A 57,671-nucleotide genomic window follows, 5' to 3' on the forward strand; every position below is an offset into this window, starting at 1 on the left:
GTACTTTTTTACTTAGTTTACAACGGGTTATCTTCATAAAAGTAGTCTAGCATAGTGCTTATCTACTACAGCCCCTTAAATAATTGATGTAGGGTATCGTTCAACCATGAAAAAACCAATGCAGACGCTACCGAAGATTACCCTTAAGCAATTGGCCGTATTTGTCAGTATTTATCAGACGGGTAGTACTAGCCTTGCCAGCGAAGCGCTGCATCTATCACAGTCGGCAGTCAGTAGTGCATTGACCGAACTAGAGGCGCGCCTACAAATGCCTTTATTTGAGCGAGTAGGGCGCAGGCTTAATCAGCATCCAAATGCTCATCCTGTTTATGTACAAGCACAAGCAATCTTAGGGCAGTCATTAACGCTTGAGCATTATCATAAGTATCAAGCAGGGCAGATTCACGTTGGTGCAAGTACGACTATTGGCAATTATGTATTGCCACCGCTGCTAGCTCGGCTGTATAAAGCGCTGCCAGAGGCCAATGTCGATATGTATATTGCTAACACCCAAGAGGTCGTCAGTGAGGTTGAGCAGTTAAATATTGATATTGCTTTAGTCGAAGGTATGCCGCGTCCAACAGATATAAAGGTCATTGAGCAGCGAGAATGGCGTACAGATACTCTAGTCATATTTGCGAAAAGTAACAGTAAATGGCTAACCGATTGGGCTGAGTATAGTGAAGATGAGCATTGTTATAAGTTGACTATAGAACAGCTAGCGAAATTACCATTATTGGTACGTGAAGCAGGTTCGGGTACGCGGCAGATTATCGATGAACAATTACTTAAGTATCTGCCAGATGCCGAAGTCGTTATGGCGATTCAGCAGTCAGAGGCGATTAAAAATATGGTCAATGCTGATATTGGGCTTGGTTGCCTATCGCAGCATGTGATTGAGGCCGAGTTGGTAGCGCAAAAGCTGGTACAAGTAAAGGTGGCAGGCATTGATCTGTCACGGACATGGTGGTTGGTCTGGCACAAGGCCCGTCATCAAAGCCCAATCTGGCAGACTTTTATAGATATCATCCAAGAACAAGGTAATTAGAGATACAGTGTAATCATTAAAAAAGCGCAGCGTAGACAAGTAGCCACAGTGCGCTTTTTTATTTATTAATGAGCTAACAAGCAGTATCTGCGTTAGCTTCATTAGCTACGTTTTGATACTGGCTTATCAAGCCTGACGACCAAACTGTCACAGGGTACGTTTGGCAAAATATTATCTGCAGTTGCGCCGCTGAGCCATGCTGCAATACCATGGCGCTCATGACGACCGATAACCAGCAGATCAACATCATTTTTATGGCAATAATTGACGATACCTTCGCTATTAGAGATGGCCGTCGTTACTTGAGAATTTACCGCATTTAATTTGTTGCGCTCTAAAAACTGGGCTAGTTTTGCCCGCGCTTCTTGGCAGCGCTCATCATCAATCTCATCATATAGGCTTGAGGCAGGTACCAATTCATAACCGAAGCCGACCATGGTATCTTTGACGATGTGCAATACCGATAGCTTGGAGCCAGGACGATTATCAACGATGCGTTTGGCTTTTTGAGCCACTATATCGGCATCGGCTAATAAGTCAGTGACTAGTAAAATATGTTGGTAACTCATGAGGGTCTCCTCGTAGCAAGTAGTCTTAACTATAGCACTACTAGTGACTGCTGTTAAGTAGTAGATTTTGCTCTTTAAAGGCATCACTCAAACTAATAATGCATACAATTTAACAGCATTTAATCAGCTGCAACCGCTTAACAAATGGCCGCATGACTATGCTAGTCTCACTCAAGCACTGGTTGATCAAGCTTGACCACCAAGCTATCGCACGGAGCGTTAGGCAAGATGTTATCTGCCGTTGCTCCAACCAACCATGCAGCGATTCCATGACGCTCATGACGTCCGATAATCAGCAAATCAACGTTTTTTTCATGACAGTAATTGACGATACCTTTATCGTTGGAGATGGCAGCAGTCACCTCAGAGTTGACCGCTTGTAAGTTATTACGTTCAAGAAAGAGCGCAAGCTTGGTTCGTGCTTTTTGCCAGTGCTCACCATCGACATCACCTGACAGGCTAGACGCTGGCACCAACTCATAACCGAAACGTACCATATCGTCCTCAACAATATGGAGTACTGACAATTTAGCTTCAGGAGAGCCTGCAAGGATACGTTTGGCTCTTTGGGCGACTATATCGGCATCAGATAGCAAGTCGGTAACCAATAAAATATGTTGGTAGCTCATAGTGTGCTCCTATTAATGGATATCTTAATATTAGCAGTGCTGACTATCTTTGTTAAGGGTCAAAGCCATATTTTGATTGTGGTATTGTTACGTCAATGAGGGTTTAGCGTTTATGGACTTGACTTATCAATGCTAAAGCCCCATCTATAAGCGCTAAGTCAATTTTTAAATAATTCGCTGATAACCCATATTTGATCACTAAATTTTAAAGATATTTGGCACAGTTTTGAGGTTAGACTCTCTTATTTACCCAGCTCAATGGGGCGCTATCTACATTATACTATAAGCTATAAGGACAACTATGACTGACACACCGTTTACCGCTGACTTAACGTTGCATCCAGCGTTTGAGCTGATTGAGCATCGCCATGTTGAAGCACTATCAATGGATGTGCTGATCAGTCAGCACATCAAAACTGGCGCGATGCATTATCATTTAGCGCATCCAAGTGACGAAAATGCGTTTTTGGTGGGTTTTCGCACCCAGCCTATGGATTCAAAAGGTGAAGCGCATATCTTAGAGCATGTGGCCTTATGTGGCTCTGAGAAGTTCCCGGTACGTGATCCGTTCTTTTCGATGATTAAGCGCTCATTAAATACGTTTATGAATGCGATGACCGCTGCTGATTGGACAGCGTATCCGTACGCCACCCAAAATAAAAACGATTACTTTAACTTGCTTGCAGTCTATCTTGATGCGTCGTTTTTCCCCAATATTCATCCGCTTGATTTTGCCCAAGAAGGTATCCGTGTTGAGCTTGACGAAAATGATAAGCCGCAGTTTAAGGGCATCGTCTTTAATGAGATGAAGGGCGCGATGAGTGGCGAGATTGACCAGTTATATCATACGGTCGCGCATCATTTGTTCCCAACGACGACGTATCATTATAATTCAGGCGGCGATCCTGCTGATATCCCAGACTTGACGCATCCTGAACTGGTTGAGTTTCACCGCAGTCATTATCACCCATCAAACAGCGTGATTATGAGCTTTGGTAATATTCCAGTAGCTGAGACCCAAGCGAAAATCCATGACGATGCTTTGAGCCAATTTGAAGCAGGTAAAAAGCATGTGTCACGCCCAGAGCAGCGCCTGTCTGCACCGATTAGCGCGGTTGATACTTATACCGCTGACGAGGCCGGTCCTGATCAGACCCATCACGTGGTGGCATGGTTACTGCCATCGATTACCGATCCCAAGCAGCGTTTGGCTCTGCGCTTATTAGAAGGCGTGTTGGTTGAGCACTCAGGTTCGCCATTACGTGCGTATCTCGACAGTCATCCACTGGGCAAGGCACCAAGTCCATTATTAGGGCTCGATGACAGTCATTACGAGATGGTTTTTTATACCGGTCTACGTGGTTCAAACCCTGAGCATGCCGAAGCGGTAGAGCAGGGTATTATTGATTTGCTGACTGAAGTTGCGAGTAAACCAATCGATGATGAAACCATTGAAACTATCTTGCACCAAATCGAGATCGATCAGCGCCATATCGGCGGTGATAGCATTCCTTACGGTCTAAATTTGATGTTAGAAGGCTTTAGCACCGCCATTCATGATGGCAATCCTATTGATGTCTGGGAGGTCGATGAGCATCTACAGTGGTTACGTGAACAGGTAAAAGATAAGCAGTGGCTGCCTAATTTAATTAAACAGCATTTACTCGATAACCAGCATCGTGTCCGCGTGACACTAACGCCAGATAGTGAAAAATCAGCCCGTCTGGCAGCAGCTGAGCAGACCCGTCTTGATACCATCGCCATGGATTTGACCGCTGATGATAAAGATATCTTGCACAAGCAAGCGCTTGATCTAGCAGCGCGTCAAACTGCACCTGATGATGTCAGCCTCTTGCCAAAAGTTGGCCTAGAAGACGTACCAGCGGATATCAGCTTTAAGCAAGGCACACAAAAGCCTGTGCGTTTAAGCGGGCAAGACAGCACCTTGTTTGAGTATGAAGCAGGTACCAATGGCTTATATTATTATCAAGTCATTGTGCCGTTGACTGATGCGATCGGTGAGCATAACCGTGATGAGCTACCCGTCAATGAAGTGATTAATCATCCACTGCTGCCCATTTATTTAAGTTTACTGTCTGAGCTGGGTACGGACTCCTTGAGTGCTCATGAGCTGCAAGCTAAGCAAGCTGCGCATTCATCAGGCGTGACAGCGCGTATTAGCCAACGTACCAGTATTGATGATGGCCAATCTATCAGTAGCTATTTTGTCGTAGCAACGCGTGCGCTAAACCGTAAGCCTGAAGCGATTGAGCTGCTCAAAGAAGTCATGGAGCATAGCGTCTTTACCGAGCATGACCGTATCAAAGAAATCTTGCAGCAGCGTCAAGCCAGCTGGCAATCGAACCTTGCAGGATCGGGCCACGCTTATGCCATGCAAACTGCCAGTCGTGGTATGAGTCGCCAAGCGCAGCTAGAATATGTGCGTAGTGGCCTGCCAGCACTCAATGCGCTGAAAGCGTTTTTGACGCAGGCAAGTACGGATGAGGCGCAGTGGGACAAGTTGGCAAGCAGCTTGATGGACTTGCATCAGCGTTTGATTAGCTTACCCAAACATGCCGTTATCGTTTGTGAAGCGGAGCAAACCGAACGCTTAAGCAACTTGATTGTCGATAGCTGGAAAGACAGCCGTGCTCCAGAGCTGGCTGAAAAGTTGAAAAGTTCTGATGCTGGTATTGAAGATAATATCCCAAGCGAGTTTGCAGACTTGCAACTTGATCCAGCATTAAATGGCGAACAAGACCCTACGGGAGCGATAGAAAGCGGTACTACTGCTGATGTTGAAGATTTAGCATGGCTAGTACCGACCAATGTCTACCATAATGCTAGCGCGTATAGCGTACCAGCGGCAGATCATCCAGATACTGCAGCGCTTATGGTATTAGCACCTTACTTGCGTAATGGGTACTTGCATAGTGCTATTCGCGAGCGCGGCGGTGCTTATGGTGGCGGTGCTGGCTACGATGCCAATGCTTGCGCATTTAAGTTCTTTAGCTATCGCGATCCGCATTGTGCCGAAACTTTTGCGCACTTTGACGCCAGTATTGAGTGGTTGCTAAACGAGCCACAAACGGCTGAACAGCTAGAAGAAGCTATCCTAGGAATTATCTCAGGTATGGACAAGCCAGGCTCTCCAGCGGGTGAAGCGATTAAAGCTTGTTTTGCTGATCTCCATCAGCGTAGTGCAGACTGGCAACGTAAGATGCGTGCCGCGATTTTGGCAGTGACGGTCGAGGATTTACAGCGCGTAGCCAAGCAATACCTGCAAGGACAACAGCATGTACGTGCGGTACTAGCGCCCTACGATAAAGAAGACAGTGTCAAAGATTTGGGCTTTAAAGTTTGTAAAATTAAAAGCTAGAGCAGTAGAGGCTAAAAGATAGTAAGTAGTATACAAAAAGCCAAGCGTAATGCTTGGCTTTTGTTATCTCGCCTCTGATTTAATAGCGCTTGATACTTTGATCTTTACCAATAAGGTCTTGATGAATAGGAAAGTCAGACAAATCATCGAACTGCTTACGATCTGCAAAATAGCTGGTCAATGTACGGCGTACTGCCTCAAAAGCAATATTGTCCCATGGAATGTCTTCTTCACTAAACAAAGCACAGTCCAAGCTTTCAGAACCAATACCGTAAGCACCATCCTTTAGATTAGTCAAATAAATACTGTAGATTTGGCCAATATCTGGAATGTCATAAATACAGTACAAATGAGGATTAAGGACAACGGCGTCGGCTTCTTCAAAGCTTTCTCTTGCGGCACCTTCAGCCATGGTTTCACCATTTTCCATAAAGCCTGCTGGTATGGTCCACAAGCCATATTGAGGCTCGATAGCACGGCGACATAGCAGTACTCTGTCTTTGTGTACTACCAAAGAGCCACAAATTACCTTTGGGTTTTCGTAGTGAATGTAGCCACAGTTTGGGCATACCAGACGCGGTACATTATCAGTAGCTGGTATCTTGCGTTCTGCTTCATGACCACATGCTAGACAATAGCGCATATCAACTGCCTTATTTTGATGAAATAAAAAAGTGGTAAAAGTTGCTGATTTTTAGGATATTTTTATCGACATAGTGCTTGTAGCTTTTATAAGTATAGCCAAAGGGTATGACTTTAGGTCTAAACACTATTTTAAGCTTAAACGTTGCCTTAAGTACGTTGTTTTAAGATAGCATAAAATAAGGCTATGCTGAATAATGGTAACATGAACACGTCATTTATCCGCAATAGAGCAAACATGACTCAGATATTACGTTAGTTATTTACCCATATAAGATATGACTGACTTTATAAAGAATAGCCAGTCACGTAAAAGTGGGGTAGTGATGAGCAGACTGCGCTAATCTAAGCTACAAAGAACGATATGGCTTAGCATGACCTAGCAACACTACCAATATCTTGGATAATGCCTGTCTCTACCGATATTGTTATAAATGAGGGCAACGACGACCAAGGCGAGCGCGCCTACCAGTGTTGGGGTGACCAAAAAATGCCATTTGACACCGCCAAGCATGACAATTAGTGGATTTGAGCCTGCAGGCGGATGCGGTACCCGAAACAATAGCATAAGTGCAATGGCAGTACCGACAGCGAGTGCCAAGCTCCACCACTCAATACCAAATATCGTCATAAATGATAGTCCCGTAAAAGTGGTAATAAAATGACCACCAACAATGTTTCTTGGCTGAGCGAATGGGCTTTCTGGATAAGCAAAAATAAGCAAACAGCTGGCACCAAATGAGCCCAAAATCATAGCAACATTTTGCCAATTGCCAATCAATGCCAAGGCGGCGGTTGCTAATGTACCGCCCAGCCAAGCCAGTCCAATGATAACTAAGGGCAGTCTTTGCGGGCAATCATCGATTCTGCCTTGCATTTTATTCAACGAAAAAATCTTATTCACTAGCGCTTCCTAAATACTATACTGATAAATTTAGTGACTTGATTTACGATAAGTCTTCTTCTTTTTGAGATTTTTTATAGAAAACCTGACTGATTGATACTTAACCATGATAAAGATATAGGCCGATTATAATGTTAATACCTTCGCAGTCTGCACAATTCGATAAACTGTCAGTCGCTGTCCCCACGTTTATTCGTCATCCTACGCTCAGAACATTGGCTGAGCGAGTACAGCATGAGACTTTAAATGCTGTCACCAGCCCAGCGGTATATCATTCTTACAATACCTCCCGCAGTGCTCGTATTTTGGACAGTCTATACCAAACGCCAATCGCCGATGCGTCGATATTGGTGGCCATTACTCATGAGCGCCATCCTAAGCTATTACTGACACGTCGCGCCGCCCATATGAATAGTCATGCAGGGGAGGTCTCCTGTGCTGGTGGTAAGTATGAAGTAGGTGACGGCAACAATGTTGTCACAGCCTTACGTGAAGCTTGCGAGGAGACGGCGTTACCACCAAATAAAGTGCAGCTACTGGGTCAATTACCTATTCAAACCTCTAAAAGCGGCATGAGTGTGCGTCCAATCGTGGCGCTCATTACTCCAGGTTTAGTATTGGTGCCTGAGATGGGAGAGATATCACGCATCTTTTGGGCAGATTTTGAAACCTTGCTTACTCAGCCAACTGTAGAATATGCAGTAGAGTATGCGATGCAAGATCAAGTTGCGACGATGCTTACGCCCAGCTGGCAAGTAGATGGTGAGACAGTATGGGGGCTAACAGGACGCGTCATCGCAAGTCTACTAGAAACTGGGTTTGATCGGCAGCTTGAATGGTATTACCGCATACAAGACAGCAGACTATAAAAGTTGTCAGCTTATAAGCGCTTACGTATATTTATCTAATAAAAAAGCATTACTTAGGTTTTTTGTGGATTTATTATAGTTACTGTTCGTCTTGTTGATAATGCTTTTAGATATTCTATTTACTACTAATAATATTCGCGACCTATAATCGATATTAAATAAAGTGGTTACAAGGCTCCATGATGCGTGATTGGTACAAATTTTACTTATTTGTTGTTTGTCAGCTGGCACTTTTTATTGATAATAATCATCGTTTTTCTTTAGCCACCAGTTCATATTATCCTGACGCTTAGCGCGAAACTGCTCAAGCTTGTCAGCAATGCTACTATTGTGCTGGCGGGCTGTATCAAGCGCAAACAAAATAGGTACTGAGGACAACACCCCGAAACGTATCTTTGATTTGGGCAGATCTAGTCCATCGCCGATATCATCACCGACTAAGGTGCGTGTCACACTGGCATTCACCATTTCGACGAAGCGTCCACGTCGATTGTCCTCGCCCATTAACTGACGTGGCAAGTCGTGCAAAGCTTTGGCAAGTGGCCGACCCATCTTAAAGTCAAGCTGTTGAATAGATAAATAGGTATACAGCCACTCCCAGCACGCAGATTCATCCTTCGGTAAGCGCTGTAAGTCAACGCCCATCCAATAACTGGCAAGATTCCACAGATGCAAGATGCCTTCGGCTTCTTCTTTGCTAATACGTGCTCCCAATAACTGCAGTCCGCGCATAATCAATAACGAAAATTGCAAATGGGTAGCGATCATGTCTGTCTGATTGATGGGAATGCCCCAATAGGCCGTATTCCAAGTACCATCCGGATTATGATGCTGATCGGCATTTGGTATAACACCTTTGGCCGCGTTGCCTTTGCCTTTGAGTAAGTTTTGCCGTACCAAGGTATGAATTTGGCGGACGTTGATAGACTGTCGCCAGCCCTCAGATCCAATCGCCAAGACCTGATCAATAGGCTTGCGGTTATTGCGCGCGCTAGAATCTAGTTGCGGATGTTCAGATACAGCCAGTATATAAGCATAGGTACGCATTAAGCGTGGCAATGCATCGTGCATCAAAGCGCCAGTCTGGATGAGCGGTAAGGAGAGAGCAGGGATACTATAGCCTGCCATAAGCGCAACATTACGCAGTAGCCAGATGAGCATTAGCGGATAACGGCGATAGGCGACTGCCCCAATCTGTGCAAGCTTGGGATCAAACCAATCAGGATGGCTACTAAATTGCTCGGTTAACAAGCTAAATGAAGGGTTGGTTGCAAGATTGACGTTTGGCTGGTCATCGATGATGAGTTTTTGTAAAGGTTTTGCAAAACGCACACCGTCAGTTGCTAAGGCATCTGCTAGTGGGTCCCCAATGTCGTAGCCTGCTACCATCTCGTCTAATAGATTTTGTGAGACAGTAAAGTCTTTAGGTAGCAGGTAACGTCTGATACGGCGCAGAACTTGTAAATCACTATGATCTGTAATCGTAGTAGTACGCCCATGACGTTGATAGCTCTGTACAGATGCTTTGTCTGATACTAGCGGATCACTAGGCGTAGTAGAGTCACTTATAGAGGAGTTTTTGGGTTTCATAATTATAATGTACCATCATGACGGCTGCTAATGGTAATCAGTGGCCATAACAGCCGTCATAAACCGTTGGCGCCTAATGAGTCTTTCTTTATAACAGAAGACTCATAGTCGTGCTGATGGTATCTAAACCGTTGGCTTAAATATCAATGGCGTGTTAAATCTACTGATGTACCGCTAACGCTGTCTTTTAAGCTTAATTTGAGCATGATATAACCGGCAACACCAGATACGATCGAGCCCATAATAATACCTAAACGCTCATCAAATAATGAGGTATCGCCTGCAAATGCCAGACCACCGATAAACAAACTCATCGTAAAGCCAACGCCGCATAATAAGGCTGCACCATAAATCTGCTTATAATCCATGCCTCTTGGCATCGTCGATATACCAAGTTTAAAGATGAGCCAGCACATGACCATGACACCTACTTGCTTACCGATAAACAGTCCTGCGGCGATACCAAGGGGTACTGAATGGAATAGCTCATCAAACCCTGCGCCTTTAAGCGAGATGCCCGAGTTGGCAAACGCAAATAATGGCAAAATACCATAGGATACGGTGTTTTGTAGATCGTGTTCAAGCTCCTCAAGCGGCGAATGTTCAGGGTCCGTACGGTCAAACAATGGAATGAATAACGCTAAAACAACGCCTGCTAGCGTTGCATGAATACCAGATTTGAGTACGGCTATCCACATAATAACGCCAATAAGTAAATAGGGCGTGAGACTAGTAATATTTCGGCGATTAAGTAAATATAAAAAGGGCAGACACAAGCCTGCGACGGCTAGTGAGCTTAACGATAACTCGCTTGTATAAAATAAAGCAATGATTAAAATAGCGCCGATATCATCAAAAATAGCAATAGATACTAAAAATACTTTTAAGGAGTTAGGTACGCGGTTACCAAGCAGACTTAAGATACCAAGAGCAAAGGCAATATCGGTTGCAGCTGGAATAGCCCAGCCTTTCCAAAACTCAGGTTCATTGTAATTAAAAAGTAGATACACAATAGCTGGCACAATCATGCCGCCTATTGCGGCTCCAGCTGGTAGGATAATCTGTTTAACATTGGACAACTCGCCAATAAGCACTTCGCGTTTGAGCTCAAGCCCAACTAAAAAAAAGAAAACTGCCATCAAACCATCATTTATCCAATGATGAGCGTCTTTGGCAATTCCAAAATCGCCTATTTGAATAGCAACAGGTGCGTGAATAAAGGATTCGTACCAAACATTGAGAGGACTATTGGCGACAATCATAGCTGCGATAGCCGCCAAAGCTAATACAATACCACCTGAAGCATCGAGGTTAAAAAATGCCCTAACTTTTTGTATTGCCATATCATCCTCATTTGTTAAATACATACTATAAACGTAAACGTCTATCTGACAGCTTTACAATACCGCTGATAGCTCGCTTTAGTTTCTCATAATTTCATCAATATAAACAATAAAATGCGTTAAACAATATATATCAGTTTATCGCATCATATTATGATAGGCGATATAAAAACGATAATAAGATTGATAACGCTATTACGACCTAATAAATACCTTAAGTCTATCTTCTTTTTTGATGTTTTTTCATTACTAAAAAGTATTCTATGTTTTGTGATAGATACTGACAACCGTTATACATAAGATGTAGTTGTCTTAGACAGATTTGCGAGCGTTATCATAAATTATAAAGTTATAACATGATAGTGTTTACAGACAGATAGTGCTTATAGACAAATAGTGCTTATAAAATAGTGCCTACCGTTAACCAAACATATAATCGTGACAAATCCAATAGGCTTTGCTGCGCCTTTGGTCTTTTTATCGTTTTAACTTTATAATAAGTCGCTTTTCAACCCACTCTTCAACCTATCCACTATTTTAATATTTATATTGATATTAAAGGCCGCTTGACTGGCGGTCTAGTGTTTTTGGCTGTTTTTATGAGAATTTTATAACAAGGCCATCTCTATGGACGTATCTTTAACCCTAGAAATTATTTTGATGCTCACTGCGGTAGCAGCGCTCGCTGGTTTTATCGATGCTATCGCAGGTGGTGGTGGACTGCTTACCATACCAGCAATGTTACTGGCCAATATACCCCCAGTACTCACCTTAGGCACCAATAAGTTACAGGCTGCCTCGGGCGCACTTGCAGCCTCCATTACCATGGTTAAAAAAGGAGTGGTCAAACCTCAACGTATAAAGATCGCCATTATTGCAGCTTTTATTGGTTCAGTCATTGGTACTATTGCTGTGCAATTGTCCCCGCCTGATCTTCTAGAAAAACTGATTCCATTTTTGATTGCGGCTATCGGTATTTATACCTTGTTTGCGCCTAGACTTGGTGAAGTAGAAGCTGCGCCGCGCATCTCAGAGGGTAAGTGGCAAAAAGTCATGGCGCCATTGATTGGGTTTTATGATGGTTACATAGGGCCAGGTACAGGTATGTTCTTTGCACTTGGTAATGTGGCTTTGCGTGGTCGACAGATTATTGAAGCGACTGGAGCTGCTAAAGTATTGAACTTATCTACCAATATTGGCTCGCTGATATTTTTTATTTTGGGTGGCAATGTGCTTTGGAAAGTGGGGCTGGCAATGATGGTTGGTCAAACAATAGGCGCCTATTTTGGCTCGCATATGGTAGTCAAAGGCGGTAGTAAGCTGATTCGCCCAGTGATTGTGTTGGTATGCTTGGCAATGTTGACTAAATATGTGTTTGGTTAGGCTGATAGTAAATAACCGCTAATGCTCTACAGATACTATAAAACAGCTACAAAAACCAAGATATAAAAAACCCCAAACTAATCAGTCTGGGGTTTTTAACGTTTTATAATATTAAGCTGTCCTACTGTTATGAAGAGTTACTTGTATGCGTAGCTACTTGCGACGATCGACATCATCGTACTCACTACCCATTAAGCCATCGCTAAAGACTTGCGAGAATTCACGCTCGTTGTCTTCATCAATATGACCATCAAATACATCTTTTGCACCAGCATAAGGGTCGTTGTAGATGGCAACATCCATTTTATTTTCTGACTTTGCCACAATCGTGGTCACCGCTGCATCACCGCCGACGTTCACTGCTGTACGCAACATGTCCAAGATACGATCCACACCTAAGATAAGACCAATACCTTCAATAGGTAAGCCTACCTGTGCAAATACCATCGATAACATGATTAGACCTACGCCTGGTACACCTGCTGTGCCGACAGAGGCCAATACTGACATCAAGATAACCGTCAGATATTCGGTAATGCCCAAATCAATCCCATAAATATTGGCAATAAAAATGGTCGCAGTACCTTGCATGATAGCGGTACCATCCATGTTGATGGTCGCCCCAAAAGGCACAGTAAACGATGCAACTGAGTTATTGACGCCCATACGCTTGGTTACTGTACGCAAGGTAATAGGAATGGTGGCGTTCGAGCTTGACGTACTAAATGCAAAAATCTGTACCTCGCGCATCTTGGCTAAAAAGGTCTTGATTGATAAACCTGAGAATAGCTTGAGTACGATCATCATCGTAATAAAGAAATGGAAAGCCAGTGAGCCGACCAGTACAGCGACATAACCGAGTAATGACCAAATAAGATCCAAACCAAGCTCAGCCATTGCCTTCGTCAAAAGCGCAAATACACCATAAGGAGCTAGGTTCATGATGATAGTCACCATCTTTAAGATGACTTCATTGATGAGCTCTAAACTTTGCACTAAGCCTTTGGCAGGCTTACCGACCATCAAAATACTAATACCAATCAAAATGGCAAAGAAAATAATAGACAACATATCCCCATTTGCCATCGCGCTGATAGGGTTGGATGGGATAATGTTGGAGAATACATCAAGTAGTGGCGGCGCAGATTTGGCTTCAAATGCTGCTTCGGTTTCGATATCCATCCCTTTACCGATGCCAAATAAAATACCAAGTCCAATCGCAGTCGCAATCGCTAAGGCTGTCGTCATCATATAAATGAGAAAAGTCTTGGTACCAATACGGCCAAGTAAGCGAATATCACCGATACCGCAAACACCGCAAATAAGTGAGATTAATACTAAAGGTACAACCAGCATTTTTAGTGAGTTAACGAACAGCTTACCGATAATGGCAAAAAATCCATTCGTTACATAGGTATTAACAAAGCTGCCTTCACCATTAAGTCCGGAATAATTCAAAAATAAACCCAGTATAATACCGAGTACCATGGCAACAATAATCTTGCCCGTCAGTCCCATATTTTTCCACATAACTTATATCCTTGGTATACGTAACTTTCGGCAATAGTATTGGTAATCAAATCAGTATGACTAATATCATAGTCAGCATTATCAATCACCTTAAGAGCCTTGTTACGCCTAAATTCTTTTTAGTCTCGCGTTTCGGGGGACAATATAAAAGAATTGTTAGGGGCACTGCAAGATTTTTTTCTCATTTAAGTCATATTTAACGATCGACATGACAGCTTACAAAAGCTATGTGCCCGAAGAATAGCCGTTATTTATTCTAAACATTTTGTTTTCTTTAGGGAAACCAATTTTTTAGCTACTTTGCGTTTTGAAAACCGCCATAGTACTTCACCGGCGACCAGCTTGGGATAATAGCTGGCAGTTTGGGATCAAACTTTTTGTATTCCTCAGCACCATATACTGGCTGACCACCCACAACTGTTAATACAGATTCGATTCCTTTGATTTTTTCTTCAGGGACGCTGAAGTAGTCATCAGATAACAAGACAAAGTCGGCATACATGCCAGGCTCTAGCGTTCCTTTTACTTTTTCTTCATTGGAAAACCATGCACTGCCTTTGGTATACACTTGTAAAGCATCGGCTCTAGATAGCACATTGTCTTTGCTATAGAGCTGGGTGCCACCGACTGTCTTACCTGTGCTTAGCCAATATAAAGCAATCCAAGGATTATAGCTTGAGACTCGCGTACCATCTGTCCCTGCACCGAGCGGAATACCCATATCAGAAATCTTTTTAAAGGGCGGGGCAGTACTAGCCGCTTCTTTGCCATAACGATCAACGAAATACTCACCAGCATAAGACATCCGGTTTTGAACAGAGATTCCACCATTTAAGCGTTTGATTTCTTTGAGCGTCTCATCGTTTATGGTCTCTGCATGATCGATCGCCCAGCGCATATCGTTACGGATTTTGCCGTTGTTTTCACGGTCAATTTCATCTACTAAGTCGACGATGAGCTTGGTGTTTTCACCATAGGTTGAATGCTGTCTAAATGGCCAGCCTTCATTCACATGCATTTGAATGATTTCTTTAGTCTGCGCGCGCCAGCCTTCGTTGTTTTTGATGAGCGGCTTTGGTGCGAGGAAGTTCTCGAAGTCGCCAGCTGCCCACGTCATATATTCACCGCCGCCTTTTAGCTCATAACCGTGCTCTAGAGCGGTGTCTTCATTGATAGAAGCTTCGTTGTTCGCCATCCATTTTTCAAAGGCAGCGCGCTCCTCTCCTGCTTTTTGCGGGAATAAATAGTAGGAAATGCGTAGTGATGAGTCACCACTGGTTGCTAGTGCCTTAGACGCTTCATAGTCTTCTGGGAACGTATGGCCACCGCCGCCTGCATCAATCGCGCTGGTGAGACCAAAACGGTTGAGCTCATGGTTGAAGTGCTTGGTCGAGTTGATCATCTCTTCTTTAGATAGGGCTGGCAAAGCACCAATCACTTTATATAAAATCATGGCATTAGGTTCGGCTAAGAGTACGCCTGTCAGCTTACCGTTTTCATCTTTCTCGTAACGGCTTTGATCATTGGGCGGCTTAGTGTTTTCATCTATATCTAAGGCTTTGAGACCTGCTTCATTCAGCCAGCCGCGGCTGTATAAGTACAATACAAAGGTAGGAGTATCACCCGTTGCCTCATTAATCTCTTCAATAGTTGGCATGCGCTTTTCTTCAAACTGATGCGGCGACCAACCGCCAATCACGCGCACCCACTGACCTTCAGGCGTTCTATCAGCTTGCTCTTTTAACATTCGTAAGGCTTCTTTTAGAGACTTGACACCATCCCAGCGCAGCTCAGTATTATAAAAACGGCCTCCGCGGGTCACATGCAGATGCGAGTCATTAAGTCCTGGTATCAACGTTTTACCATTGGCATCGATGGCTTGAGTGTCCTTGCTACGAAGACGTAGGATGTCTTCATCGCTGCCTGTCCGTAATACTTTACCGTCTTTTACCGCAATCGCTTCGGCAGTACTTCTCTTATCATCCATTACGGCTACTTTTGCATTGGTGACGATCATATCTGCCACTAACGTTTTAGGGGTGCTTACGCTTGATGGTGGGTTCTGTACTGCACAGGCGGTTAAGACGCTCGTTGCACCAATAAGCAAAATGATATTTTTTATCATCAGAAGTCCTTTACTGTCGATTAAAAATTTTAATTTATCACAACCTCTTAATTGAAAGATGCTCCTATTAAAATATACTAATAAATTTTACAATGTAAAAACAAAGCGTTTTGCTCTGCTTTGGTTGCTATCTATCTGATATGACTGTCTTATCATATAAATATTTTTTTATCATATAGGCATTTGCTAATGGTACAGACCAAAAAAAAGCAAGATTGCCATAATGTGACAATCTTGCTTTTGATATTATAAAAAACTAAAAAACAACCGATAAAGAACTTTTAAAACTCGTTCAACTGCTTAAAAGACATTAATCACGCCTTATCGTCTTCTTCACGACGTAGACCGTCTTGCCATTTAGCGCCTTGCGTAGAGATGTTTTCTCCCTCGCTGCTATCATGCCCATTGTGGTCATTTAGCTGGCCATCATCTGTGTCTGATTGAGTATCAACACTGCTACTATGGTTATAACTCATGCGTTCGCTAAGTGTTGATTCAGCGTCACGACTACGATGATCAAGTGCTTCAGCTTCAGGATGGGCCTCATCGAAGTCAGTTTGTGCGTTGAGATTTTCGGCTGTACTTTGTTCATCCGCCATTTTGACATCGCCATCCGACTCATAACCGTGAGCCGGATTGTCATCGCCAGTAGGCTCAGTATCTTTGGTTGAAGTATCTCTGACTGGTACACCATTATTAGATTGGGCAGCGCTTTTGAGCTCAGCATAATCCGTCAGCTGGTGCACGGCATTCTCTAAACTATGAGGGTTAAAGCGCTCTTGTACATGTAAAAGATGTTCATCAAGTACGTCGGTAAGCAGAGAATCAAAACGTAGTGCGTTGTATTTAATTAATTGCTCAGCCTCACTTTCAGTAATAACACCACTTTGGCTAGCATGGACTACGTGATCTTCAAAGGTTAAGCCCTCAAAGCTATCGTTATGTTCTGCTTTTTTGAACTTTTGCCATAGTGGCTCAACTTCGAGCAGCGTCTGATAAGCGTGTTCCATACGTCCAGTAACATCATCAGGATCAGTATTGTAGTACACCATTGTTTTGAGATAATCACGAAATGGGTTGGCTTCATGGTCATCCATAAAGATATCACCCAGTTTGGTTTTGAGCTCATCACTAGCGGGCGTAAAGATACGTCCACTTGGGAATGTCACAAAGCTAACCACATTGGCCGCCATCCGATTAGGGAAGTTGGCAAAAAATGCAACAAAGGCTTCTTGAATAGTATATAGGCTATTTTGTAGGGCGACCTCTGCGTGTAAGCGCTCTGCTTCTGACTTACTACCATGCTCATAAAACTGCAAGATAGCGGTGGCAATAAATAGATGACCATGAATATCAGCCAAGCGTCCCGACAACATCTCTTTACGCTTCAAGTCTCCAGCGAGTAGACCTAGCGCCATATCGGCAGTAAGGGCGAAACCAGCGCTCAAGCGGTTGATATGTTTGTAATAAGGACGAGTAAAACTGTCTGCAAAGCTTGGCGCGTCACTACTACCGCCGACGTAGCCTGCGACAAAGGCTTTTGCCCCGCGGTTAAAGGTGTAACCTAAATGCTTAAAGAACAGGTTATCAAACTGCTTTAGCGCATCTTTTTTATCTTCACTTTGCAATAATTGCAACTCATCGAACAGATAAGGATGACAACGCATAGCACCTTGACCAAAAATCATGAGCGAGCGTGTCAGAATGTTTGCACCCTCAACCGTAATAGAGACCGGAATAGATTGATAAAGGGGAGCTAAGAAGTTACGCGGACCCATTTGAATGGCACGACCACCAACGACATCCATGCCATCATTGACGACTTCACGCATGGTTTCGGTTGCATAGTATTTTGCCATTGCCGTCATCACCGATGGCGTACCACCTTGGTTAAGACCGCAAGTGACAAGGTGACGAAATGCCTCTAGCATATAGGTATTACTAGCCATACGACTGGTGGCATCTTGGACGCCTTCGAATTTACCAACCGATATTTTGAACTGTTCGCGTACCTTTGCAAAAGCACTCACCGACAAGTAACTCATCCCGCTTGCTGACGTTGAAAGCGCTGGTAAAGAGATACCGCGTCCAACCCCGAGGCACTCCATGAGCATACGCCAACCGCGACCAGCATTTTCGACGCCGCCGATAATATAATCTAGTGGAATGAAGACATCTGTACCATCAACCGTACCATTCATAAATGGCGAGCCACTTGGATAATGACGTGGACCCACGATAACGCCTTCATGATCTGCAGGTACTAAGGCACAAGTGATGCCATAATCAGTCTTGTTAGGATCACCGAGCAACCCTTCTGGATCGTGCATTTTAAATGCTAAACCCACGACGGTTGCGATAGGAGCAAGCGTAATCCAGCGTTTAGAAAAGTTCATACGCAGACCGAGCATGTGCTCACCTTTATGGGTGCCATAACACACCACACCTGTATCAGGGATAGCGCCAGCATCAGAACCAGCCTCAGGCCCCGTCAAGCCAAAGCAAGGCACTTCTTCGCCTATGGCCAGTCCAGGCAACCAGCGTTGTTTTTGCTCATCTGTACCATAGTGCATCAAAAGCTCGCCTGGACCGAGCGAGTTTGGCACCATGCAGCTAACCGCAGCTGTTGAAGAGCGCGAAGCGATTTTACTCATCACGCGACTTTGGGCGTACGAGCTGAACGCCAACCCGCCATACTCTTCAGGAATAATCAATCCTAAAAAGCCATTGGCTTTAATAAACTGCCAGGCTTGCGGCGTTAAGTCTTTACAATCTTGAGTAATCTCCCATTCATCAAGCATGGCACATAGCGTCTCAACTTCATTATCAATGAAGCTTTGTTCGCGTTCAGACAATTCAGGATAAGGGTAGTTGGCAAAGGTATCCCAGTTTGGTGCACCCATAAACAGCTCTTTTTCCCACCAGCTAGTACCAGCATCGAGCGCTTCACGTTCAGTATCACTCATACTTGGCATGGCACCACTTAGAGCCTTATAGACAGGCCTCGTAATAAGAGCTTGGCGTATGGGGGCAATCAACAACATCAAACACAAAAGCGCTATTGGAACACCCAATATGAGTGACCACGGACTGATAAACGCAGTAACTATGACAGTGATTATGGCAACGATACTACCAGTGACACGAGATAAAGACAGTAAAAATATGGCCAAGATAACGGCTAACTGAATGATTACTGCTAAAATAAATAAGCCAATCGCCATGACTGTCTCCTTGGCAAAACGTGGGTGAGAAATCGAGAAATACAAAATTAGATGGTATTAGTAATCAGAGCCGATAGTGAGTCAACCCTCATACATATCGTCTTTGAGCCTATTTTTTATCCTTGCTTTAAAGCCTCATTAAATCTTATTATTTATCAGATCAGGCTACAAAAACGATTTTATCCACCAATATGAAATAGTTCTCATGAACTATCAATAGACAAAATGCTACGCTATGTCGACAATATGTATCAACTCGTCCTTTTCAATTTTTTCAAGTAAAACAAACAATCTATAGAACCGTATAAGTCAAAAGGGCGATAAGCCGTTTTCAGCGTAGGATAAGGTATCGTTACGACCAACGATAATGTGGTCTATAAAAGTGATATCAAGTAAATCACAAGCTTTTTTTAGCTCATAAGTTAATAAGTTGTCTGCCGTTGAAGGCTGTGCATCAGTGTGAGGGTGATTGTGAGCGACGATTAATTGACTGGTTGCATGGCTCAGCGCATGTCGAAGCACGTGTTTGATACAGACAGAGCAAGAGGAAATACCACCTGTAAACAGTACCTCAAAATTCAATAAATTGAGTGCGTTGTCCAAGCACAGTACGGCAAAGACCTCACGATGCTCGCCGCGCAATTGCGTGCTGATATAATCTTTGACTGCCTGTGAGCGTCCAAGGGCTTGACCAGTTTTGAGCTGACTGTCCAGATAGCGTGTACCCATCTCAAGCGAGGCCAGTATCTGAGCATATTTGGCAGGTCCGATACCATGACAAGCAAGTACTGTCTCTTGCGGTGCAGCTAAAAGCTCAGCGAGGCTACCAAAATGATTAATGAGCTGACGAGCAAGCTCGATAGCTGACTGCGATTGAGTACCGGTGCGTAAAAATATCGCCAAAATTTCTGCATCAGTTAAATGTGCTGCGCCAAACTTCAGCAGCTTTTCACGTGGTCTGTCATCTGCGTGCCAGTCTTTTATAGCCACTATTTTTCCTTAAAGGTGGGTTGATTTTAATTAAATAAGAGAGTAAACAAGATTAGGGAAGAAAACTTTCCCCAATTTATCGCATAATTGTTACTATAAACGCAATTTTATCTTCTAACTTTTTACTGATGTTATGCCTATGTCTAATATTGTGCTCGCTATTACTGGTGGTATTGCCGCTTATAAGTCTGCAGTTTTTGCCCGTTTATTGATCAAAGCAGGGTTTGACGTGCGTGTCATTATGACGACAGGCGCGCAAGCCTTTATCACGCCATTAACCTTACAAGCGCTGACTGGTAACGAAGTGCATATCTCATTACTTGATGAGCGTGCTGAGGCTGGCATGGGGCATATTGAGCTTGCCAAGTGGGCCGACTTGATAGTCATTGCCCCAGCATCAGCCAACACTTTAGCTCGATTGGCAATGGGAATGGCTGATGACTTACTAACAACGGTATGCCTTGCAACTACCGCACCAGTATTGATTGCACCAGCGATGAACCAGCAAATGTGGGCTCATCCAGCGGTCAGCTTAAATGTGCAGACGCTAGCCGATATGAATTATCATATTATTAAGCCTGCAAGTGGTGAGCAAGCGTGCGGTGATGTAGGGGCAGGGCGCTTGCCTGAGCCTGAGCAGCTGTTAGCAGAAGTGCGTTTATTTAGCGCGCAGCAAACTATCCCGCAAAATTTACACGGTAAAAAGGTCGTAATTACCGCAGGACCTACTGTTGAAGCGATCGATCCGGTACGCTATTTATCCAATCATTCTTCAGGGAAAATGGGTTTTGCACTGGCACAAGCCTGCGTAGAAGCAGGCGCGCAAGTGACGTTAATCGCTGGCGGTAAAGTTGCGCTATCAACGCCGCTTGGGGTCACCCGTATCGATGTGTTGTCTGCTGCAGAGATGTTAACGACTGCCCAGCAATGTGTGGCGGGTACGCATCCTGCTTTATTATCTCTGTCTGAGAATGGACAGAGTGATAATCATGAGCTCTATCATATGCATAGCCACCACCACGAACACGGAGAATGTGATTGTCATGAACCAGACAGTCAGATAGAGCCGCAAAGTGTGGCGCTAGGCGGTATAACGTCAAACGGTAATTTGGATACACTGCCCTTAAATAATTCGCGCCATGCTGATGTTTTTATCGCCACGGCTGCGGTCGCTGATTATCGTACGCAAGAAGCTGCTCCGCAAAAAATCAAAAAAACTCAAGACGCTATGATGCTAAATCTAGTCAAAAACCCTGATATCTTAGCGTCCATTTCACACGCCTATCCTGACATGTTTGTCGTCGGTTTTGCAGCAGAAACGCAAGATGTAGAGCACTATGCACGCGGTAAGCTGGCTGCTAAGAATTTGGACTTGATTGCCTGTAACGACGTCTCACGCTCAGACATTGGTTTTGCAAGCGATGATAATGCCATGCAAGTGTTTTTCTCCGAGCGTTATGAGCACGATACGGTAATGCTAGAGAAAACAAGCAAAGATAAGATTGCCGCACAGCTCGCTACCATCATTGGAGAGACTCTGATGCAGCGTCTAAATGGTTAGTTATTTAGTCATAAATATCAAGTCGCAAATGATATATCTATCAGGGATATTGTGATGGACATGACTGATAGCGATAGCACCCAGACCGTATTACTGATGGCAGTCTTTGCGCTTGCATCACTACTGCATGGTATCAGCGGGTTGGGTGTCACCTTGGTCACCACCACTGCGCTTGCTAGCATGTACCCGCTGCCGTACGCCATCGTGCTGATCATTTTTCCGTCATTGTTGCTTAATGTCATGACATGGCTGGCAGGCGGTGGCCGTAGTGTTTGGCAAAACTTTATCTATTACGGCAGACGCTATTGGCTGCTCGCGTTAACCAGCTTGCTCGGTAGCATTTTGGGGGCGAAGTTATTACTGTGGGTCGATAGCGCCTATATTTTAGTACTGCTGGCGGCGGTCATTGGCTATTATGTGGTCAGTAGCTTACTCGGTAAGCAAATCCGCCTGCCTGATACCAAGCCAGTACTGATTATCGTTGGCTTTAGTGCAGGCGTTATTGGTGGTGCGACCAACGCGATGTCGACCATCCTGATGATGTATTTGCTCTCTGCCAGCAATGATAAAAACACCATCGCCAAAGTCGGCAACATGTGTTATTTCTTGGGTAAAATTGCTCAAATCATCGTATTGCGTGAGCCAATCATGGCGCTTGGCCGTGGTGAGTGGCAGCTGATAGCGGTACTTAGTGTATTGTCGGTTGCGACGTTGTTGGTTGGTATTCGCCTGCGTCGTTATTTGCCGCAAGCACGCTTTCGCCAGCTTATTTTATTGATTCTCACCGTACTGGGGCTGCGTGTGGGCTGGCAGGGCGTGATGGCGTTTTTGTAGTAAAGTCAGTATCAAATAGAATCAAACCATCAATTATTACGGGCTACTGGTATAAATTTTGCTTGGGTGCTGCTATCGTTCGATGCTGCGCAAAATTCATCCCAGTAGCATTAACTCGGTTTAAAGTGAATTGACTATAGGGAGTGCTTTTCAGGTTAACGATTGAATAAATTTAACACGATGGTCGCGATAATACTGATAACTATCATAGTGACCACTGGAAAATAAACCCGAGTATTGCCTGAGGTGTGCTTAATATCGCCTGGCAGATTACCTATCCAAGAAAACGCGCTAGGAAACAGCAGCCAAATAATCCCGATAATGACCAGTATAGCCCCTATAATAATCAATATCTTTGCCATATAAAGCCTCGCTAATCTTATTTTACTCTTTTGTATCGACCATACATGCGCTTAACCTTAACCAGCTATTTCACCAAAATATAGCTTCTGAGCGATGCGAAAGGTGTTACAGTGTGCCTCGACCACATCTTCAATATCTTCTGAATAGCCACCGCCCATGACGATAGCGACTGGAATGTGAGCGGCTTTTGCTTGCTCAAGCACATATTCATCACGAGCTTTGCAGCCTGCTTGCGTTAAGCCAAGTTTACCCAGTTTATCGGTCGCCAGCACATCGACCGCAGACTGATAAAAAATTATATCGGGTGCGACTTCGCTGATCAAACGCGGCAAGGTGTCTTTTAATATCTGTAAATACTCTGCATCCCCTGTATCGTTCGCCAGCTCAATATCAAGATCAGAGACTTCTTTACGAAATGGATAGTTTTTGGCGCCATGCATACTAAAGACAAAAACGCGCGGCTCATCCGCCATAATACTGGCATTACCATTGCCTTGATGCACATCCAAATCTACGATTAAAATCTTTTGCGCCTGCCTGCGATTAAGCAGTAGATTACTGGCGATACACACATCGTTAAAAACGCAAAACCCCTCGCCATGATCGGCAAACGCATGATGAGTGCCGCCTGCGACATTCATCGCCACCCCATACTGCTGGGCATATAACGCACATTCATAAGTGGCATGAGCGATATGACGACCTCGATTAACCAATGCTTCTGTCATCTCAAAGCCAATAGGTCGCGCTTCTTTGCGCGGCAAGGTTTGGGTTTTAAGCTTATACCAGTAATCCTCAGTATGTGTGGTTAAGATTTCTTCTTCTGTCAGACGTTTTGGCGCAAAAAAATTCTCGGTGGTGATAGTCCCTTCTTCAAGCAAGCGCTCAGGAATCATCGTGTATTTTTGCATGGGAAAGCGATGCTTGTCAGGTACGGTGTAACGGAAAATATCAGAGTAAGCAATTTTTAGCATAATTTTCAATTGTGTCAGTGTTTAAAAGAGTGATAATGAATTTTTGAAAGCATTTTTATTATCTTTAATAGTTTAGAGGCAATAAAAGATAGGACTATAGTCTCTACTAAATAAAAGTGTTCTACATTTCATTTGCATAAGAGGCTGATAAAAATTTTCTTGCTTGTTGTGCCTACGCAGACAGAGGCTACGAAAATTTCTATCAGCCCCGCCTCAATATTTTCAAAGTAGATTTGTTGTGTTATTTTTTAAATTAAGCATTTTTATTGGACAAACTGAGTCGGAAGGAAAAAGGTTCTGGAGTCTGCTTGCTGGCGTAGCTCTATAAGTAACGTTTGTATATCTTCAGCAGGGTCTTGAGTGTTGATTAAATCATCAAATATCTCGTAAGCGACCGTAGTCATGGCAATCACACTTTGTAGCAGATGCTCAAGGATATGATCATCGATGCCAACTGCCTCGACATCGATAGCATGTTTATAACGTATTTCGCCATCATTCACATCCATCTCTAAATTGCCAATCAGCATGTCGTAATTAATTTGGGTGATGAGGAGCATTGCTGCGTTTTGATGACTCTCAGGCACTAAAAACGGCAAGATACCATAGACCGCAAGCAAGTTGTTTTTCTCTTGTACCCGAAACAGATAGCCACATTCTAATTGTTTATTGCGCATTCTTAACGATAAATGATGCGATTGCTGGCTGTCATTGGTTTTTGGTCGATAATGAGTGTAGTGCCACTGTTTATCATTAAAATACTGTTTAAGATAATTGACGATAGGTATGTCAGTATTTTTATCTTGATTTATAGTCTGTTTTAGAGAGTCTGATTTAGCATTATCGCTGTCTTTTTTATTATCGCTATTAACATCAGTATCGTTATCAACGTCAATGTCAGCCTCAAGTGATAAGGAGGACTGCGACACTTTTGCGTCATCGATCACAGCCTGCGGTGCTGAAGCAGTCAGGAACCGTTTGAGTTTTTGCCACAGGCTGAGTTTGTTACGTTGACTCATAGGTGTTGTACTGACCAATAAATAATATTAAAAACAGATGAATAAGCTAAAACCGCAAATTATGCCTCTTTAAATACAAAATCATCTTTGATGCTAGGTTGCGCATAAAATGCTTGTAACATGTTATAGATATGAGTGGTCAGCCATGTACTTTCAAGAGCATCATGTACGATAGGAAGTATGGCAGTACTTAATTGTGCCATAGCTTGCTCATCAATATATAAGCTCGCTGCTACTGCTGCAATCGTATCCGACTGATGGTTGGCATACCAAGTATCGACGCTGGCTGAGACCAGGCTACGTAAGTAAGGCGACAAGCGTAGGCGATTGTAGCTTTGCTGAATGCTGGCTTCAATATGATCAATACTGCTATTATCGGCCTCATCGTTTAGATAAGTCTGCATCTCGCTAATCGGTTGGTCTTTGATACGTCCCCAACCTGTTATCAACAGCCGCGCGACTTCTTCATTTGACAAATGTGCTTGAGCGTTGGTTTCTGCGCGCTGCGTCAAGTCTTTAATATTACGATGCAAGTAGGTTTGCAGTTTTTCATCTAGGTTTCTGTTGGTGGCCTTTTCAAACGAGCTGCGGCCAAGCTTCATCAGCTTGCCCACGCCGCCTGCTTTATCGAGCGTGCTCTCCATAAAGTCATTGATGGCGTGATACAGCGTTTGCGTTAGCAAGTCGGCAAAGGTCTCGTTGCCGATCAGCGTATGAATGAGGGCGTTACGCTGCTCGTCATGACGGCCGACATAGTGGGCAAGAGTTTCAATCTGATGGTCGTCCACCAGCTCAGAGAGGGGGACGTTGTCGTTGATCGGATGGTAGATGATGGTATGCAAGATATCGCGGATATCGGTGCGCATGACATCGCTCATCGGTTGGCTCAGTAGCCAGTCGTTAATTAGATGCTGCAAATCATCGGCGCTGATGTACTTATGTAATGGCTGCGCGCCAAGCCACTGCCAAGCCTCTAGGGCCAGCGGCTCTGCTTGCTGCTGTAACCACTGCTGCGTAAAGGCTACTTGCGCCTCGATTAAGCGCTCTATCGTCAGACTCGTATCTGACACGTTGTCGTGTGGCTGAGTATCTGTCACTTGCATATGAGAAGTGGCGGTTTGGGTTTTTAAAATAGAGTTATCTTTTGAAGTCTGCATAGGTTTTGAGGTCATAGTAATGGACAATTTGTTATACTGTGTGGTTGGGGTAATATCAACCCCAAAAAATACGTTTGTCGGTGTCAGCCTTATTCATTTAGGGGACACAGGCAAGTTTTTGTGAATGGTAAGCGCATCAACTATTATGTCATGAAAGCAGTATTCGTTTGTGATGAATATTGATAACGCTTAATAAATAACGAGAGTTTTGATGACGGCACTGGATGCACCCTTACTTGCGCTCGATAAGTTGACTGTCCAGCGCGGTGAGACGCCTTTATGTGAAGAGGTCGTGCTCAACTTACCTGCTGGTAGCATCTGCCATTTGGTCGGTGCCAATGGTACGGGTAAGACGACGCTACTGATGCAGCTGGCAGGATTGCTACCTGTGTTGACGGGTACGGTGCGCTATCAAGGCGTCGAGAGCTTACCTGTACAGCCGTTATACGTCTCGCATCAGCTGGGCATTCATCCCAATCTGACGGTCGCGCAAAACCTGACGTTTTTGCTAAATTTGTATGGTATCGCGCCAAGCGCCGCTGACATTGATGCCGCTCTCACTTGGGTGGGGTTACAAGGCTTTGAGACTATAAGCTCAAGCCATCTATCCGCTGGGCAGACGCGGCGCATTACTCTTGCCAGATTGTATTTATTGACGCCTGAGGTGACACCATTATGGCTGCTTGATGAGCCGTTTACCGCGCTGGATGTCGATATGGTGGCACGAATGGAGGATAGGCTGTGCGACTTTGCCAAAACTGGCGGCGCGATATTGATGACCAGTCATCAGGCAGTCGCTGTGGCCAATCAAGTGCTCGATTTGTCGGATTATATGGTATAAGCGCGATGAGCCTAAGTGAAAGGATGAATAATGACAGATAGCCTAGGGCAAGACCTGCCAATGCAAGCAGCAAAGCCGCGCTCAAATATCTCCGATGGTACGCGCGGTATCAGCTTTGGGCAACTCTGGCGACGCGAATGGCAGGTCAAACAGCAAGGTGCGGTACAGTGGCTGTATCCGCTCGTCTTATTTTTAGTGATTATTACTTTGTTTCCGCTGGCTGTCGGTAGTGAGCCTGCGCTATTGCAGCGTTTAGGTGTGTCTGCTGTGTGGATTGCCGCGCTCTTGTCATTGGTGATGGGGGTTGATGGGTTGTTTAAGCCCGCGCTCGATAATGGCACGCTGGCGCAGTTGGTCGTTGCCAAAGCCTCGTTACCGTTATGGGTGCTAATTCGCCTAGTCATACACTGGATTTTTAGTAGCGGCATTGTGGCGGTGCTCAGCTTATTGGCGGTGCCGCTATTTCAGCTTAGCTGGTTTGAGGCGTGGATATTACTGGCCTCTATCGTGACAGGCAGCCCGATGCTGCTGATGCTCTCTGCCGTCGCCAGTAGTTTGACACTGTCATTAAAAAACGGTGCCGTGCTGGTGCCGCTGATAGCTTTGCCCATGCAGCTTCCGGTATTGATTTTTGCCACTGGCGCGGTGGATTTGTTTGCCACAGGTCTCAATGGTTTGCCGATACTAGCGCTGTTATTAGCTGGTAGCATCATCTCGGTACTCGTGATGCCATGGGTGATTGCCGTGACCTTAAAGATGGCGTGGCTCAATTAAAAAAACCTTTATATCAACAGCATGTTGAAAACGGGCAACTTTGCTATAATAGCCAATTAACGATACAAACAAGTCACTTGTAGATTCTATCCAGTGTTTAACGCCGGCAGGTTAGCGGATAGCAGCAATCATGATGTCGTAGCATCCATGATGCCATATCTGTCAAACCACTATGCTGTGTAAATAGGTTTATCCCCATGCCCAACCTGAATAATGTCTCATCTCCTAGCCTGTGGCAGCGCATTTGGCAAGGCTTTTTGACCACTGTTGGTACCAAGCAGTTTTTTCGCATTTTTGCGCCTTGGGTCAAGTGGCTTGCCATACTTGCCAGTATTTGCCTTGTAATCGGTAGTGTCTGGGGGCTGGCTTTTGCGCCGCCCGACTATTTACAAGGCAACAGCTACCGCATTATCTTTATCCATGTGCCCGCCGCCAGTATTGCTATCTCTATCTATTTTGCCCTTGCTGTATTGGGGGTTATCTTTCTCGTTTGGAAGATTAAGACGGCTAGTTTAGTGGCGCAAGCGCTTGCCCCGCTGGGGTTTTTGCTTTGCGTGATCAGCTTGATCACTGGCTCCATTTGGGCAAAGCCTACTTGGGGAACGTATTGGGTCTGGGACGCACGTTTAACATCTATGCTGATTCTGGCGTTTTTGTACGCAGGCGTCATGGCATTGTTTGCCGCCTTTGAGCATACAGCCAATCGCGGCAAAGCGGCGGCTATCTTGTCTATCGTCGGTGCGGTCAATTTGCCAATTATCAAATACTCGGTACAGTGGTGGAATACCCTGCACCAAGGATCGACTTTTACCTTAACCGCCGCACCAAAAATGTCGGCCGATATGTGGATGCCGCTGCTGCTCATGGTCATCGGCAGTTATTTACTGGTGGCGACCTTGGCGATTTATCGCACCAACACTCTGATTTTGTACCGTGACCAAGGTAAAGCGTGGGTGAAAGAATACATTCGCGGGCAAGCCAAATAACCGTCAATCATACAAACAATGGCTAGGAGCTGATTATGCAGCCTTACTTTTATAGCGTATCTGAATTTATCGCCATGGGTAAGCATGGTGTGTTTGTTTGGTCGTGTTGGGCGATTACGGTGGGCGTGATGCTGGCTTTTATCATTTATAGTCGCAGACAGCGACAAGCGCTGATCAAACAGCTCACCATTCAACAAGCGCGGCAAGCTCAGCGTACTGCTAAGACATCCAACCCTGCAACCAAGTAGGTGCTATAAAAATTATTTTAATATCATAGCTTTAGAGCGTAACATCGTATTTTTTTAAATCATAAAATATGAGCGTATTAACGTTTGCAGGCTTATTGATTTGCTCAAAAAATGCTACCATATAGCGATTAGAAGAGTACGATTAGAAAAATATTTTAAAAAGGTTTTTCTAATGGTAGTTTCTTCAATATTTTCTGTTTTATAGGTTTATATGTCATTGGATATGATTTATATAGTCAGTTCAAAGTAAATCGTTATAGATTTAAACGCGTTACTGGTATAAATTTTATTTGCGTGCTGTTATCGTTCGATGCTGCGCAAAATTCATCCCAGTAGTGCTATGTTATTTTTAGAATGAATCGACTATAAGACAGTGACTCATCAATGAGGTAGTGGTATGAACGCAGTTCGTCGCAAAAAACTGATGTGGGTGATGTTTACGCTGGCAGGAGCCGCGATTGCCGTGGCGTTGGTCATCTATGCTATTGGACAACAGACCGATTATTACTTTGATGCGACGGCTATCGCCCAAGGGGAGGCGCCACAAGACAAGCGCATTCGTGCAGGCGGAATGGTCGTCGCTGGCAGTGTGCAGCGCGCGCCAAATGATCCATTAAACGTTGAGTTTGCGATTACTGACTTTGAGTCGACGGTACCTGTGACTTATCAAGGTATCTTGCCAGACTTGTTCGCTGAAAACTCTGGCGTCGTTGCGACTGGTAAGATGCAAGGCGAGACCTTTGTCGCAGGTGAAGTGCTTGCTAAGCACGACGAGAATTACATGCCGCCTGAGGTTGCTAAGTCTATGAAAGAGAACAACCGCAATGGATTGACGCCGCCTTCTGAGCAGTACAATCCAGCAGAGCCAATCCATGAGACCCAAACGTTGCAGCAGTAGCTTTACACATCTACTAACAGCAAAAGCGCCGCTAATCAGCTGTTAGCGGCGCTTTTTTATATGGGTGTTGATATAAAAGTTAGTCATCCCATACAGGAGTATAGTCAGGATGCTCGATCTTACGGCCATCGCTACGAGCCAAGTTGCCAATTTTTTCTAATTCATCGGCGCTAAGCTGGACATTGATGGCATCCAAGTTACCTTGCAGGTGGTCGGGATTGGACGTCTTGGGAATAGCCACACGGTCTTTGTCCGATAATATCCAAGCCAATGATATTTGTGCAGGCGTCACGTTGTGCTTATCCGCAATCTCTTTAATAACGTCGTTATCAAACACATCGCCGCGCGCAAGTGGTGAGTAGGCTTCCAATAAAATATGGTGATTATTCAAAAAAGTCTGCAAGGTGTTTTGTTTGATAAACGGATGAAACTCTACTTGGTTGACGACAATGGGTACATCAGCGTGTTTTTTTGCTTCAATGATATGAGCGATATTAAAGTTAGAAACCCCAATATGACGCGTTAGCCCTTGTTTTTGCAGCTCGCACAGCGCAGGAATGGTCTCAGACAATGGCACACGATCATCAGGCCAGTGTAATAGCAGTAGATCGACGTAGTCAGTATCTAGGTTTTCTAGTGAGCGCTTGGCAGCTGTCATCAGTTTTTCTGGTTGAAACTTCATATCATCAGGGAAAATCTTGGTGGTCAAAAAGAACTTATCACGAGCCACGCCTGATTGCTTAATACCTTCCCCGACCTCTTTTTCATTGTCATAAGCTTGCGCAGTATCAATATGCTCATAGCCCATTTTTAACGCTTGACTGACGACATCGACACAGTCTTGGCCCGTTGATTGCCAAGTGCCTAATCCCAATACAGGAATATTGGCTTTGCCTGCGGTACGAATATTATAAGTTTTCTTGCTCATATTATTATCCTTATTATGTGTTGAGTGTGGTTTTATAGCTGTTTATATAAGAGTTCTCTAAACAAGTAATAACTAAATTCAGTGTCACTACCTATCAATGTCACCACCTGAGTGAGAAGCTTTTAAACCTGAATTAACAATCGTTATATCATAGTGTTAATTGTAAAACTTGCCCTAACAGAACAACTAGGCAACCCAGCTACTATAGAAAAAAATAGAATAAAGTGAAAGAGTGAGTGACGGTTTCCTACAAAGCACAAACAGGCTGTAACGTCACTATATGTTTTAAAAAATCATTGCAATAGCACAGCATGATATCGATTTTGAAGATATTTAGTTTTCTATTTCTTAATCATTTATTAGTCAATAACAGGAGTTTGTCATGATCAAATTTACCAATGCAAATATCTATCGCAATAGCGAGGCTACTGAGATTTTAGTTAAGGACGGAATAATTGAGCAGATCGGTAAAGGCCTGCCCGCCGCTACGGAAGAGATTGACTTAAAGGGCCGTTTGGTAGTACCGCCTTATGTAGACTCACATTTGCATCTTGATTATGTCTATACGGGCGGCGGCGATGCTGCCAAGAACGCCTCAGGGACGCTGTTTGAAGGTATTGCACGCTGGCACGATGTCAAAAAAACGCAGTCTTTTGAAGAAGCCAAAGCGCGTATGTTAAAAGGTATTCAAGAAGAAGTCACCAAAGGGGTGCAATATATTCGTACCCATATTGACATTTGTGATCCTGATTTAACTGGGCTTAAAGCGATGCTGGAGCTGCGCGAAGAATTAAAAGACAACGTTACTATTCAAATCGTTGCTTTCCCGCAAGAGGGCATGTACGCCTACAAAGGTGCTGTTGGGCTAATAGAAGAAGCGCTAAAGATGGGCGCGGACTGCGTTGGCGGTATTCCACATTTTGAATGGGCGTACGAGTTTGGTCAAGATTCTGTACGCAAGACGGTTGAGCTTGCACTCAAGTATGACAAACTCATCGACGTGCATTGTGATGAAACCGATGACCCGATGAGTCGCCACGTGCAATTGCTAAATGCTTTGGTCATGATTGAAGGTATCGGTGCGCGTACGGCGGCCAGTCATACTTGCTCATTTGGTTCTGCAGATGATGCTTATGCGTTTCGTATGATGGGACTTTTTGAGCAATCAGGTATGAACTTTATTGCACTGCCGACCGAAAACGCTTATCTGCAAGGTCGTCAAGATACCTATCCAAAACGTCGTGGCCTCACGCGAGTGAAAGAGTTTTGGGAAAATGGTATTAACATCTCTTTTGGTCAAGACTCCATCAATGACCCTTGGTATCCAGCGGGTAATGGCAACATGATGAATATCTTGGATAATGGTATTCACTTGGCACAAACCATGTCCTTACCGCAGCTTGACGTCTGCCTTGACTTTATTACTTTTAATGGCGCTAAGACCTTAAATATCGAAGATCAGTACGGTATAGAAGTCGGTCGTGCGGCAAACTTTTTGGTATTAGATGCGACGAGCCCATTTGAAGCGGTGCGTCAGCGCTCGGATATGTTGGCATCAATTCGTAATGGTAAGTATCTGTTTAAAAAACCTGAACCTAGTTATGATATTGAGCTGGACTTGTTTAAAAGCTAACTATAAAATCTAAACCATAAAAAAAGCCCACTACTTATAAGTAGTGGGTTTTTTTGTGTTTACGACTTGTGTTATTAGCTCTGTTAATTAATTCAATTTAGCAGTATTTAATGGTCTAAAATCTTTAGCCATCAAGCTCTCGATTACTGCGCTGCTTCTGCTTCTACAGGGGTAGTGCCTGCAGCCGCTTCGGTAGCTGGTGCAGTATTAGCATCCCAGATTTTTGGATACTTGTAGCCTGGGAAAGTATCATGAGCATACTTTTTAAATGCTTCTGAATTATAAGTGTTGGTGACGTCTTCCACCCATTTTTTACCCACATCAGCAGATTTAACCGCTGACCAGTTGACATAAGCAAAGCTTGGCTCTTGGAATAACGCTTCGGTTAGCTCAATACCAGCATCGGTTGCATAGTTACCATTGATCACAGCAAAGTCGACTTCGTCACGAGCGCGTGGCAATTGAGCAGCTTCTAATTCAACGATATTAATATCATACTTACTGTTATCAGCGATATCAGTCTTTGAAGCTGTCAGTGGATCGATGTTGTCTTTTAGCGTGATCCAACCAAGGTCATCCATCATCACCAAAGCGCGAGCAAAGTTGCTTGGATCATTCGGTGCTGAGACGCTCATGCCTTTATAAGCCTCATCAAGAGTGTTCTTTTTGCCTGAATAAATACCGAGCGGCGCAGTTGGTACTTGGAAAACTTCGACCAGATCAAGGTTGTTTTCTTTTTTGAAGGTATCAAGATAAGGCTTATGCTGGAAGATGTTGATGTCCAAATCGCCTTCAGCCAGTGCAAGGTTAGGGCGGACATAGTCAGTAAAAGGCACTAACTCAACTTCATAACCTTGCTCTTCTAGTGAGGCTTTGACTTGATTGCGCACCATATCAGCAAAGTCACCTTCGGTTGTACCGATGACAATTTTTGTGTGCTCAGGATCGATATCGCTGGCCGCGGTTTGGGCGGTTGTGCCTTCGCTCACAGCTTCTTTATTTGCTTCTGGCGCTGATGAGTTGTTACAACCGACCAACACTAGGCTGGATACACCAACAGCGGCAAATGCAGTTGCCAGCTGACGGCTAATATCTGTTAATTTCATAAGATTTCCTCAGGTCAATAAATAATTGGATAGTAAAACAACCATTAAAAAAGCAACATTATGAATAGTAATGCTGCTTTTACAAAAAATTGGATGACGGTCAAATTAAACCTAGTCAGCTGCAATGTCAAGTATTCTATAAAGTGGCTTAACGCTTGTCTAAGCGAGTCGCCAGCCAGTTACCAAAGGCTTGAATTGAGATGACCATAATCGATAGCATAAGAACGATAAAAATCATCACTTCAGTTTGATAGCGATAATAACCATAACGAATCGCTAAGTCGCCTAAACCACCGCCACCAATCATACCAGCAGCTGCTGAATAAGAGAGTAGACTAATACATAAAATGGTGACAGATAATACCAGTCCTGATCTTGCTTCATTGAGCAATACTTTGATAATCGTAAAAGGACGTGCACCCATTGACTCAGTCGCCTCGATAATACCACGTGGTACTTCACGCAGATTTTGCTCGACCAAACGGGCAAAGTAGAACGAGCCAGCAATTGCTAGGACTAAGGACGCTGCTATTGGTCCGATACCCGTACCGACAATGGCCTTGGTAAAAGGACTCATGGCAATCATCAAAATGACAAAAGGGAAAGCACGCATAAAGTTGGTGATACCGCCTAATATTGCATACAATCCTTTGTTTTGTAAAAACTGTCGATCACTAGATAAAAATAAGAATATCCCAAATAGCCCACCAATCGTAACAGCAGCAGCGGTCGAAATACCAAGCATGACAAAGGTGTCAAACGATGCTTGCCAAATCTCTTTACGAAGCGCATACAGCTTATCTACTGAGGCGGATAGTTCAGTACCAGTTAACATATCTATTTATTTTACCTCATTAATCTTCAACGACTAAGCCTTTGCCTATCGGAGTGGTTGCTTGAATCAGACCTTCTGTTACCTCTGCAACCTCAAGCAACTTCCCTTGGTGCAGTAATGCGGCCCGATCACAGAGTCTACGAATCACGCTCATTTCATGAGTGACAATCACGATGGTCACGCCAAGCTGGTCATTGATATCGCGCAGACAGGTCAACAAACTGCGAGTCGTTGCAGGGTCAAGCGCACTGGTCGGTTCATCAGCCAATAAAACCTTTGGACTTGGGGCAATCGCGCGCGCGATACCGACACGCTGCTTTTGTCCGCCTGAGAGCTGCGCAGGATAGTGACCAGCACGATCAGTTAGGTCCACAATCTCAAGACAGTCCATGACACGTTTACGTACATCGCGACTAGGATAGCCTGACACTGTCAAATTAAACGCCACATTATCAAAGACGGTGCGATTGGCCATTAGGTTAAATTGTTGAAAAATCATACCAATATTGTGACGCGCAATACGTAAATCACTGGCGGACAACGTCGTCAAGTCAGTACCATCAATGATGACTTGACCGCTATCAGGACGCTCAAGCATATTGATTAATCGTAGTAAGGTAGACTTACCAGCACCTGAATAGCCCATCAAACCAAAGATTTCACCTTGTCGAACAGACAGTGATGTTGTTTCAACCGCAGTAAACCAATGCGGCTTACCATCTTTATCTTTTATGGATCGGTCGCTTAAAAAGCTTTTGGTCACGTCATGTAGGACGATCATATCGCTCATGGAATGCTCGAAGTTTAGTAAATAAGGTAGCGGTGATAGTGTCGATATACTATTGCAAGATGACAGCGTCAAATCTATATTAATAGCTATATGATAAGGGGCAGTAATATAGCATATTTCTGGACGTTTTGGATATGAACATTCGAGAACCGCTTATAACGATATAGATATTAGCGTCAGTAGAGGTCTACCAATAAAGGACAGTAATAAAGTTTTGGTGCTTTAAGAGATATAAAGACAAACAAGTAACAAGCTATACAGCCATGCTGCGAAGCTTGAAACAATAGCTAGCTTGGTAGCGTCTAATCATGATTGTCATGGTTTTTGTGAAGATTATGCTTGACTGGAATGACCACCAAAAACCTAGTATGACCATTGATGGTATCGGTAATAATTTGGCCTTGATGAGCGGTGACGATTTGTGACACCAGTGATAAACCTAGACCTGAACCTTTATTCTTTTGCTGTAAGCGTACAAACGGACTAAAGATCTCTTCGCGTTTGTCTTTTGGGATACCAGTACCTTCATCAATAACGGCAAGTACTGCATATTTTGGTAACGGCCGCTCATCCTCTGGTTTGACTTTTTTAAGATGTTTCTTAAATAAGCTTTCTTTACGGGGTGGACTATTGTTGTCAGTATTGGCGTCACTGTTATTACCAGTACTGGCTTTAGCTGAATTTTCTTTCGTACTAGCCGCGCTTGCTTTTTCAGTTGTCTGCTTGTGAGGTGCAGCTTTGTTGGCTCCAGCGTTATTGAGCCCATCAGATACTAAATGTTGCTCTTGTGACTCTGGGACGATATTCCAAATGACTCTTTTGATTCTGTCAGTCAAATCAGAAGCAAGTTTACTATGACCATTGGGGAGCGTCTTGCTATTATTGCTGGGGGCTAAGACATCTGCTGTCTGCTTTTGACTATTGCCGTTATCAGATGTATCTGTTAATTGACGAGCTTCATTGTGATTGACGCTGTTCTTATCACTTTTTTCATCATGAATAGCGAGCGTTTCGCCATTTTTAAAGATAATAGGGGCTGGTATGACATCTGGTTGTTCTGATGCATTAGATGGTATCTCTTCATCAGATGGAGTGAGTATTAAGTTATCTTTTTGCTCATCTTTTGGTTGCTCTGTTACATCGGTGTGTTTGTCATAATGTGAGTGGCCATAGTTTGAATGACCATAGTCAGCAAAGCTACTGCATACTAGCGAATCTAATAAATATTCAGGTAAGGTGTCTGCCTCATTGAAGGTTTGCGCGCCATATAGCAAGATAGTCACTGGAGGAACGCCATGCAACATAGCATTGTTTAGTAGGTTGCGAATAAGATGAGTCAGCATTAATGGTTGACCATCAATCACAATATGTTCGCCAATCAATGTTGCTTCTGGATAATGCTGACGCTCTTGATTTACTAAGTCATATAGGTCTACACGCTCAACCTGCTGCATTGCATGTCCGGCATCGAGTCGGCTTACTAACAAGATACTTTCGACCAAATCATTAAGCCCTGACAAATCACGATTGATCGCTTGGGCACGTTTATCAAACTTTGCTTTTGTATCACTTGGCATCGAACCTGCCAGCATATCCATCATCTCTATCTGTAGACGAATACGGGTAATGGGCGTGCGCAGCTCATGCGAAGCATGGGCCAGTAATAAATTATTGGCATCAATCAGATGTTCGATCTTTTGCGCTGCTTGGTTGAACCCGTGGGCAAGCGAGGCAATTTCATCATTGCCGCGACTATTGACACGTACAGTGAAGTCACCGTCGCCAAGTTGACTCATTTGCTGACTCATATGATTGATGCGCCATGTCATTGAACGCGCGATCCACCATAGTACGCCTGCCATAATAATAAGCAGGAGTAGGGTTCCGGTAAACAGATTTAATGCTGCAGACAATGCTGGTTTTTTGGGTGCTAGACGTGATTCATACAGCAACGTATAGCCAGTACTACTATAGACTTGAGCTTGTTGAGTGGGAGGCGTTTCTGAAAAAGAGGGGAATATAACTGTCAATAGTGAAGGCGTTGCAGGCAAATCTAGAGGCAGATCGCTGTTGTCTGTTTGCATAAGCAGGCGACCTTGACTGTCATACAGTCCCATTTTTGCTTGCAATGATTCATCAAAAATATCAAAGCTTTTTTTGACCACTGCCAACATAAACCGCGCTTGCAAACGATTATTCTTACTAACAGCTGTATTTAATTCATGCAAAAAAGGATCGATCTGTCCAAGTATTTGGGTTGCCACCACTTCAGAGCGAATACCAGCATTCTTATCATGGACAAGCTGTGTCAATAACACCATAGCGACTGCAAACAAAACGAGTGCCAGCATGACACTAGCAAATAGTTTGGCAAACACGGAGCGAAAACCCAACTGCTGCATTACATGCTCTCTATTATCAAACGCTTATATCAATGACTAACAATAGCCATCGCGGTTGACGTGATGGCTATTTTTATTTGGTCATTACTTTAGTGGTTTACACAAACCGATTTTACGCATCAGATAAGTCATTAAACTTGATCAGTTGCAAATTGATAACCAACGCCGCGTACAGTAATAATGCGTTTTGGCTGGCGCGGATTGTCCTCAATTAAGGCGCGTAAACGTGAGATGTGTACATCAATTGCACGATCAATGTTATCAGAGCTATCATCGTTTGGCATTGCCTGCCATAACTGCTCACGATTCAGCACTTTACCAGAATGAGTCGCAAAGTAGTGTAATAGTTGGAACTGATGAGTGGTCAAACGTACTGGCTGCTCATCAATGGTCACTTCATGGCTATCAGGAAACACGCTCAAACGTCCAAAAGTTAAGCTATCAGACTGACTGTCGGCTTGATTGGGCTGTTCATGACGGCGAACCACAGCGCGAATACGGGCCAATAGTTCACGAGGTTCAAAAGGTTTGGCGATATAATCATCCGCACCCATCTCTAAACCCAACACCCGATCAGTTGTATCACCTTTTGCGGTTAACATAATGATAGGTACTTTATTGGTCATATTGTTTTTGTTGCCGCGTATCTTTTGGCAAACCTGCATACCATCCATATCAGGTAGCATCAAATCTAGTACGACCAAATCAATATCACGCTCTTTAGTGTCCAATATGTCTAGACCTTCTTGACCTAGCCCTGCATGATGAACATCGTAATAGTTCATCGTTAGATAATCGCTAATCAATTCAGCCAAATCTGGATCGTCTTCGATTAATAGGATCTGTTTACTCATGAGCTGTCCTTTAGTAGTGGTCATTATTCAATAATTGTTGTTTTAGTAGTCATGGTTATTTTTCTAATTTTTCTTAGATACATATTACTATAGCGTGTTTATATCATCAGAAAAATGAGCAATATAAATGTTACTGAGTCTATTTTGCCTAACTTAGGCCTTACCACACAAGACGTGCTTTGTTAATATTTCTACACAATGTAACTCGCTACATAATCGATATAACTTATAAAGCAGCTATTTGAGCGACATTTAATAAGAATATAACGTAGAAAACCAAACAAAACGACTGATGTTTTGTTCTGTGACTGCTGGTGTAGTATTTGGATGTTCAATCAAACATCACTATGAAACAATTACCTTTTTACCTACCGACTCTAGGGGCAAATCTGCCAAGCAGATAAGGCTATCATTACTAATACCAGCAACCAAGTATTGCTCAGTGTTAGGATCATACTTGATTACCTCGACTGGCAAGCGAGTTAAGCGTTGATCTTGTTTGATTATCCAAACATTAGCCGTGATTGGCACAAGCGACTGATAGGGCGGCTTTTTTAGTACTGAGAGATCAGCATCGTGAATACCGTATTCAGGCACGATGGTACCAACTTCTATCTGCCCATAATCAACACGTCCAGAAACGAGCATATCAGGTTTGAGCTTATCACGACTGGCTTCGTTTTTGACGACATGAACATAAACCTGTAGCTTGCCAGGCTGATTACTTGTGGCTAACTTTCCAATCTGACCAACAAACTTCTCTGATGAATTCTCGGCTGTAAAATTTACAGTTTGTCCAACTGACAGTTGCGGTTTCATTTTTAGAGGCAGTGTGGCAACAAAACGCAAGTTTTTATCGTCGCTTACACGCAGTAGAGGAGTGCGAGCAGCAACTGGTTGAGTGTTCTTCACATGTAATTTATCCACACGTCCAGAAAAGCTTGCTCGTACTACGATGGACTGTGCTGGTAGATTGGTTGGTATGGCTTGCTCTACAATGGCTGTGTCCTGATCGTCACTAGTGTTTTGTCTATCCGTGTTGTTATCTACAGTGTGGTCTGTTATATCCTTATCAGCCAAATCTTCTTCTGCTAACGCTACATTATTATCTAACTCCTTATTATTACTGCTTATCTCGTCCTCTTGCTCTGTATTAATGGGTGGTTCTACGGTGCTAGTAGCAGCCTTAGTTTCTTGTTCATTATTATTAGTAGATGCAGAAGTCTTACCGACTGTTTCGGCAGGCAATTGACGCTTTACTATTAATAGTGGAGCGTCTTCTTCTACCCATTGTCCCTCTGAAACCAATATCTTTTGCACAATGATGTCATGTGCTGCGACAAAACGTGACTGCTTAGTAGGTTCGATCACTCCTTGCAGGCCAAGGCTTGGCTGATAGCGGGAGGGTTTAATACTCAAAATATAATCAGACGCCATAGTGACACTATTGTCACTAAAGATAATAGGAGAGTCTGCCTGCGCATTTTTTTCGCTAGGCTGTTGATTTTCTATAGGCGTGGGAGGCTGGCAAGCAATTATAAGTAAGGTGCTTAATAAGAAGGCACAGTTCTTGCAGATGTTAGGAAGTCTTATACGCATCGTCATTAATCACTATAGTGAACGTTATTTTATTATATAGAGAAAGAATGAAAGGTGCGATAACTACTATCTAAGTAGGTAACAGTTATCAATGACATATATGAGGTAGAACTACAGAGTTATGCTGACAATCTAAGATAAAACAGACCGGTCATGTTAATCATCCGAATTATTGTAGACGTGGTCTGAATAATTAGAAAGTTTGAGTAGACTATGTTAAAACGAGCGTAAAATACTTGATTTATACAATATAGTTACAAAGCAGACTCAAATACTGGTCAGAAAATTACTGAGATTACTTAACGCGATTCTTGTTTTGTAAGGGTTTGTCGAATAGTAAGTAGCAACCATGTCAAGAATAAATATCTATTCATAGGAAAGTAATAATGGAAAATAATTTTGAAGGGTTAAAGGTCATGGTTATTGATGATTCAAAAACCATTCGTCGTACCGCTGAGACTTTACTACAAAAAGCTGGCTGTGAAGTCGTTACTGCAATTGATGGTTTTGATGCCCTTGCAAAGATCGTTGATAATAATCCTGACATCATTTTTGTCGATATTATGATGCCACGCCTCGACGGTTATCAGACCTGCGCCCTGATCAAAAACAACCCTGATTATGCAAGTACTCCTGTCATCATGCTGTCTTCTAAAGATGGACTGTTTGATAAGGCACGAGGACGCATCGTTGGTTCTGATGAGTATCTCACCAAGCCATTTAGTAAAGATGAGCTGTTTGAGACGATTAATCAGTATCGCTCTTAAGTCATATATATTGACTCATTTTTTTAGAAGATACCGAACTCAAATATATAACAACCACTAATAGACAACAATCAGTGATCGCTTGTTCAGATTTTTTGAAAATTACAATACATCACTTAACGAATTATTTAGTTGCTCTAGTAACTTATCCGTACGGATAAGATCGACAATAAAAGGAATAACCATGACAACTGTGTTGGTCATAGACGATTCGCCATCCGAAATGGCAAAATTTCGCGACATTCTAACGAAAAACAATTTTCAAATATTAGAAGCGAACAATGGCGAAAAAGGCTGCTTAATGGCTGCTGAACATTTGCCAGATGTGGTGTTAATGGACGTGGTAATGCCTGAAATGAATGGTTTTCAAGCAACTCGCAAAATCACCCGTGGTAAGACAACGGCTCATATTCCTGTCGTAATTGTCAGCACCAAAAATCAGGAGACTGATCGAGTTTGGGGCAAACGTCAAGGAGCTAGAGAGTATCTGGTCAAACCAGTAGACGAAAACGAGCTTGTACGTATTATCCGTACAGTAACGGAGTAAGTTGTGGCTTCCAAAGGTTTTATCGAGCTTCTACGCTTAGCGGATCTTGCCCGAGCACGTAGTAGTGGTCGTCAAGGTGGGCAAGTGTATGATTGGCGTGGCATAGTCTTTGAAATCGGTGGTCAGCGACTGATTGCTCCAATGGGGGAGGTATCTGAGGTATTAGCCATGCCCGAATATACCAGTATGCCATTAGTAAAGCCTTGGATGCTTGGTATTGCCAACGTCCGAGGTCGTCTGTTACCAATCACTGACTTGGCGCAATTCTTGCAAATTCCTAGTCAGCAACAAAGAAGCCACCGTAAGGTCATAGTCATCGATCATAGTTCAGTTTTTTCAGGTCTATTGGTTGATAGAGTCGTTGGTATCGAACAGTTTACTCGTGATCAATATCGTGCTGAAGCCATTGATAGCGACTCACCGTTTGCAGCTTACAACCATGGCAAGTTCTCTAAAGATGGTCAGGATTGGTATGTTTTTATGCCAAGTATGCTAGCACGAGATCTAGACTATATTGATGCTGCGATATAAATCAATGTTTGTAGGTAACTGTAACCACTCAATATCTGCTACTAAGTTTATAGAACTTAGGAGAGAGAAAAAAGTTATAAAGACTGGCATACAGATGATATGTCAGCATTACAAAAGTTTTTATTAATAGAAATTTTACCAATGATAGATAGAAGCCATCATTGGACGATGATCATTAACAACGTCAGTCATGATATGACTTAAACGACTGTTTGAAAGGAACGAGCGCAATGAGTGATGTTATAGAAAACCCTGCAACTGGTATCAATCAAAAGACATCAGGCCCTAATAGTAATATATGGAAGATACTATTAGGGGTTTTCACCTTAGTAAGTGTGGCTTGTTTGATTTTGCTTATAAATACGCTATCAACGGTAAGCAACTACTTAAGTAACGTCAATCAGTTAGAAGTCAGTGCAGCTAACATTGTACAAAACGTTAATGATGCCACTTTTTCACGCGATGCTGATGTAAGCGCTAATGCTTATGATGCCTTACAAAACGATGTGCAACGTTATCAAGTAGCATTGATCTCAGCTCAACAAAACGCTACCGACAATAAGGCTGTTTTTGCTGAGCTTAAGAATGAATGGCAAGCCAATAAAGAAAAGATTGACTATGTACTAAGTCATCGTAACGATGTCAATGCGCTACAAGATATAAAAGATAATGTCGCTACGGCTACTAAACAGATGCAAAGTGACTATAGTCAAGTCATAGAGCAGGCAGTCGCAGCCAATATACCTGTTGCAGCTATTAGTGATATGCAGACTCAGACCTTACGCGCTGAGCGTTTGTATACTGAGATGGATAAGCTGACTCGTAGTATCGACGGTACGCCAGCAGAATTTGCAGAACAAGCAGAGCTGTTTGCTCAAACGTTAAACGTACAACAGCAAAACTATGGTGAGTCGTTACCTGCATTACAGAGTATATCTGAAACCTTCAATACGGCAGTTGCCCCAGTAGTACAAGAGCTTGCTTCATTGAATAGTCCCGCCATTGAGTCTCGCGAGAACGCACGTGCTTTAGGTGAGCTTGCTACTAATACTCAAGCTCAATTGACCAATATTGATCGTGATATTTTGACACGTACTGGTGTGATGTGGCCTGCGCTTATATTCTTATTAGGTTTGCTTGGCGTTATATATGCGCTCTCTCAACTACTAAAACAACAAGGTGGTACTGAGCGAGTATTAATTGAAAAAGAAACCCTTCGTCGTCGCCAAGAAGCAGAAACTGAATCTGAGCGTGCACGTCAAATTCAAGAAGAAAATGAACGTAACCAGATGGCTATTCTACGTTTACTTGATGAGCTAGGTGACTTAGCAGAAGGTGATTTGACTGTTAATGCCACAGTATCTGAAGACTTTACTGGTGCGATTGCTGACTCAGTAAACTTTGCTATTGACCAGTTGCGTCAGCTGGTCTTGGTTATTAACAGTACTGCTGAAAAAGTCTCTCAATCTTCTGAACAGACTCAGATGAATGCTGTTGAACTTGCTGAAGCTTCTGAACATCAGGCGCAAGAGATTGCTAGTGTATCCGCTGCGATTAATGAGATGGCGATATCGATTGATCAAGTATCCACAAATGCGACCGAATCAGCATCCGTTGCACAGCGCTCAGTTGCCATTGCTCATAATGGGGGCGACGTGGTACAGCGTTCTATTGAAGGCATGAACGTTATTCGCGATCAGATTCAAGAAACCTCAAAACGTATCAAACGTCTGGGTGAATCATCGCAAGAGATTGGTGATATTGTAAGCCTTATCAACGATATTGCTGATCAGACCAACGTTTTGGCATTGAACGCCGCTATTCAGGCGTCAATGGCGGGCGATGCTGGCCGTGGTTTTGCGGTAGTTGCTGATGAAGTTCAGCGCCTAGCTGAGCGTTCAGCGAATGCAACTAAGCAGATTGAAACCTTGGTTAAGACCATTCAGGCAGATACTAGTGAAGCAGTTATGTCGATGGAAACAACGACTTCAGAAGTTGTACGCGGGGCACGCTTAGCAAAAGACGCTGGAGAAGCACTAGAAGAGGTGCAAAGCGTTTCTAATACTTTGGCCGATTTGATTCAAAACATCTCAAACGCGGCGCAGCAACAGGCAGAATCTGCTGGTCACATTTCTAATGCGATGAATATTATTCAAGATATTACATCACAAACCTCATCAGGAACGATGGCAACGGCACGTTCAGTTGGTGAGCTGAGCGAAATGGCGGCGGCACTTCAAGAGTCAGTAACAGGCTTTAAGCTATCTGATGACAACGAGCAGTTGCACGATTATGAAGAAGACTTTCAAAATCATACTTCTGCCATGGCGTAGATAAAGATAAATGGCATTTAATACCTCTAACGTGGATACTGATCTACATAAAGCTAATGGCTTAAGATCCAGTAATTTTGAGCTCAGTCATTTGAAGCGCAACCACACAAAAAAAAGCGAGACGACTCTTTTTCGCTTAAAAGATAGACCAATTGCAGTTGTTCAGTGGCAACACTACATAGAACAAAAAATTGGTTTTGTCTTGCCAAAAGAGCAGTCTCAATGGTTATTAAATGCGATTGAAAACACAGCCACAGAAAACAATTTGTCTGTAGCAGAGCTTTGGGATGCTATACAAACAAATAGCAAATTGAACCAACAGTTACTTGATACTGTACTTATCCCTGAAAGTCGTTTTTTTCGTCATGAACCTTCAATAGAGTTTATAACATCGCTGGCAGGACAGTACTGTGCTCATCTGAGACAAGACACTACTGAAGACCATTCTAATGATAGTGTTAAGAGTAGTGCTGATAGTAGTACGGGAGTTTTTCGTATATGGAGTGTCGGCTGTGCTACAGGTCAAGAAGTATGGTCATTAGCTATGAGCCTAGCTGCCCAAAACATCTCAAACTATATGTTATTAGGCTCAGATGTCAGCCGAAAAGCGCTCACTAAAGCACGTAAAGGACAATACGATCAGCGTCAACGAAAGCTCATTCCGTCAGCGTATCAGCGTTTTTTTACGCAATCATTAGCCGTCACTGATCAAAACGATACACAAGCGACATCTCAGCACCGAGCTTCCACAACAGATCAAGCATTGCCTAAGTTACATCTTGATAAGCCGCTACCTAATCAAAGTCCAGCTTATTGGCGAGTAGTACCGGAATTGCATGAACGAGTCAGCTTTATCTGGCACAACATTTTTACTCAAGGTTTAGCGACCTTGCATCTGCAGCAAGTGATTGTATGTCAAAACGTATTAATATATTTTCGACAGTTTGATCAACGCGATATTTTGACACGACTGTCTGCACAGTGTGCGCTAGGCGGTTATATCATATTAGCTCCAGGAGAGGCGCTGTTTTGGCGACCTTCAAATATGCGCCGCATTGCCCATCCACAGGTTAATGCATGGCAAAAAATTAGTGCATAAACGAGTTAGGATAATCCTATGAAAAACCAGCCAAATGAAATGGTGACGCTAGAATGGCTTCTCCCACTTTTTGAACAGCAGTTATCACTAGTGGCTAAAGACTGGCAGTTAGATACTTATCCTGATTTTAAGCGTATAGGACGACATTACCACGAAATCAGTGGTGCCTTGATAATGGCTAATTTGCCTCAACTGGCTACTTTGGCTGCAAAACTTAGCTTGTTAGCCTATGATACAAGCAGTGGAACGCTATTGAATGCTCAATACTTCCGAGTAGGGCGATTTGCTCATCAATTGTTGCAATACGAGCTGACTCAATATGTTCAGACAGGAAGTTATCGAAGTGCGCTTATTGATAGAACGATTGATAAGCTTACGCATTTGTTACCACAACAAAATATAGCAGCAGATAATAGTCTATCGCTAAACAGCATCTCAGCTGACGATAATCACAGCTTTCCTGCCCAAACGATAGATGTAGCTGTACCTAACGTTACCACGTCAAGTAGCTCTTTTTTATCTCCTTTACTACCTGAACAATATAAACAGTTATTACTGGTATGGCGTCAACAAGTCCAGAAGTTGTTGACTATTAATAGCAATGATACAACTGTCTTGCTCAGCTTGAAAAAAGTTAGTCATTATTTATGGCAAGCTGTCAGCTTACAGCATACAAATAATGCCGATGCTCAACAACGGTTATGGTTTTTGACAGAGCTTTGGTTAAGTAACCTAGCGAACAATTCATTACCACTGCCAGCTATTTATGCGCAGCTATTGTCACAGTTAGATGAGGTCTTAGATAACCGATATCAGCAGGCTGTCGATGTAAGTAAGCAGTCAGATGATACGTCAATCAGTAATACAGACTCTACTCTGACAACGTCTAAAACAAATGAAAATACAGAAATAGCACATGAAGATATTGAAGGTTTAATAGCTGATATTTATATACAAATCAGTGGTCTTGAAGATATCAATGAGCAGACTCATGGTTTGTTAAGTCACTTATCAAAAACGAGCGAATCTACTTTACGTTTTTTACCACGTATATTGGTTGAGCTTGAGTCTATAATTTTGGGTCTCAATGACCCACATACAGTTATAGCTCCTCTACAGCAACTTCAAAGACAACTTGAGTGTCGTGGTTGGTCTCGCTACGAGGCACAAGTGAGACAAGTTTTGAGCGACATCAAAAATAATATGATGTCAGAGTCATCATTTGCAGAAGTAAGTGAGCAGATTGAACATCAGCTCCAAGAGTTACACAGTGCTATTTATAACACTGAACAATCTATTCATACCAAAATTGGCGATAAAGCCTCTTTTGTGACGTTAGCTGCTTCTGATAATACAGCTATCGAAGCGAATGCTGTAAAGTCTACCGCCTTTACTAATGACGATTTACGCCAGCTACGTATTGCAGTTGAAGACCTAAAACATAATTTTAACGACTATGTATATCAGCAGCAAACCTATTTATTACCAACAGCTGTCGCTTTTGCCAAGATTAGTGAGGCTTTTAAAGAGATGGGTTTGACGTCGGTACAGACAGTTAGTGATAAGCTTGCCGAGGTATTTGCTAAATTAGAAACCCATAAAATAAAAAATATCAGCTGGAATCTGACTCAGTCTTTAGCAGAGAGTTTGACAGCGATTGAGCTATTGCTAGATTATCTAGCCCAGCAAGTATTTGATCGTCCTTTATTGCAGCAAGCCAATGAGCATATAGAGCAGGCACAAAGATTGGTAGATGCCTTAATAGCTGCGCCTGATACGGTAGTACCTGCTTTTACACCTAATGAGCCAGTTTTATCCAATGTTGTCCGCTATGATGATAGTGGTGAGATTGTGCCTACTGACGAGGTACTGAATAAAGACGTAGTAGACGATGAAGCTGATGTCCAAGTAAGCACTACAAAAGAGATGAATGCTATCAGTCGCGACAGTAAAGAGCTGCAAGCTGCACGTACGCAAGTAAAACCTGACAATTTTGATATGGATGAAGAGATTCGCGATATCTTTATTGAGGAAGCAGAGGACGTACTTACTGACTTAAAAGAGCTTTTACCTATTTGGCAACAAGATATCCAAGATTTATCGCCATTGACCGACGTGCGCCGCGGCTTTCATACGTTGAAAGGCTCAGGACGTATGGTAGGAGCTTTTACTGTTAGTGAGATGGCATGGGCAATTGAGAATCTATTAAACCGAGTATTAGATAAGACGTTAGCAGTCACCAAAGACGTGGTTACGTTAGTGACTCAAACAACTACGCATCTATCAGTGCTAGTCGCAGATTTTGCAGCATTACAAGAGCCTAGTATCGATCCTGCTATTACTATTTTGCAAAGTAGCAACCTATTGGTAGGAAAGCCGTTATCTGCTGGTTTGGATATATCTTTAGAGTCAGGTTTATTAACATCTGATCATCCAAAAGTGATTCCGTCAGCGTCAACCGACGAGCAAAACATGGTAAACCAGCATAACACTGTATCGAATGATTTTATTTCTGAGTCTCCAGAAACTACGTCGGATAGCGTTGACCTATCAAACAATATTCAAACAAATGATGCACAAGCAAACAATCTAAGCATTCCTACCGCTCTTGAACCTTTTATGCACCAAGCACAACAATTACCTGTTGATGCTCAAGATAGTGATCCAGAAATTAAAGAGATCTTTATTGAAGAAGCAGAAGAGGTATTGGATGAAATTACACCAAAATACGAACAGTGGCGTCTAGTACCCTCTGACTTAATAGGTTTAAAAGAAGTACGTCGAGGTTTTCATACCTTAAAAGGCTCAGGACGTATGGTTGGTGCATACTATACCGGTGAGCTTGCTTGGTCTATCGAAGATATGCTCAATCGTATTTTGGACCATACTATTGCAGTGACTACAGATATTATACAACTGGTGGCTGATGTTTTAGCCACTTATCCAGACTTGGTCAAAACGTTTGCTAACAATAATGAGCATCATAGTGAGGGCTACCCAGCGATAGTAACCCTGTGGGTAGCTTGTGCCAATGCGTATAGTAAAAAGCATGGTGATACGTTTAGTTATGTGAACTTGCGCAAAGAGTGGTTCGTAGATAGCCAAGATAATACTGGTATAAATGACGATGAGTTCGTTGATAACAGTGATAAAAAGCATGAAGATGTTGATAGCGACGACATGCTAGAGACCATTCATTCTATGAATGAGATGATGGCAGAGGCACCAGTGGTAATAACCCCGCAAAGTGCTGAGGAACAAACTTTTTATAAAATATTCGTTGAAGAGGCTCGATCGTTATTACAGGACATCAATGATTTCGTCAAAGCTCACGATGGTGATGAACATATCGAAGTCACGGATGAAATCGTACGCGCCTTCCATACTTTGCGAGCGGCTTCTGGCTCTAGTGCGCTTACTGCGATTAGTGAAATTAGTGCAAACATAGAGCATAGCTTAGAACAACTACAAAACTATGATACGCCAATGAGTGTCCATCACTTGCAAGCGTTAGCTCAATCAGTGAAATTAATTGAAGGGTATCTGGACGCTTACCAGCAAAGTTTGGAGCAAGATCTTACTGATGAGCATCTGCAAAATGAAGAAGACTTGGTATCTTTACAAAAAATACTAGATGAAACTAAAGCGACGCATACATTAGTAGACAGCAAATTAAGCGTTTCTGAGCTATTAGAATCAGACGTTGATACCTTACTAAACGCTGAGTGGGAGTTAGGTGAAGCATTAAATAATGGCAGTACTGAGCAAGTCCAAAGCTATGTTCAAAAGCAAGTCGAACAAATCCGCCAGTTGACAAGTCAGACGAAAGAGTCGCCAAAATTTACCTCGTTATTAGCAGCTTTAGACTCAGTGTATAGCTATCTGAATAATAATATTGAAGCAGCTTACAACGCTAAAATACAGACAGTGTTATTTGCAGGCCATCGCCAACTTATAGGCTTGTTCGATGCTTTAGCAGGTAGCATGTCCCTAAAAGTTGATCAGCAAGTACTACAGGACTTACATGCAATTGGTACAGTAGATGATGAAGATAGCTTAAACGTTTCAGATGACAATTTGATAGGTCATCAGGAAACACAAGAAGCAGAGAGTGATGAGTCAACGACGGTAAAAAGCATACAGGCCGATACCTTACAGCTTGAAGCAATCGATACCGATATTGAGTTGTTGGAGATATTTTTAGAAGAAGCACAAGAGCTTGACAGTGCCATCGCTCAGTCTTTTAGCAAATGGCGTGCTGACAGTGGCAACATGGCAACGTTAAAAGTATTGCAGCGTCATCTGCACACCATCAAGGGCGGCGCGCGCATGGCAGGTATCCGTAGTATCGGTGACTTGACGCATGAGGCTGAAAGTATTTACGAAGCGTTTGTTGAACAACGTTTGCATCCAACTGCGCAGTGGCTAACCATCATGCAAATGGTACAAGATACTCTGTCTTTACAGATTGATTATGTTGTGCGCTATCAAGAAGCATTCTTTGCTGATGATCTTATTGAGCAGTTACAAGAGTTTGAACGTAGCGATCAACTACCAAAAGCCATTACTCTGGTTTTACCAGCGCTCCAAAACCATAATAATAATGACTTAGTTGATACGGAAGACAGTCATCGAGAGAGCGAGCAAGCTTCTGATACTGCCAGTTTGGATAGCATAATTGCCGAGTCTTGGACAGATGGCCTGCCAGATCCTGATATTTTAGAAGTCTTTTTAGAAGAGGCAGATGAGATAGTTGTTAGTAGTAACAAGTATTTGCAGCTGTTTTTAGGCAACGTCAGTGACGTGGCAGCATTGCAAGCATTGCAACGAGATTTACATACTATTAAAGGTGGCGCACGCATGGTAGCGGCAAATGGTATTGCTGATCTTGCGCATGAGATGGAAACAGTATACGAAGAGTTGGCTATTCTAAGAAAGCCTGCGACCAAAATGATCTCACAACTATTGACCGACTGTCATGATTGGTTGGCTGATGCAGTGTTTATCTTAAAGCAGCAGGTCAATCCGCCAACACCTAACGAATTAATCTTGGCGCTAAAGCAGTTCAGCAAAAACCCTGATGACTTAAAACATATCCCTAATGAGACCCTGCAATCTCAGCGTAGCATGATTTTAGCAGCCAAAATGCTACAACAGTCAGGCCGTGTAGTCGAAAATCTAAAAGAGATGCCATCTATGGCAGGTAGCTTTGCAGAACAAGAGCAAAGCACGGGTAGCAACGAGATGATTCGTATCTCAGGTGGTTTGATTGAACATATGATTAACCTATCGGGTGAGTCAGCAATCAACCGTGCACGTATCGATATGGGTATAAGTAGCTTAACCAATAGTATTGAGGAGATGGGCACTACCGTCCAACGCTTGGCGGATCAGTTACGCCGGATGGAGATTGAGCTTGAAGCGCAAATCTTATCACAGATTGACGATGATGAATTGGTGAATAATGAAGACTTTGACCCATTAGAGATGGATCAGTACTCTTCATTAAACCAGCTATCTAAGTCACTCACAGAATCAGCTTCTGATTTGATTGAAATTAACAACACTATGCTAGAAAAGACACGCGATAGTGAGGGTTTGCTGCTGCAATTATCACGTACTCAAACTGAATTGCAAGATGGGTTAATGAATTCGCGTATGGTGCCGTTTACACGTGTGACACCGCGCCTTGAGCGTATCGTGCGTCAAACTGCTAATGAGCTTAACAAGTCGGTAGAGTTGACAGTCATCAACGCTGATGACGAAATGGACAGAACCATTCTAGAGCGCATTACCTCTCCACTAGAGCACATGCTACGTAACGCTGTCGATCACGGTATTGAAAACGTTCAAACTCGTCTAACAGCTGGTAAAAGCCGTAGCGGTCATATCACCTTAGAAGTCCTACGTGAGGGTAGTGAGGTTGTCATCAACCTAAGTGATGATGGCCGTGGTATCAATGTTGAGGCAGTCAGAAATAAAGCAATTGCGCAGGGTCTAATTGATGCCAATGATAACAGTCTGACCGATCTAGACATTATGCAGTATATTTTTAATGCCGGTCTGACAACTAGCCAGCACGTCACTCAAATCTCGGGCCGTGGTGTCGGGATGGATGTGGTTATCAGTGAGATTCGTCAGTTAGGAGGCATGGTAACTGTCACGTCTGAAGAAGGCAGAGGGTCGCGCTTTATCATACGTTTGCCCTTGACAGTAGCTGTGTCTGATGCTTTGGTCGTGCGGGCGGCGGATCGTTACTATGCGATACCTTTGGTACAGATTGAGCGAGTAATACGAGTCAATCCAGAAAAGCTATATGATTATTATGCATCTGGTGCTACTACTTTACATATCGAAGATGAGGATTACCGAGTCCGTTATCTAAATGAAATCTTATCTGGTAGTAAGCTTAACGAGTTGATGGTCAGTACCAATACCAGCTTACCGCTTATCGTAATAAAAAACCGTGCCGGTCAAAAAATGGCACTGCAAGTCGATCAAATTGCAGGCTCTCGTATTGAAGTTGTGTTAAAGCCACTTGGTCGTCAGTTGTCGCATTTGGCAGGTATTTCGGCTGCAACTATTATGGGTGATGGGTCAGTTATGTTGATCTTAGACCTTATTGCACTAATGCGTAATGCATCGACGCAAAATACCATTCAAGCGCCAAAGCCTGAACGCAGCGGAGCGGAAGCACCAGTTACGGTACTTGTGGTTGATGATTCTGTGACGGTCCGTAAAGTCACGTCACGTTTACTTGAGCGTCAAGGCATCAATGTGGCTCTTGCAAAAGATGGCGTTGATGCGATTGAAATCTTACAAGAGACCATACCGGATTTAATCTTATTAGATATTGAAATGCCACGTATGGACGGTTTTGAAGTGGCGACACAGGTAAGGTTTGATAAACGTTTGCGCGATATTCCTATCATTATGATAACTTCGCGTACTGGTGAAAAGCATCGCGAACGCGCCTTAGATATCGGAGTAAATGATTATATGGGTAAACCATTCCAAGAGACTGAACTACTAAACAGAATGCAAACATTACTTGGTCAAAAGATAAGCTTGAGTCATGATGGATAAAAACCATATGTCTAATATTATTGATAGAGATAATAAAGACATCAAAGTAATAGTGATTGCAGAGCATCAACATCAGCGCTTGGCTTTTACTGATACCGTACGCAGTCTAGGCTTCACCCTAATTGGTTGTTTATCACGGACACAGTTGCAAGATAAGAGTAAATTACATAGCGTTCAAGTCGATATTTGGTTGATTGATGGCGATTATGATAACGACATAGCCAGTTTTATTACGGCATCTGAATCTATTACAGTTCTTGTAGGGTTTAGCCCAGCTCCATACCTAAATGAGATGCAGCATTATGCAAAATGGCAGCGAAAATTAAAACGTAAATTGGCTAAGTTATTGAACAAACCAGCATTGTTAGATAGTCCATTGATTGATAATAATCCTGCGCCTTGGCGTTATGTAGTGTTTTTAGGAGCGTCTATGGGTGGCCCCCATGCAGTCAAAACATTCTTAGACAACTTATCGCCCACGCTACCTATTTGCATTTTACTTGCGCACCATTTTAATCAAAATATGATAGAGACGCTGCCTCGAATATTAAATCGTCACAATAACTGGCGCTGTCAAGTGATTACAACGACTCAGCGCCTGCGTACAGGACATTGTCTGATTGCACCCATCGATCGACAGATTGTATGTGACTCAGATGGTCGAGTTATATTAACGGAGCAAACATGGTCAGGAGAATATAGGCCTGGTATTGGTCAATTGCTTCAAAATACCAGTGACGTTTATGGTAGTGATCTTGTGAGTATTATATTTTCTGGTATGGGCAAGGATGGTTCCCAATATTTAGATTTGATTCAAGGTAATAATAGTCAGCTATGGGCACAGAATCCAAGTACAAGTGTTTGTCCTAGTCAGCCACAAGCCATTATTGATTCTGGTCACTGTCAATTTGTTGGTAGTCCTGAACTACTTGCCCAAAAACTTACCAATTATATCAGCGAGATGACAGCGAGTATTATTTCACCTTCATTTACAGTGAGCGACGTATGAGCCAGATTATAAAACATTCATTTGAAGCTATCAGTCTATTGACGACTGATAATGGTATGCTTGAAGTTACTATCATTCCTGCTGCAAACCAGCCGGATTGGATCATTCCAAGCAGTTTAATTTTAAGTGTTGATGACTCTAATGAGCGTGTATGGACATACCAATGGGAACAAAAAGAAGTCGCAGTATTTCATTTATTACCACACGAACAGCCTATTGATAAAACCATCGTATTAGAAGGCAATACCAATGCTCATCGATTTGCTCTACAAACAGCAGGGAATTTACATCACATGAAAGTCAGTATCTCAGAAGTCAAAGATGCTGAGCTACCTGAACACTATCTACAAGTCTCTATAAACAATAATAACACTACCAGTAAAGAGAAAGAGGAGAGGGCAGTAGGTAGCCAATTTAAAGAAAATATTATTACCTCCTATATGTTTCAGACAGTTACTATCAATGACACGCCTTATTTGATACCAGATTTGGATAAAATCGCTCACCAACTGTTCGATTTAAATGATTAATGAGGTTTTACTAGATTAGTTGCGTTCAACTACATAAGATCGATAGATAAGACGTAAATTTTTTGAAAACGTTAAACTGTTTTGCACAAATGGTTGAGAAAAGTATGTTTTAAAGGTATGGTTTGAGCTATTTATTAAAGTGATCTTAATAGGTCAGTAGTGTCAGAATCAAACGGCATGGAATTTTTTATGGATAGTAATCATTCAAACGTACAAAAGTGGTCAGCGAGTAGTCGCTTGTTCCATTGGGTTAGTGCAGTTTTACTGGTAGTAACATGGATCATGATGTTTCTACACAACAATTCTGATAGCAATATATACATTGGACTACATAAATCTTTTGGAATTAGCTTGTTGTTTTGGATGATTGCGCGAGTGATCAACCGACTTTTTATTAAAGCACCGCCACCAGTACCAATGCCAAAATGGCAATTACTGATGTCGCAATTGTCGCACTTTGCGCTTTATGCACTGTTAATTGCGATGCCACTTGCAGGACTACTGATGTCTGTCTATGGTGGTCGACCTGTTGATATTTTTGGCTTGTTCCAAATACCGGTATTTGTCAGTCCAGACAGAGGATTGGCGCGTTTTTATAATGATTTACATACTGATATTATATGGCCAATGATTATTGCGTTTACATTGATTCATATTGGCGCTGCTTTGCATCATCAGTTCATCAAAAAAGACAGTCTTATCGCGCGTATGAAATAATAATATATTAAGTCGTAACAAGTATTTAGACAAAAAGCCCTTAGTAAAGTACTAAGGGCTTTTTATTTAGGTATAGATGGACTTGAGCTTTAAAGTAAACCAGTCAGTCGTTCAATTTACTTTTTATGTTCAGGCAAGCTGATATTCATCTCAAGGACATCGAGCGTATCCTCAGAACGATGATTAATATTGACATCATCAATTTGTACGCCATTAACGTATTTATTAACTACCTCTAATATTTCGCGCTTCATCTTTTCGATACGATCAGTGGTCAATCGATTGTTTAACCGATTTTCACTTGCAACAATGACCTTGAGACGTTCGGTGGCCATGTTAGCGCTACCTGCATTGCTATTGTCATCGGTACCAAACAGACTACTCCAAAATCCTTTCTTTTTACTCATTATTAACCCCCAAACCAGCGCTGTAATAGACTCTTTTTCTTCACGTCAAGATGACGTAATGGACGTTCTTCCCCTAAGAAACGGGCAACGATATCGTCATAGCACTGACCAGCGACCGAATCGGTATAGTGAATAACCGGCTCACCGTGGTTAGACGCTTCAAGCACTGAATGACTTTCAGGAATAACACCAAGTAGTGGTACTTTTAAAATATCGTTAGAGATGGTATCAATGTCCATCATCTCATTGGCTGCCGCACGTTCAGCGTTATAACGCGTGATAATCAAATGCTCGCGTATAGTACCTTGGTTTTCTTCTACCTTCTTAGTACGGCTTTGTAAAATGCCAATAATACGATCAGAGTCACGTACTGAAGAGATTTCAGGGTTAGTTACGATAATGGCTTCATCAGCATGATACATCGCTAGCTGTGCACCGCGCTCAATACCAGCTGGAGAGTCACAAATAATATAGTCAAACTGCTTAGATAACTCGGATATAACTTCAGTCACGCCTTCGTCTGTCAAAGCATCTTTATCACGTGTCTGACTGGCAGGCAAAATGTATAGATTCTCTAATTGTTTGTCTTTGACTAACGCCTGCGATAGACGAGCATTACCGTTAATTACGTCAACGAAGTCATATACGATGCGATTTTCACAGCCCATAATCAAATCTAGATTACGTAAACCCACATCAAAATCAATAACAACCGTCTTATAGCCACGCAATGCTAAACCTGCGGCAAAAGAGGCACTGGTCGTGGTTTTGCCCACGCCGCCTTTACCTGAAGTGATTACAACAATCTTCGCCACAATGGCACACTCCTATAATTCAATGGGATATTCGATAGTTAAAAATCGTTTAATAAACGTGAATATAATGTTGGTGCTGGTGCTCGCAGCACTGGGTAACCATGATTCAGTCTTTAATAACAATTATGTGTCTTTAAAATCAACAATCATAATACGACTACTATCTGCGAGCGTAAGCCTAGCATAAATCAACAAAAATTTATAGCTTGTCTATGAGAAAGACTAAAAACCTATTAGGGTAAATACTAATTTATATAATTGTTTACTAATCTTGTAAATATTGGCTGACTTACAAATTTATAGTAGGACAGTTTTGTTAAATTACCTTACCCGAATATTAACAAAGTATTGTATAGAGGTTTTTAACCTTTAATAAATTAACAAACAGCCTTAACTGTCAAATAGTTTGGCTGTTTTTTATATAATGTAATTACCTTCTAAGTGCTTTCCATGACTGTAAATACCAATCCTTCACCTTCTACAAAACGTACTTGTACTGGCTTGTCGATAGTATTCTCAGGCAGGTTGTCACGCAGGCAGTAAGTACCAGCGACAGAAACCAATGATGGATTAAATACCTGACAAAAGATGCGCGCGTCTTTGTCACCCGTTGCCCCTGCGACTAGGCGACCTTGGGCGCGTCCATAAACATGCAAGCTATTATCTGTGATAGCTTCGGCACCGCTATTGACACTATTGGTCAAAATTAAATCACCACCGACATGGTTGATACTTTGGCCTGAGCGTAACAGTTGATCATAAATCATACTGGTAATGTGCTCGCTACTGAGCAAGGTCTCAGCCGAAATATCTGCAGTGCTGTTATCTTTGTTTACGACTGTATCATCAGCACAGCTGTCTTCTTTAGCTTGTACATCTGCTGTTTTTTCGGCGCTGGTTTGACTCAACTGAGTGACTGACTTTTTACTAGAGACAATACGCTCTATGCGCTTACCATCTGCTGGAAATATCGCCAGTCTTTGGGCACGCGCCTGTGTATCAAGCAATCCTGTTACGACACCGATAGGCTGTAACCCCCAAGACCATAAAAGCTCAATTAAAGCAGACAAATCTTGTTCAACGCTACTGTCGATGATGACAGGAATCTGACTGGTCTTATTGCTCAGCATGTCTGATAGATGTGCTTCAATAGCGGTTAGGTCATCGGTACTCAGCTGCAGGCGTGAAAATGTCAGCATCTTTCCATAAAAAGTTATCGCAGGTTGAGATGTCATGTCATGCTGGCCTGTATCCGAAATCGTCATAATACAAATCCTTAAAAGATACTAATAACCCTGCGATCACGGCGCAGTTGTTACTATAAATAGATCGTTAGATTGTGCGCTATCAATGAGCAGTGTACTAAGGGTCACTGGTGATTAACAAGTCCTTAATAGTACTAAAATTGACATAAAAAGTTACATAAAAATAGAAATATGGTAGGTATAAAGGTCTGCTTATAACACTACCTATGCCACAGGCATTACAAGTTGAGCATATCTTGGTGCTTCCACTGCTGGATTTTGATTTGGGCTTCAAATTCGTTCAAGCTATCATTGATAATACTAGCAAGCAATGCTTCAAGTGCTGAATTATTGATATCGATATTTACAATATTATGGGCAATATTTACCATTAGTGCATCGATGTGTTCAGCTTTTAACAGCCGCTCGTTGAGAGAGTAGACGACGTTTTCTCCAATATTGTGCCCAATATGCTGGAGTTGTGACTCAATTAGGCTACCTGCAATTGGAATCAGGCGTAGGTAACGCCGCAGCTCAGGGGTGTTAGCAAGTCCGTCTT

46 protein-coding genes (1 of these 46 running past the window's edge) are annotated in these 57,671 nt (G+C 42.9%); 21 read left to right on the top strand and 25 right to left on the bottom strand.

All coding sequences use genetic code 11. The features are described from left to right. The first annotated feature begins 106 nt into the window (after positions 1–106). Entirely contained in the window at positions 107–1,048 is a 942-nt protein-coding gene (locus tag Q0895_RS06745; protein WP_299186850.1) for a LysR substrate-binding domain-containing protein, read from the top strand. 101 nt (positions 1,049–1,149) lie between these two features. Here Q0895_RS06745 and Q0895_RS06750 read toward each other — a convergent pair whose 3' ends face one another. Both Q0895_RS06750 and Q0895_RS06755 read right to left on the bottom strand, forming a co-directional pair. After that, positions 1,150–1,617, bottom strand: coding sequence for a universal stress protein (locus Q0895_RS06750; RefSeq protein WP_299186853.1), 468 nt, complete (start codon positions 1,615–1,617; stop codon positions 1,150–1,152). Positions 1,618–1,784: 167 nt separating this feature from the next. After that, positions 1,785–2,246, bottom strand: coding sequence for a universal stress protein (locus Q0895_RS06755; RefSeq protein ID WP_299186855.1), 462 nt, complete (start codon positions 2,244–2,246; stop codon positions 1,785–1,787). A 301-nt stretch (positions 2,247–2,547) separates the two neighbouring features. On the opposite strand from Q0895_RS06755, the gene Q0895_RS06760 reads away from it, so the two are divergent. After that, positions 2,548–5,625: an insulinase family protein gene (locus Q0895_RS06760; RefSeq protein ID WP_299186857.1), complete on the top strand. Its 3,078-nt coding sequence runs from the start codon at positions 2,548–2,550 to the stop codon at positions 5,623–5,625. Positions 5,626–5,704: 79 nt separating this feature from the next. Here the strand turns inward: Q0895_RS06760 and Q0895_RS06765 are convergent, their stop codons facing one another. Together Q0895_RS06765 and Q0895_RS06770 are read right to left on the bottom strand one after the other, a co-directional pair. After that, positions 5,705–6,268 (bottom strand): NUDIX hydrolase, encoded by a 564-nt coding sequence (locus Q0895_RS06765; protein WP_299186860.1) that lies wholly within the window; start codon positions 6,266–6,268, stop codon positions 5,705–5,707. A 387-nt stretch (positions 6,269–6,655) separates the two neighbouring features. After that, complete coding sequence (locus Q0895_RS06770; protein ID WP_299186862.1) at positions 6,656–7,171, bottom strand: HPP family protein; 516 nt, start codon at positions 7,169–7,171, stop codon at positions 6,656–6,658. 131 nt (positions 7,172–7,302) lie between these two features. Here Q0895_RS06770 and Q0895_RS06775 point away from each other — a divergent pair, with 131 nt between their 5' ends. Next, complete coding sequence (locus Q0895_RS06775) at positions 7,303–8,040, top strand: CoA pyrophosphatase (protein WP_058369500.1); 738 nt, start codon at positions 7,303–7,305, stop codon at positions 8,038–8,040. 234 nt (positions 8,041–8,274) lie between these two features. Here the strand turns inward: Q0895_RS06775 and Q0895_RS06780 are convergent, their stop codons facing one another. Together Q0895_RS06780 and nhaA are read right to left on the bottom strand one after the other, a co-directional pair. Further along, a complete protein-coding gene (locus tag Q0895_RS06780; RefSeq protein WP_299186867.1) occupies positions 8,275–9,630 on the bottom strand; it encodes an oxygenase MpaB family protein in 1,356 nt (451 codons plus the stop codon). A 143-nt stretch (positions 9,631–9,773) separates the two neighbouring features. Continuing rightward, a complete protein-coding gene (gene nhaA / locus Q0895_RS06785) occupies positions 9,774–10,973 on the bottom strand; it encodes a Na+/H+ antiporter NhaA (protein WP_299186870.1) in 1,200 nt (399 codons plus the stop codon). Positions 10,974–11,600: 627 nt separating this feature from the next. On the opposite strand from nhaA, the gene Q0895_RS06790 reads away from it, so the two are divergent. Further along, on the top strand, positions 11,601–12,356 hold the full coding sequence (locus Q0895_RS06790; protein ID WP_299186873.1) for a TSUP family transporter: 756 nt from the start codon (positions 11,601–11,603) through the stop codon (positions 12,354–12,356). A gap of 153 nt (positions 12,357–12,509) precedes the next feature. Here the strand turns inward: Q0895_RS06790 and Q0895_RS06795 are convergent, their stop codons facing one another. The 4 genes from Q0895_RS06795 to radC all read right to left on the bottom strand — a co-directional run bounded on the left by Q0895_RS06795 (position 12,510) and on the right by radC (position 20,225). Further along, entirely contained in the window at positions 12,510–13,886 is a 1,377-nt protein-coding gene (locus tag Q0895_RS06795; RefSeq protein WP_299186876.1) for a dicarboxylate/amino acid:cation symporter, read from the bottom strand. Positions 13,887–14,181: 295 nt separating this feature from the next. Continuing rightward, on the bottom strand, positions 14,182–16,011 hold the full coding sequence (locus tag Q0895_RS06800; RefSeq protein ID WP_299186878.1) for an amidohydrolase: 1,830 nt from the start codon (positions 16,009–16,011) through the stop codon (positions 14,182–14,184). A gap of 314 nt (positions 16,012–16,325) precedes the next feature. Beyond that, a complete protein-coding gene (locus Q0895_RS06805) occupies positions 16,326–19,235 on the bottom strand; it encodes an acyl-CoA dehydrogenase (RefSeq protein WP_299186881.1) in 2,910 nt (969 codons plus the stop codon). A 309-nt stretch (positions 19,236–19,544) separates the two neighbouring features. Beyond that, positions 19,545–20,225, bottom strand: coding sequence for a DNA repair protein RadC (gene radC, locus Q0895_RS06810; protein WP_299186884.1), 681 nt, complete (start codon positions 20,223–20,225; stop codon positions 19,545–19,547). A gap of 139 nt (positions 20,226–20,364) precedes the next feature. On the opposite strand from radC, the gene coaBC reads away from it, so the two are divergent. Both coaBC and Q0895_RS06820 read left to right on the top strand, forming a co-directional pair. Beyond that, positions 20,365–21,786 carry a bifunctional phosphopantothenoylcysteine decarboxylase/phosphopantothenate--cysteine ligase CoaBC gene (gene coaBC / locus Q0895_RS06815; RefSeq protein WP_299186887.1) on the top strand — a complete coding sequence of 474 codons (1,422 nt, stop codon included), beginning with the start codon at positions 20,365–20,367 and terminating at the stop codon, positions 21,784–21,786. Positions 21,787–21,846: 60 nt separating this feature from the next. Beyond that, on the top strand, positions 21,847–22,620 hold the full coding sequence (locus Q0895_RS06820; RefSeq protein ID WP_299187335.1) for a sulfite exporter TauE/SafE family protein: 774 nt from the start codon (positions 21,847–21,849) through the stop codon (positions 22,618–22,620). Between the two features lie 155 nt (positions 22,621–22,775). On the opposite strand, the gene Q0895_RS06825 is transcribed toward Q0895_RS06820, so the two are convergent. The 4 genes from Q0895_RS06825 to Q0895_RS06840 form a co-directional block, all read right to left on the bottom strand. Then, the gene (locus Q0895_RS06825) at positions 22,776–22,982 is read right to left on the bottom strand and encodes a DUF2905 domain-containing protein (RefSeq protein WP_299186890.1); all 207 of its coding nucleotides are present in this window, start codon (positions 22,980–22,982) and stop codon (positions 22,776–22,778) included. Positions 22,983–23,039: 57 nt separating this feature from the next. Next, entirely contained in the window at positions 23,040–23,957 is a 918-nt protein-coding gene (locus Q0895_RS06830) for a histone deacetylase (RefSeq protein ID WP_299186893.1), read from the bottom strand. A 263-nt stretch (positions 23,958–24,220) separates the two neighbouring features. Next, positions 24,221–24,976, bottom strand: a complete 756-nt coding sequence (locus Q0895_RS06835; RefSeq protein ID WP_299186895.1) for a YbjN domain-containing protein — start codon at positions 24,974–24,976, stop codon at positions 24,221–24,223. Positions 24,977–25,035: 59 nt separating this feature from the next. After that, a complete protein-coding gene (locus Q0895_RS06840) occupies positions 25,036–26,148 on the bottom strand; it encodes a hypothetical protein (protein ID WP_299186898.1) in 1,113 nt (370 codons plus the stop codon). Positions 26,149–26,344: 196 nt separating this feature from the next. On the opposite strand from Q0895_RS06840, the gene ccmA reads away from it, so the two are divergent. The 5 genes from ccmA to ccmE all read left to right on the top strand — a co-directional run bounded on the left by ccmA (position 26,345) and on the right by ccmE (position 29,880). Further along, positions 26,345–26,974: a heme ABC exporter ATP-binding protein CcmA gene (gene ccmA / locus Q0895_RS06845; protein WP_299186901.1), complete on the top strand. Its 630-nt coding sequence runs from the start codon at positions 26,345–26,347 to the stop codon at positions 26,972–26,974. Between the two features lie 60 nt (positions 26,975–27,034). Beyond that, positions 27,035–27,748, top strand: a complete 714-nt coding sequence (locus tag Q0895_RS06850) for a heme exporter protein CcmB (RefSeq protein WP_299187341.1) — start codon at positions 27,035–27,037, stop codon at positions 27,746–27,748. A 197-nt stretch (positions 27,749–27,945) separates the two neighbouring features. After that, positions 27,946–28,734 carry a heme ABC transporter permease CcmC gene (gene ccmC, locus Q0895_RS06855; RefSeq protein WP_299186904.1) on the top strand — a complete coding sequence of 263 codons (789 nt, stop codon included), beginning with the start codon at positions 27,946–27,948 and terminating at the stop codon, positions 28,732–28,734. A gap of 35 nt (positions 28,735–28,769) precedes the next feature. Continuing rightward, positions 28,770–28,982 carry a heme exporter protein CcmD gene (ccmD, locus tag Q0895_RS06860; protein ID WP_299186907.1) on the top strand — a complete coding sequence of 71 codons (213 nt, stop codon included), beginning with the start codon at positions 28,770–28,772 and terminating at the stop codon, positions 28,980–28,982. A 397-nt stretch (positions 28,983–29,379) separates the two neighbouring features. Further along, a complete protein-coding gene (gene ccmE / locus Q0895_RS06865; protein ID WP_299186909.1) occupies positions 29,380–29,880 on the top strand; it encodes a cytochrome c maturation protein CcmE in 501 nt (166 codons plus the stop codon). A 79-nt stretch (positions 29,881–29,959) separates the two neighbouring features. Here the strand turns inward: ccmE and Q0895_RS06870 are convergent, their stop codons facing one another. Further along, positions 29,960–30,808, bottom strand: coding sequence for an aldo/keto reductase (locus Q0895_RS06870; protein ID WP_299186912.1), 849 nt, complete (start codon positions 30,806–30,808; stop codon positions 29,960–29,962). A 382-nt stretch (positions 30,809–31,190) separates the two neighbouring features. Between Q0895_RS06870 and Q0895_RS06875 the strand changes: the two genes are divergently transcribed. Next, on the top strand, positions 31,191–32,441 hold the full coding sequence (locus Q0895_RS06875; protein ID WP_299186915.1) for an amidohydrolase family protein: 1,251 nt from the start codon (positions 31,191–31,193) through the stop codon (positions 32,439–32,441). Positions 32,442–32,584: 143 nt separating this feature from the next. On the opposite strand, the gene Q0895_RS06880 is transcribed toward Q0895_RS06875, so the two are convergent. From Q0895_RS06880 to Q0895_RS06905, 6 genes are all read right to left on the bottom strand, one after another. Next, entirely contained in the window at positions 32,585–33,547 is a 963-nt protein-coding gene (locus tag Q0895_RS06880) for a MetQ/NlpA family ABC transporter substrate-binding protein (RefSeq protein ID WP_299186918.1), read from the bottom strand. 148 nt (positions 33,548–33,695) lie between these two features. Continuing rightward, entirely contained in the window at positions 33,696–34,292 is a 597-nt protein-coding gene (locus Q0895_RS06885; RefSeq protein WP_197409097.1) for a methionine ABC transporter permease, read from the bottom strand. Positions 34,293–34,401: 109 nt separating this feature from the next. After that, positions 34,402–35,172: a methionine ABC transporter ATP-binding protein gene (locus tag Q0895_RS06890; protein WP_299186921.1), complete on the bottom strand. Its 771-nt coding sequence runs from the start codon at positions 35,170–35,172 to the stop codon at positions 34,402–34,404. 302 nt (positions 35,173–35,474) lie between these two features. Beyond that, positions 35,475–37,574 (bottom strand): sensor histidine kinase, encoded by a 2,100-nt coding sequence (locus tag Q0895_RS06895; protein ID WP_299186924.1) that lies wholly within the window; start codon positions 37,572–37,574, stop codon positions 35,475–35,477. 131 nt (positions 37,575–37,705) lie between these two features. Continuing rightward, positions 37,706–38,428 carry a response regulator transcription factor gene (locus tag Q0895_RS06900; RefSeq protein WP_299186927.1) on the bottom strand — a complete coding sequence of 241 codons (723 nt, stop codon included), beginning with the start codon at positions 38,426–38,428 and terminating at the stop codon, positions 37,706–37,708. 345 nt (positions 38,429–38,773) lie between these two features. Then, positions 38,774–40,027: an HlyD family efflux transporter periplasmic adaptor subunit gene (locus tag Q0895_RS06905; protein ID WP_299186930.1), complete on the bottom strand. Its 1,254-nt coding sequence runs from the start codon at positions 40,025–40,027 to the stop codon at positions 38,774–38,776. Positions 40,028–40,413: 386 nt separating this feature from the next. On the opposite strand from Q0895_RS06905, the gene pilG reads away from it, so the two are divergent. From pilG to Q0895_RS06950, 9 genes are all read left to right on the top strand, one after another. Beyond that, positions 40,414–40,794, top strand: coding sequence for a twitching motility response regulator PilG (gene pilG / locus Q0895_RS06910; RefSeq protein WP_058369474.1), 381 nt, complete (start codon positions 40,414–40,416; stop codon positions 40,792–40,794). A 184-nt stretch (positions 40,795–40,978) separates the two neighbouring features. Continuing rightward, positions 40,979–41,341, top strand: a complete 363-nt coding sequence (locus Q0895_RS06915) for a response regulator (protein WP_299186938.1) — start codon at positions 40,979–40,981, stop codon at positions 41,339–41,341. A gap of 3 nt (positions 41,342–41,344) precedes the next feature. Continuing rightward, positions 41,345–41,872 carry a chemotaxis protein CheW gene (locus Q0895_RS06920; protein ID WP_299186941.1) on the top strand — a complete coding sequence of 176 codons (528 nt, stop codon included), beginning with the start codon at positions 41,345–41,347 and terminating at the stop codon, positions 41,870–41,872. Between the two features lie 230 nt (positions 41,873–42,102). Further along, entirely contained in the window at positions 42,103–44,205 is a 2,103-nt protein-coding gene (locus tag Q0895_RS06925) for a methyl-accepting chemotaxis protein (protein WP_299186944.1), read from the top strand. 10 nt (positions 44,206–44,215) lie between these two features. Continuing rightward, entirely contained in the window at positions 44,216–45,304 is a 1,089-nt protein-coding gene (locus tag Q0895_RS06930) for a CheR family methyltransferase (RefSeq protein ID WP_299186947.1), read from the top strand. Positions 45,305–45,322: 18 nt separating this feature from the next. Continuing rightward, the gene (locus Q0895_RS06935) at positions 45,323–52,390 is read left to right on the top strand and encodes an Hpt domain-containing protein (protein ID WP_299186949.1); all 7,068 of its coding nucleotides are present in this window, start codon (positions 45,323–45,325) and stop codon (positions 52,388–52,390) included. 7 nt (positions 52,391–52,397) lie between these two features. Next, positions 52,398–53,399, top strand: a complete 1,002-nt coding sequence (locus tag Q0895_RS06940) for a chemotaxis protein CheB (protein ID WP_299186952.1) — start codon at positions 52,398–52,400, stop codon at positions 53,397–53,399. Continuing rightward, positions 53,396–53,929: a hypothetical protein gene (locus tag Q0895_RS06945; protein WP_299186955.1), complete on the top strand. Its 534-nt coding sequence runs from the start codon at positions 53,396–53,398 to the stop codon at positions 53,927–53,929. The genes Q0895_RS06940 and Q0895_RS06945 overlap by 4 nt, the downstream gene beginning before the upstream one ends. A 189-nt stretch (positions 53,930–54,118) precedes the next feature. Next, positions 54,119–54,646: a cytochrome b gene (locus tag Q0895_RS06950; protein WP_299186958.1), complete on the top strand. Its 528-nt coding sequence runs from the start codon at positions 54,119–54,121 to the stop codon at positions 54,644–54,646. Between the two features lie 116 nt (positions 54,647–54,762). Here Q0895_RS06950 and minE read toward each other — a convergent pair whose 3' ends face one another. The 4 genes from minE to Q0895_RS06970 all read right to left on the bottom strand — a co-directional run. Beyond that, on the bottom strand, positions 54,763–55,053 hold the full coding sequence (minE, locus tag Q0895_RS06955) for a cell division topological specificity factor MinE (RefSeq protein ID WP_299186961.1): 291 nt from the start codon (positions 55,051–55,053) through the stop codon (positions 54,763–54,765). 2 nt (positions 55,054–55,055) lie between these two features. Further along, the gene (minD, locus tag Q0895_RS06960; RefSeq protein WP_299186964.1) at positions 55,056–55,868 is read right to left on the bottom strand and encodes a septum site-determining protein MinD; all 813 of its coding nucleotides are present in this window, start codon (positions 55,866–55,868) and stop codon (positions 55,056–55,058) included. Positions 55,869–56,305: 437 nt separating this feature from the next. Next, a complete protein-coding gene (gene minC, locus Q0895_RS06965) occupies positions 56,306–57,133 on the bottom strand; it encodes a septum site-determining protein MinC (protein WP_299186967.1) in 828 nt (275 codons plus the stop codon). 218 nt (positions 57,134–57,351) lie between these two features. Further along, positions 57,352–57,671: the 3' end of a hypothetical protein gene (locus tag Q0895_RS06970; RefSeq protein ID WP_299186970.1), read on the bottom strand. It continues 775 nt past the right edge of the window; only the last 320 of its 1,095 coding nucleotides appear in the window; its start codon lies off the right edge, out of view; it ends in the stop codon at positions 57,352–57,354.

Origin of the sequence: uncultured Psychrobacter sp. (assembly GCF_947495825.1) — a bacterium.
Classification (GTDB): Bacteria; Pseudomonadota; Gammaproteobacteria; order Pseudomonadales; family Moraxellaceae; genus Psychrobacter.

Bases quoted from the DNA above. Each gene is read 5' to 3' on its own strand.
- Q0895_RS06745 (WP_299186850.1), top strand. From the start codon at position 107: ATGAAAAAACCAATGCAGACGCTACCGAAGATTACCCTTAAGCAATTG.
- Q0895_RS06750 (WP_299186853.1), bottom strand. From the start codon at position 1,617: ATGAGTTACCAACATATTTTACTAGTCACTGACTTATTAGCCGATGCC.
- Q0895_RS06755 (WP_299186855.1), bottom strand. From the start codon at position 2,246: ATGAGCTACCAACATATTTTATTGGTTACCGACTTGCTATCTGATGCC.
- Q0895_RS06760 (WP_299186857.1), top strand. From the start codon at position 2,548: ATGACTGACACACCGTTTACCGCTGACTTAACGTTGCATCCAGCGTTT.
- Q0895_RS06765 (WP_299186860.1), bottom strand. From the start codon at position 6,268: ATGCGCTATTGTCTAGCATGTGGTCATGAAGCAGAACGCAAGATACCA.
- Q0895_RS06775 (WP_058369500.1), top strand. From the start codon at position 7,303: ATGTTAATACCTTCGCAGTCTGCACAATTCGATAAACTGTCAGTCGCT.
- Q0895_RS06780 (WP_299186867.1), bottom strand. From the start codon at position 9,630: ATGAAACCCAAAAACTCCTCTATAAGTGACTCTACTACGCCTAGTGAT.
- nhaA (WP_299186870.1), bottom strand. From the start codon at position 10,973: ATGGCAATACAAAAAGTTAGGGCATTTTTTAACCTCGATGCTTCAGGT.
- Q0895_RS06790 (WP_299186873.1), top strand. From the start codon at position 11,601: ATGGACGTATCTTTAACCCTAGAAATTATTTTGATGCTCACTGCGGTA.
- Q0895_RS06795 (WP_299186876.1), bottom strand. From the start codon at position 13,886: ATGTGGAAAAATATGGGACTGACGGGCAAGATTATTGTTGCCATGGTA.
- Q0895_RS06800 (WP_299186878.1), bottom strand. From the start codon at position 16,011: ATGATAAAAAATATCATTTTGCTTATTGGTGCAACGAGCGTCTTAACC.
- Q0895_RS06805 (WP_299186881.1), bottom strand. From the start codon at position 19,235: ATGGCGATTGGCTTATTTATTTTAGCAGTAATCATTCAGTTAGCCGTT.
- coaBC (WP_299186887.1), top strand. From the start codon at position 20,365: ATGTCTAATATTGTGCTCGCTATTACTGGTGGTATTGCCGCTTATAAG.
- Q0895_RS06820 (WP_299187335.1), top strand. From the start codon at position 21,847: ATGACTGATAGCGATAGCACCCAGACCGTATTACTGATGGCAGTCTTT.
- Q0895_RS06825 (WP_299186890.1), bottom strand. From the start codon at position 22,982: ATGGCAAAGATATTGATTATTATAGGGGCTATACTGGTCATTATCGGG.
- Q0895_RS06830 (WP_299186893.1), bottom strand. From the start codon at position 23,957: ATGCTAAAAATTGCTTACTCTGATATTTTCCGTTACACCGTACCTGAC.
- Q0895_RS06835 (WP_299186895.1), bottom strand. From the start codon at position 24,976: ATGAGTCAACGTAACAAACTCAGCCTGTGGCAAAAACTCAAACGGTTC.
- Q0895_RS06840 (WP_299186898.1), bottom strand. From the start codon at position 26,148: ATGACCTCAAAACCTATGCAGACTTCAAAAGATAACTCTATTTTAAAA.
- ccmA (WP_299186901.1), top strand. From the start codon at position 26,345: ATGACGGCACTGGATGCACCCTTACTTGCGCTCGATAAGTTGACTGTC.
- Q0895_RS06850 (WP_299187341.1), top strand. From the start codon at position 27,035: ATGCAAGCAGCAAAGCCGCGCTCAAATATCTCCGATGGTACGCGCGGT.
- ccmC (WP_299186904.1), top strand. From the start codon at position 27,946: ATGCCCAACCTGAATAATGTCTCATCTCCTAGCCTGTGGCAGCGCATT.
- ccmD (WP_299186907.1), top strand. From the start codon at position 28,770: ATGCAGCCTTACTTTTATAGCGTATCTGAATTTATCGCCATGGGTAAG.
- ccmE (WP_299186909.1), top strand. From the start codon at position 29,380: ATGAACGCAGTTCGTCGCAAAAAACTGATGTGGGTGATGTTTACGCTG.
- Q0895_RS06870 (WP_299186912.1), bottom strand. From the start codon at position 30,808: ATGAGCAAGAAAACTTATAATATTCGTACCGCAGGCAAAGCCAATATT.
- Q0895_RS06875 (WP_299186915.1), top strand. From the start codon at position 31,191: ATGATCAAATTTACCAATGCAAATATCTATCGCAATAGCGAGGCTACT.
- Q0895_RS06880 (WP_299186918.1), bottom strand. From the start codon at position 33,547: ATGAAATTAACAGATATTAGCCGTCAGCTGGCAACTGCATTTGCCGCT.
- Q0895_RS06885 (WP_197409097.1), bottom strand. From the start codon at position 34,292: ATGCTTGGTATTTCGACCGCTGCTGCTGTTACGATTGGTGGGCTATTT.
- Q0895_RS06890 (WP_299186921.1), bottom strand. From the start codon at position 35,172: ATGAGCGATATGATCGTCCTACATGACGTGACCAAAAGCTTTTTAAGC.
- Q0895_RS06895 (WP_299186924.1), bottom strand. From the start codon at position 37,574: ATGCAGCAGTTGGGTTTTCGCTCCGTGTTTGCCAAACTATTTGCTAGT.
- Q0895_RS06900 (WP_299186927.1), bottom strand. From the start codon at position 38,428: ATGAGTAAACAGATCCTATTAATCGAAGACGATCCAGATTTGGCTGAA.
- Q0895_RS06905 (WP_299186930.1), bottom strand. From the start codon at position 40,027: ATGCGTATAAGACTTCCTAACATCTGCAAGAACTGTGCCTTCTTATTA.
- pilG (WP_058369474.1), top strand. From the start codon at position 40,414: ATGGAAAATAATTTTGAAGGGTTAAAGGTCATGGTTATTGATGATTCA.
- Q0895_RS06915 (WP_299186938.1), top strand. From the start codon at position 40,979: ATGACAACTGTGTTGGTCATAGACGATTCGCCATCCGAAATGGCAAAA.
- Q0895_RS06925 (WP_299186944.1), top strand. From the start codon at position 42,103: ATGAGTGATGTTATAGAAAACCCTGCAACTGGTATCAATCAAAAGACA.
- Q0895_RS06930 (WP_299186947.1), top strand. From the start codon at position 44,216: ATGGCATTTAATACCTCTAACGTGGATACTGATCTACATAAAGCTAAT.
- Q0895_RS06935 (WP_299186949.1), top strand. From the start codon at position 45,323: ATGAAAAACCAGCCAAATGAAATGGTGACGCTAGAATGGCTTCTCCCA.
- Q0895_RS06940 (WP_299186952.1), top strand. From the start codon at position 52,398: ATGTCTAATATTATTGATAGAGATAATAAAGACATCAAAGTAATAGTG.
- Q0895_RS06945 (WP_299186955.1), top strand. From the start codon at position 53,396: ATGAGCCAGATTATAAAACATTCATTTGAAGCTATCAGTCTATTGACG.
- Q0895_RS06950 (WP_299186958.1), top strand. From the start codon at position 54,119: ATGGATAGTAATCATTCAAACGTACAAAAGTGGTCAGCGAGTAGTCGC.
- minE (WP_299186961.1), bottom strand. From the start codon at position 55,053: ATGAGTAAAAAGAAAGGATTTTGGAGTAGTCTGTTTGGTACCGATGAC.
- minC (WP_299186967.1), bottom strand. From the start codon at position 57,133: ATGACGATTTCGGATACAGGCCAGCATGACATGACATCTCAACCTGCG.